At 73.2% G+C, this 57,671-nt stretch carries 44 protein-coding genes, 3 tRNA genes and 1 pseudogene (2 of these 48 only partly in view); 26 read left to right on the top strand and 22 right to left on the bottom strand.

Features of this window, described 5'->3' with window-relative positions; genetic code table 11:
* A protein-coding gene (locus ACP4J0_RS12910) for a substrate-binding domain-containing protein (protein WP_426598785.1) crosses the window boundary here: on the top strand, positions 1-1,046 show its 3' portion. It extends 520 nt beyond the left edge of the window; the window shows 1,046 of its 1,566 coding nt (coding positions 521-1,566); its start codon lies beyond the left edge, outside the window; the stop codon is at positions 1,044-1,046.
* A gap of 62 nt (positions 1,047-1,108) precedes the next feature.
* Here ACP4J0_RS12910 and ACP4J0_RS12905 read toward each other — a convergent pair whose 3' ends face one another.
* Positions 1,109-1,858: a hypothetical protein gene (locus tag ACP4J0_RS12905; protein ID WP_426598784.1), complete on the bottom strand. Its 750-nt coding sequence runs from the start codon at positions 1,856-1,858 to the stop codon at positions 1,109-1,111.
* Positions 1,859-2,076: 218 nt separating this feature from the next.
* On the opposite strand from ACP4J0_RS12905, the gene ACP4J0_RS12900 reads away from it, so the two are divergent.
* Entirely contained in the window at positions 2,077-2,385 is a 309-nt protein-coding gene (locus tag ACP4J0_RS12900) for a hypothetical protein (RefSeq protein ID WP_426598783.1), read from the top strand.
* A 120-nt stretch (positions 2,386-2,505) separates the two neighbouring features.
* Here ACP4J0_RS12900 and ACP4J0_RS12895 read toward each other — a convergent pair whose 3' ends face one another.
* Positions 2,506-3,159 carry a DUF4360 domain-containing protein gene (locus tag ACP4J0_RS12895; RefSeq protein ID WP_426598782.1) on the bottom strand — a complete coding sequence of 218 codons (654 nt, stop codon included), beginning with the start codon at positions 3,157-3,159 and terminating at the stop codon, positions 2,506-2,508.
* Positions 3,160-3,325: 166 nt separating this feature from the next.
* On the opposite strand from ACP4J0_RS12895, the gene ACP4J0_RS12890 reads away from it, so the two are divergent.
* On the top strand, positions 3,326-6,133 hold the full coding sequence (locus ACP4J0_RS12890; RefSeq protein ID WP_426598781.1) for a beta-galactosidase: 2,808 nt from the start codon (positions 3,326-3,328) through the stop codon (positions 6,131-6,133).
* A gap of 16 nt (positions 6,134-6,149) precedes the next feature.
* Here ACP4J0_RS12890 and ACP4J0_RS12885 read toward each other — a convergent pair whose 3' ends face one another.
* The 5 genes from ACP4J0_RS12885 to ACP4J0_RS12865 form a co-directional block, all read right to left on the bottom strand.
* A complete protein-coding gene (locus ACP4J0_RS12885; RefSeq protein ID WP_426598780.1) occupies positions 6,150-7,655 on the bottom strand; it encodes an alpha-N-arabinofuranosidase in 1,506 nt (501 codons plus the stop codon).
* Between the two features lie 87 nt (positions 7,656-7,742).
* The gene (locus ACP4J0_RS12880; protein ID WP_426598779.1) at positions 7,743-8,726 is read right to left on the bottom strand and encodes an arabinan endo-1,5-alpha-L-arabinosidase; all 984 of its coding nucleotides are present in this window, start codon (positions 8,724-8,726) and stop codon (positions 7,743-7,745) included.
* Positions 8,723-9,586, bottom strand: a complete 864-nt coding sequence (locus ACP4J0_RS12875) for a carbohydrate ABC transporter permease (protein WP_426598778.1) — start codon at positions 9,584-9,586, stop codon at positions 8,723-8,725. Before ACP4J0_RS12875 ends, ACP4J0_RS12880 begins: the two co-directional genes overlap by 4 nt.
* Positions 9,583-10,524 (bottom strand): carbohydrate ABC transporter permease, encoded by a 942-nt coding sequence (locus tag ACP4J0_RS12870; RefSeq protein ID WP_426598777.1) that lies wholly within the window; start codon positions 10,522-10,524, stop codon positions 9,583-9,585. Before ACP4J0_RS12870 ends, ACP4J0_RS12875 begins: the two co-directional genes overlap by 4 nt.
* Positions 10,521-11,879 (bottom strand): extracellular solute-binding protein, encoded by a 1,359-nt coding sequence (locus tag ACP4J0_RS12865; protein ID WP_426598776.1) that lies wholly within the window; start codon positions 11,877-11,879, stop codon positions 10,521-10,523. The genes ACP4J0_RS12870 and ACP4J0_RS12865 overlap by 4 nt, the downstream gene beginning before the upstream one ends.
* A 347-nt stretch (positions 11,880-12,226) precedes the next feature.
* Here ACP4J0_RS12865 and ACP4J0_RS12860 point away from each other — a divergent pair, with 347 nt between their 5' ends.
* The 5 genes from ACP4J0_RS12860 (at position 12,227) to ACP4J0_RS12840 (ending at position 17,901) form a co-directional block, all read left to right on the top strand.
* Positions 12,227-13,462: an MAB_1171c family putative transporter gene (locus ACP4J0_RS12860; RefSeq protein WP_426598775.1), complete on the top strand. Its 1,236-nt coding sequence runs from the start codon at positions 12,227-12,229 to the stop codon at positions 13,460-13,462.
* 91 nt (positions 13,463-13,553) lie between these two features.
* Entirely contained in the window at positions 13,554-14,084 is a 531-nt protein-coding gene (locus ACP4J0_RS12855; protein ID WP_426598774.1) for a toxin, read from the top strand.
* Positions 14,081-15,265: an MAB_1171c family putative transporter gene (locus ACP4J0_RS12850; RefSeq protein ID WP_426598773.1), complete on the top strand. Its 1,185-nt coding sequence runs from the start codon at positions 14,081-14,083 to the stop codon at positions 15,263-15,265. Before ACP4J0_RS12855 ends, ACP4J0_RS12850 begins: the two co-directional genes overlap by 4 nt.
* A 31-nt stretch (positions 15,266-15,296) precedes the next feature.
* On the top strand, positions 15,297-16,508 hold the full coding sequence (locus tag ACP4J0_RS12845) for an MAB_1171c family putative transporter (RefSeq protein ID WP_426598772.1): 1,212 nt from the start codon (positions 15,297-15,299) through the stop codon (positions 16,506-16,508).
* Entirely contained in the window at positions 16,498-17,901 is a 1,404-nt protein-coding gene (locus tag ACP4J0_RS12840; RefSeq protein ID WP_426598771.1) for an NAD(P)/FAD-dependent oxidoreductase, read from the top strand. The genes ACP4J0_RS12845 and ACP4J0_RS12840 overlap by 11 nt, the downstream gene beginning before the upstream one ends.
* A 131-nt stretch (positions 17,902-18,032) precedes the next feature.
* On the opposite strand, the gene ACP4J0_RS12835 is transcribed toward ACP4J0_RS12840, so the two are convergent.
* Both ACP4J0_RS12835 and ACP4J0_RS12830 read right to left on the bottom strand, forming a co-directional pair.
* The gene (locus ACP4J0_RS12835) at positions 18,033-18,920 is read right to left on the bottom strand and encodes an SMP-30/gluconolactonase/LRE family protein (protein ID WP_426598770.1); all 888 of its coding nucleotides are present in this window, start codon (positions 18,918-18,920) and stop codon (positions 18,033-18,035) included.
* 11 nt (positions 18,921-18,931) lie between these two features.
* Complete coding sequence (locus tag ACP4J0_RS12830) at positions 18,932-19,705, bottom strand: IclR family transcriptional regulator (RefSeq protein ID WP_426598769.1); 774 nt, start codon at positions 19,703-19,705, stop codon at positions 18,932-18,934.
* A gap of 179 nt (positions 19,706-19,884) precedes the next feature.
* Between ACP4J0_RS12830 and ACP4J0_RS12825 the strand changes: the two genes are divergently transcribed.
* On the top strand, positions 19,885-20,517 hold the full coding sequence (locus ACP4J0_RS12825) for a hypothetical protein (RefSeq protein ID WP_426598768.1): 633 nt from the start codon (positions 19,885-19,887) through the stop codon (positions 20,515-20,517).
* Here ACP4J0_RS12825 and ACP4J0_RS12820 read toward each other — a convergent pair.
* Entirely contained in the window at positions 20,498-21,370 is an 873-nt protein-coding gene (locus ACP4J0_RS12820; protein ID WP_426598767.1) for an ATP-grasp domain-containing protein, read from the bottom strand. The two genes, ACP4J0_RS12825 and ACP4J0_RS12820, sit on opposite strands and share 20 nt — an antisense overlap.
* 11 nt (positions 21,371-21,381) lie before the next feature.
* The gene (locus ACP4J0_RS12815) at positions 21,382-22,086 is read right to left on the bottom strand and encodes a FadR/GntR family transcriptional regulator (protein ID WP_426598766.1); all 705 of its coding nucleotides are present in this window, start codon (positions 22,084-22,086) and stop codon (positions 21,382-21,384) included.
* Between the two features lie 175 nt (positions 22,087-22,261).
* Here ACP4J0_RS12815 and ACP4J0_RS12810 point away from each other — a divergent pair, with 175 nt between their 5' ends.
* From ACP4J0_RS12810 to ACP4J0_RS12800, 3 genes are all read left to right on the top strand, one after another.
* A complete protein-coding gene (locus ACP4J0_RS12810) occupies positions 22,262-23,719 on the top strand; it encodes an SLC13 family permease (protein WP_426598765.1) in 1,458 nt (485 codons plus the stop codon).
* Positions 23,720-23,786: 67 nt separating this feature from the next.
* Positions 23,787-25,259: an acyl-CoA synthetase gene (locus ACP4J0_RS12805; RefSeq protein ID WP_426598764.1), complete on the top strand. Its 1,473-nt coding sequence runs from the start codon at positions 23,787-23,789 to the stop codon at positions 25,257-25,259.
* On the top strand, positions 25,252-26,625 hold the full coding sequence (locus ACP4J0_RS12800) for a carboxyl transferase domain-containing protein (RefSeq protein ID WP_426598763.1): 1,374 nt from the start codon (positions 25,252-25,254) through the stop codon (positions 26,623-26,625). The genes ACP4J0_RS12805 and ACP4J0_RS12800 overlap by 8 nt, the downstream gene beginning before the upstream one ends.
* Positions 26,626-26,861: 236 nt before the next feature.
* Here the strand turns inward: ACP4J0_RS12800 and ACP4J0_RS12795 are convergent, their stop codons facing one another.
* Positions 26,862-30,515, bottom strand: coding sequence for a S8 family serine peptidase (locus ACP4J0_RS12795; RefSeq protein ID WP_426598762.1), 3,654 nt, complete (start codon positions 30,513-30,515; stop codon positions 26,862-26,864).
* A gap of 226 nt (positions 30,516-30,741) precedes the next feature.
* Here ACP4J0_RS12795 and ACP4J0_RS12790 point away from each other — a divergent pair, with 226 nt between their 5' ends.
* The 8 genes from ACP4J0_RS12790 to ACP4J0_RS12755 all read left to right on the top strand — a co-directional run bounded on the left by ACP4J0_RS12790 (position 30,742) and on the right by ACP4J0_RS12755 (position 42,021).
* Positions 30,742-31,110, top strand: a complete 369-nt coding sequence (locus ACP4J0_RS12790; RefSeq protein ID WP_426598830.1) for a CU044_2847 family protein — start codon at positions 30,742-30,744, stop codon at positions 31,108-31,110.
* Positions 31,107-32,771 (top strand): trypsin-like peptidase domain-containing protein, encoded by a 1,665-nt coding sequence (locus tag ACP4J0_RS12785; RefSeq protein ID WP_426598761.1) that lies wholly within the window; start codon positions 31,107-31,109, stop codon positions 32,769-32,771. Before ACP4J0_RS12790 ends, ACP4J0_RS12785 begins: the two co-directional genes overlap by 4 nt.
* A 336-nt stretch (positions 32,772-33,107) precedes the next feature.
* Positions 33,108-34,133 carry an AAA family ATPase gene (locus ACP4J0_RS12780; protein ID WP_426598760.1) on the top strand — a complete coding sequence of 342 codons (1,026 nt, stop codon included), beginning with the start codon at positions 33,108-33,110 and terminating at the stop codon, positions 34,131-34,133.
* Positions 34,133-38,104 (top strand): SAV_2336 N-terminal domain-related protein, encoded by a 3,972-nt coding sequence (locus ACP4J0_RS12775; protein ID WP_426598759.1) that lies wholly within the window; start codon positions 34,133-34,135, stop codon positions 38,102-38,104. The genes ACP4J0_RS12780 and ACP4J0_RS12775 overlap by 1 nt, the downstream gene beginning before the upstream one ends.
* Before the next feature lie 305 nt (positions 38,105-38,409).
* A complete protein-coding gene (locus ACP4J0_RS12770) occupies positions 38,410-39,459 on the top strand; it encodes a rod shape-determining protein (protein WP_426598758.1) in 1,050 nt (349 codons plus the stop codon).
* A gap of 513 nt (positions 39,460-39,972) precedes the next feature.
* Entirely contained in the window at positions 39,973-40,686 is a 714-nt protein-coding gene (locus tag ACP4J0_RS12765; RefSeq protein WP_426598757.1) for an ANTAR domain-containing protein, read from the top strand.
* 111 nt (positions 40,687-40,797) lie between these two features.
* Entirely contained in the window at positions 40,798-40,953 is a 156-nt protein-coding gene (locus tag ACP4J0_RS12760) for a hypothetical protein (protein WP_426598756.1), read from the top strand.
* An 864-nt stretch (positions 40,954-41,817) separates the two neighbouring features.
* Positions 41,818-42,021 (top strand): hypothetical protein, encoded by a 204-nt coding sequence (locus ACP4J0_RS12755; protein WP_426598755.1) that lies wholly within the window; start codon positions 41,818-41,820, stop codon positions 42,019-42,021.
* Between the two features lie 71 nt (positions 42,022-42,092).
* Here ACP4J0_RS12755 and ACP4J0_RS12750 read toward each other — a convergent pair whose 3' ends face one another.
* The 3 genes from ACP4J0_RS12750 to ACP4J0_RS12740 all read right to left on the bottom strand — a co-directional run bounded on the left by ACP4J0_RS12750 (position 42,093) and on the right by ACP4J0_RS12740 (position 43,910).
* Positions 42,093-42,746, bottom strand: a complete 654-nt coding sequence (locus ACP4J0_RS12750) for a class I SAM-dependent methyltransferase (protein WP_426598754.1) — start codon at positions 42,744-42,746, stop codon at positions 42,093-42,095.
* Positions 42,747-42,819: 73 nt separating this feature from the next.
* Entirely contained in the window at positions 42,820-43,320 is a 501-nt protein-coding gene (locus tag ACP4J0_RS12745) for a hypothetical protein (protein ID WP_426598753.1), read from the bottom strand.
* A 251-nt stretch (positions 43,321-43,571) separates the two neighbouring features.
* Positions 43,572-43,910: a hypothetical protein gene (locus tag ACP4J0_RS12740; protein ID WP_426598752.1), complete on the bottom strand. Its 339-nt coding sequence runs from the start codon at positions 43,908-43,910 to the stop codon at positions 43,572-43,574.
* Between the two features lie 144 nt (positions 43,911-44,054).
* Here ACP4J0_RS12740 and ACP4J0_RS12735 point away from each other — a divergent pair, with 144 nt between their 5' ends.
* Positions 44,055-44,810 carry a GntR family transcriptional regulator gene (locus ACP4J0_RS12735; RefSeq protein WP_426598751.1) on the top strand — a complete coding sequence of 252 codons (756 nt, stop codon included), beginning with the start codon at positions 44,055-44,057 and terminating at the stop codon, positions 44,808-44,810.
* 523 nt (positions 44,811-45,333) lie between these two features.
* Here ACP4J0_RS12735 and ACP4J0_RS12730 read toward each other — a convergent pair.
* The 3 genes from ACP4J0_RS12730 to ACP4J0_RS12720 all read right to left on the bottom strand — a co-directional run bounded on the left by ACP4J0_RS12730 (position 45,334) and on the right by ACP4J0_RS12720 (position 45,778).
* Positions 45,334-45,407 (bottom strand) — tRNA-Ile (locus tag ACP4J0_RS12730).
* Between the two features lie 220 nt (positions 45,408-45,627).
* Positions 45,628-45,700, bottom strand: a tRNA-Asn gene (locus ACP4J0_RS12725).
* A gap of 5 nt (positions 45,701-45,705) precedes the next feature.
* Positions 45,706-45,778, bottom strand: a tRNA-Asn gene (locus ACP4J0_RS12720).
* A gap of 148 nt (positions 45,779-45,926) precedes the next feature.
* Here ACP4J0_RS12720 and ACP4J0_RS12715 point away from each other — a divergent pair.
* From ACP4J0_RS12715 to ACP4J0_RS12695, 5 genes are all read left to right on the top strand, one after another.
* On the top strand, positions 45,927-46,232 hold the full coding sequence (locus tag ACP4J0_RS12715; RefSeq protein WP_426598750.1) for a YtxH domain-containing protein: 306 nt from the start codon (positions 45,927-45,929) through the stop codon (positions 46,230-46,232).
* A 76-nt stretch (positions 46,233-46,308) separates the two neighbouring features.
* The gene (locus ACP4J0_RS12710) at positions 46,309-47,763 is read left to right on the top strand and encodes a xylulokinase (RefSeq protein ID WP_426598749.1); all 1,455 of its coding nucleotides are present in this window, start codon (positions 46,309-46,311) and stop codon (positions 47,761-47,763) included.
* A gap of 126 nt (positions 47,764-47,889) precedes the next feature.
* The gene (locus tag ACP4J0_RS12705) at positions 47,890-49,623 is read left to right on the top strand and encodes an ABC transporter ATP-binding protein (protein ID WP_426598748.1); all 1,734 of its coding nucleotides are present in this window, start codon (positions 47,890-47,892) and stop codon (positions 49,621-49,623) included.
* On the top strand, positions 49,623-51,551 hold the full coding sequence (locus ACP4J0_RS12700) for an ABC transporter ATP-binding protein (RefSeq protein ID WP_426598747.1): 1,929 nt from the start codon (positions 49,623-49,625) through the stop codon (positions 51,549-51,551). Before ACP4J0_RS12705 ends, ACP4J0_RS12700 begins: the two co-directional genes overlap by 1 nt.
* A gap of 36 nt (positions 51,552-51,587) precedes the next feature.
* Positions 51,588-51,851 carry a hypothetical protein gene (locus ACP4J0_RS12695; protein WP_426598746.1) on the top strand — a complete coding sequence of 88 codons (264 nt, stop codon included), beginning with the start codon at positions 51,588-51,590 and terminating at the stop codon, positions 51,849-51,851.
* Positions 51,852-51,861: 10 nt separating this feature from the next.
* Here the strand turns inward: ACP4J0_RS12695 and ACP4J0_RS12690 are convergent.
* The 4 genes and pseudogenes from ACP4J0_RS12690 to ACP4J0_RS12675 all read right to left on the bottom strand — a co-directional run.
* Positions 51,862-53,146 (bottom strand): annotated as a pseudogene (locus ACP4J0_RS12690) (RNA polymerase sigma factor); the annotation flags it as partial.
* 165 nt (positions 53,147-53,311) lie between these two features.
* The gene (gene dnaG / locus ACP4J0_RS12685) at positions 53,312-55,243 is read right to left on the bottom strand and encodes a DNA primase (protein WP_426598745.1); all 1,932 of its coding nucleotides are present in this window, start codon (positions 55,241-55,243) and stop codon (positions 53,312-53,314) included.
* A 29-nt stretch (positions 55,244-55,272) separates the two neighbouring features.
* Positions 55,273-56,538 carry an NAD(P)/FAD-dependent oxidoreductase gene (locus ACP4J0_RS12680; RefSeq protein WP_426598744.1) on the bottom strand — a complete coding sequence of 422 codons (1,266 nt, stop codon included), beginning with the start codon at positions 56,536-56,538 and terminating at the stop codon, positions 55,273-55,275.
* A gap of 146 nt (positions 56,539-56,684) precedes the next feature.
* A protein-coding gene (locus tag ACP4J0_RS12675) for a deoxyguanosinetriphosphate triphosphohydrolase (protein ID WP_426598743.1) crosses the window boundary here: on the bottom strand, positions 56,685-57,671 show its 3' portion. The gene runs 294 nt beyond the window's last position; the window shows 987 of its 1,281 coding nt (coding positions 295-1,281); the start codon falls outside the window, past its right edge; it ends in the stop codon at positions 56,685-56,687.

Here is a 57,671-nt window from a genome sequence, read left to right as displayed (position 1 = left end):
CGGAGGTCACCGCGGGCATCGTCGGCGGGGTGCGCGGCGGGACCATCAAGAGGACCGAGTACTACCCCTTCGCGTCCCGGCCGGTCCGCTGGCTGCTCGCCGTGCTCGTCCTGGTGAGCGTCGCCCAGTCCGTGTCCACGTTCGCCCGGGGCGAGGACGCCGTGGCCGCGCCGCTGGACTGCGCCGAGGGGACACTGCACCTGACGGGCTCCACGGCGTTCAAGCCGGTCCTGGAACAGGCCGCCGAGCAGTACGTGAAGACCTGCCCCGGCGCGCGCATACCCCTGTCCGACAGCCAGTTCGAGGGCAGTGTCCCGGGGCTGGACGCACTCGCCACGGCCGGGGACAAGGAGAGACCGAAGGGTGACGAAGGGCTCGGCAACCGGCTGACGTTCAGCGACGGCCCCAAGTCCCCCGGCCGCACCCGGCTCCTGCCCCGCCCCGTCGCCCTGTCCCTGTTCACCCTGGTCGTGAACAAGGACACCGGGGTCCAGGACCTGTCCCTGGACCAGGTCCGGGACATCTACGCCGGAAAGATCACCAACTGGAAGCAGGTGAACGGCGAGAACCGGCCCATCCAGCTCGTCGGCCGCCACCCGGGCTCGGGCACCCGCACCACCCTCCAGCGGCAGGTCCTGGACGACCGCCCCCTGCCGGCGGTCACGACGAGCGACTGCAAGAGCATGGACATGAGCAGGGCCAATCGCTGCGAGGTCGGCAAGACCGGGACCCTGCTGAACACCGTCGCCTCGATCTCCGGCGCCCTCGGCTACAGCGAGGTCGGCCTCGCCGACGCGCACGGGAGCGTGCGGCAGGTCCACATCGACGGCTACCCCGCGACACTGGAGGGCGTCGACCAGGGCGCGTACCCCTACTGGGAGACGGAGATCGCCTACACCTACGGCGAGCCCCCGGCCGGCTCGATCGCCGCGGGTTTCCTGCGCTACCTCGCCGACGAGGTCGGCAAGGACATCATCCGCTCCAAGGGCCACCGCCCCTGCTCCGAACTGGACAAGCCGCTGGTGTGCCGGCCGAGCGGGTCCTGACGGCCGTCGGCCCACGGGGAGCACCCGCACCGGCGGCCACGCCACGGAGTGACCGCCGGGGCCTACGGGGCCGGCGAAGGCGGGCGCATCAGGTCCAGGTCCTCGCCCCAGGCGTCCAGCACCGCCCCGTGCCCGGCCGCGCGGGCCACCGCCTCGACCCGCGCGAAGAGATGGCGCTGTGCGGACACGTCGCCCGTCGCCGAGATGGCGTCCACGGCGCCGAGCAGCGGGCCCGTGTCCCAGCCCGGCAGCGGGGAACGGGCGAGTTCCCATTCCAGGTACTTGTTGTAGGGGCGGGGGCGGCGGTCGAGGGCGAAGAGCAGCTCCAGCAGGAAGCGGACGCTGTCGGCGGCGTCGAGCCGGGCCGCGAGCGCGTGCCCGTCGCGGTCGTTCTTGACGGAGCGGTAGAGGGAGTTGGCGTAGGCGTCGAGCCACTCGCCCGCGTCCCGGAACGCCTCGCCGGCGTCGAGGCGCGCCTTGGCGGCCAGCATCCGGGCGATGCCGCCGTCCAGCCGGTCCAGCACGACGCGGGCGCGGGCGAGAGCGTACCGCTCGAAGCCGGGCAGGCCGGCGGCGCGGAACTCGTCGAGGGAGAGGACGACCAGGTCGAGTTCCGGGGTGCGGTGCCCCGCGAACCCGGTGAGGGCCGTCGGTACGCCGTCGGCGAGGACGACGTACAGGTCGTGGTCGGAGTACTCGGTGGTCATGCCCTCGTGGGCCCGGGAGCCCTTGAGGACGAGTCCGACGACGGCCGGGTCGGCGGAGGCGAGTGCGACGAAGGCGTCGTAGGTGAGGGGCTGCCGAGCGGTCATGTGGGTGATCTCCGGTGAGGGACGGGCGACGGGTATGCCGACCGGGCGGCCCCGTGCCGGCGGGGTCGCCCGTACCGTCTGCGGCGGCACTCGGCCACCGCCCGGGAGTTCAACGCACACGCGGACCCTACAACCCGCCGTGCCGCCGCCGTCACGGCTTTACGCTGGGCCGGTCCCGACGTCGGCGGCCGAACCGGCCCTTGCTGGAGGAGAGTTGCGTGAAGGTCCGACGGTGGATCGTCGTCGTGTGGGCGGGGCTGTGTCTGGCCGGTGCCGCCGCCACCGCCGCGCTCGGCACCGGGCCGGTCCCGGAGGAGCCGGGGTGGTTCCCCGCCGAGGAGCCGGCACCGGCGCAGACGTACGGCGTCGACTGCCGGGAGATCGCCGACGACGTCGAGCAGGCGCGGGCCGAGGCCGAACGGGAGCGGCGGGAGGTGCCCGCGTCGGGCAACCGGACCGCCACGTCGGTCCGGGTGCCCGACGCGTGTGTGGCCGAGCTCGAGGAGCGCGGGCTGACCGTGCGCTGACGTCGCGCACGACACCGGCGGGCACGGCCGCGTCGTGTGTGCTGACGTCGCACACGACAAGAGCGGGCACGGCCGCGTCGCCCGGCACCGGCGACCGCGGCCGCGCCCGCCCCCGGCCGGTCAGGTCTCGGGGCACTCCTTCCACGCCAGGTGGTACACCGTGCTGATGTCGCCGTCCGTCGAGTCCATCGTCATGAAGCTCACCTCGTCGGGGTGGGACGTCCCCGCGCTCACCCGCAGCTCCGTGTTGATGTTGAAGTTGCGCTGGACCCCGCAGGGTGCCCAGACCAGCTGGGCCCAGTCGGTGGTGTCGGTGGCCTGCCAGTTGTCGTTGAGCGGGCCGCTGAAGGGGTGGGTGCGGTACTGGGTGTCCGGGGAGCCCTGGAAGTAGTACGAGGCCCGCTGGGTGGCCGTGGCGCCGGGCTGGAGGGCGGCGAAGCCGCGGTAGTCCGCGCCGGCCACGGCGTAGGTGAAGCCCTGCGGGACGTGGACGAGCAGGTTGAGCTGGCAGTTCTTGCGGAAGTCGGTGGGCGCGGAGTCGCCGCCGGCCTGGGCGAGGTAGTCGCTGTAGGTGACGGTGAAGGCGGTGTTGTCCTCCGAGACGGCGACCGCGGTCGTGCCCTGCGGGCAGCCGGAGCCGTTCACCGTGGCGACCTTGATGACGATCCTGTCCGGCGGCGGGTCGTCGAACCCGTCGGAGGGCTGGTGCTGCGCGGGCAGCGCGGAGGTGAGGAGCGCGGCGATCGTGCCGCTCAGGAGCAGGCCGGTGGCCATGGGTCTCCCATCCCGGTCAGTGGGGGGGTGGATTCGTTGAATGCGTCTGACATGCATCTCTGTTGTGCTCATGTCATTCACGGTGCGGTCGCATCGTATGCACCCCGGCGGGACACGGACAGACGGCACTCCGGCCATTTAACGCATCACCGGCTCCTTGTGGAGAATGGCCCGGCAGCGCAGCACCAGAAGCACGGCAACAGGAGAGGCTCCCTTGGAGCTCAGCAGGCTCAGCAGACGAGCGTTCAGCGCCCTCGCGGGCACCACCGTCCTCGGTCTCGCGCTCGGCGGCAGCGTGAGCAGCCAGGCGCTGCCCGGCTCCGGCGCCCGCGGCCCCGTGCCCACCGGGCCGCCGCCCGGGCCGCCCGGCGCCGACGGCGTGCGCCACCGGGTCGCCCTGGACCGGTACTCGCTGCTCGTCGACGGCAGACGCCTCGCGCTGTGGTCCGGCGAGATGCACCCCTTCCGGCTGCCGAGCCCGTCCCTGTGGCGGGACGTCCTCCAGAAGATGCGGGCGTACGGCTACAACGCGGTCAGCGTCCGCCTCGCCTGGAACCAGCACTCCCCCGCCCCCGGCGCGTACGACTTCACCGGTGTCCGCGACCTGGACCTGTTCCTGCGCACGGCCGCCGAGACCCGGATGTACGTCGTCCTCCGGCCCGGCCCGTACATCGGCGCCGACGTGGACGCGGGCGGCCTGCCCGGCTGGCTGACGGCCGCCGAGGGCCGGGCCCGGACCCTCGACGCCGCCTATCTGCGCCACGCCGACGAGTGGCTGAGCCGCGTCAACGCCGTCGCCGCCCGGCACCAGTACACCCGGGGCGAGGGCACGGTCCTGCTCTACCGGGTCGACGCCCCGCGGCGCGCCCGCCTGACCCGCCTGCACGACAGGCTCCGCGCCGACGGCGTCGACGTACCCCTGCTGCACACCGACACGCCGGCCCCCTGGGGCGAGGTGGAGCGGACCCGGGACGCCGCCGAGGCGCGGCGCGTCCATCTCGACCACCTCGGGCGGGGGATCACGCTGCACAACGTCCACACGGCGTTCGGCGGCACCTCGTGGGGCTGGCTGCCCGCGCCGTCCGCGCCCACGCCCACGTACGACCCCACCGCGGCGATCGACGAGGGGCGCCGGCCGACGGACAAGCTCGCCCCGCTCCACCAGCTGGGCCAGCTGCTGCGCCACATCCCCGACTTCACCCGGCTGGAGGAGGCGTCCGACGTCAGGGCCGGGGACCCCCGGATCCAGGTGCGGCACCTGGCCAACCCGGACACGGGCACCCACGCGTACGTCCTGCGCAACGACTCCGCCACCGGCGTCACCTCGAAGGTGCCGATGGGCGGGACCGACGTGGAGGTCACCGTCCCCGCCCACGACGCCAAGCTGCTCGCCACCGGACTCCACCTGGGCGCGGGACGGAAACTGGCGTACGCCACCGTGCAGCCCATGCTGTCCTTCAGCGTCGGGCGGCTGGACATCGCCGCCTTCGTCGGCCGGGCCGGCGAGATGGCGCACCTGGTGCTGGACTGCCCGCACGAGCCGTGGCCGACCCGGCTGGACGAGGAGGCCGCCTGGGCGTACGACCACGGAAAACTGCACGTCACGGTACCTCTCGAGGAGAACCGGCTGACCCGGGTGCGGGTGCGCAGCGGCAAGTCCGACCGCACCCTGCTGCTCCTCTTCGCCGACGACGCCGCCTCCCTGCGGCTGTGGCCGTACGAGACCCCGTCGGGCCGGGTCCTCGTGCACGGCCCGGCGCTGCTGCGCGACGTCGCCCTGGACGGTGCCACGATCCGGCTGACCGGCGACACCGTCGAGGAGTGCCCTCTCGAGGTGTGGGCGCCGCGCGGCATCACGGACGTGACCTGGAACGGCGACGCGGTCAGTACGACGGCGAGCCGCGCCCACAGCCTGCTGGCCACCTGGCTGCTGCCCGGCGTGCCCGAACTGGTGCTGCCCGCGCTGGACGGCTGGCGGCGCCGCACCGAGAACCCCGAGTCCCGCCCCGGCTACGACGACTCGGGATGGACGGTCGCCGACCGGCGGACGTCGTACAGCACGACCCCCGTGCCCGACGGGCAGCCCGTGCTCTTCGCCGACGACTACGGCTTCCACTACGGCGACGTCTGGTACCGGGGCCGGCTCAGCGGCGCCACGGGCCTGGAGGAGTTGTCCCTCGCCTACAGCACGGGCGCGCGGGGGATGCTGATGGCCTGGCTGGACGGGGAGCCGCTGGGCACGCACCGCATGGACCGGGAGGCGGACGGGACGGGCACCTGGACCGCCACGGCCCGCTTCCGGCTGCCCGGGGGACTGCGGCGGGCGCTGCGGAGGGAACCGCGGGAGGGGCCCGGCACCGGTGACTCCCCCGTCCTGTCCGTCCTCGTCCGGCGCACGCAGCACGACCATGACGCGTACAAGGCGGCCCGCGGGCTGACGTCGGTCGCGTTCGAGGGGGCGTCACCGAAGGTGAGGTGGCGGATCCAGGGCGCCGCCGCGCCCGACCCCGTGCGCGGGCCGCTCAACCACGGCGGGCTGTTCGGGGAGCGGCACGGCTGGCACCTGCCCGGCTACGACGACGGCCGCTGGGAGTCCGTGTCCCTGCCCCGGGCGGACCGGCGCCAGGGCGTGACCTGGTACCGGACCGCCTTCCGGCTGGACGTCCCGCCGGACGTCGACGCCTCGGTCGGGCTCGTCCTCGGCGACGACCGGGACCGCGACTACCGCGCCCAGGTCTTCCTCAACGGCTGGAACATGGGCGAGTACGCGGTCGACCCGACGGGCGCGCCGCACACCTTCGTCCTGCCGAACGGCATCCTGCGCACCCGCGCCGCCGCCAACACCCTGGCCCTCGCCGTCCTGGCCGGCGGCGACACCGCGTCGGGGCCGGGGACGGTGCGGCTGAAGCTGCTGGGCGGCGCGGCCGGAGGGGTGCCGGTGACACCGGTGACCTCCCCCGGCCCGCGCCGCTGACCCCGGCGGGCCTGCCTCAGCGCAGCCGGATCACGTTCCAGGACAGCGGCTCCAGCACGGCGGCCAGCCCGCCGTCCCGCAGCCGGGTGCCCTCGACCTGGTGCGGGACGACCCGCTCGGGCTCGGCGAGCGTGTTGCGGGCGTCGGGGTCGGCGTCCGCGAGGGCGCTGTGCTCGACGACCTCGGTCAGGTCCAGGCCGCTCAGAGCGACGTCGAGCGGCAGCGACTCGGTGCGGGAGCGGTTGACGGCGAAGACGGTGACCGAGCCGTCCTCGGCGCGCACGGCGGTGGCGTGCAGCAGGTCGGCCTCGCCGTACTTCTTCGTCTCGTACGTCGGTGAGTCCACCCGGACGTCGAGGACCTCGCCGCGGCCGTACTTCGAGGCCTGCGCGAACGGGAAGAAGGTCGTCTGGCGCCAGGCCGGGCCGCCCGGCTCGGTCATGATCGGGGCGATGACGTTGACGAGCTGGGCGAGGCAGGCGACGGTGACGCGGTCGGCGTGCCGCAGCAGGGCGATGAGGAGCGAGCCGAAGACGACCGCGTCGGTGAGGCTGTAGTTGTCCTCCAGCAGGCGGGGCGCCTCGGGCCAGTCCAGGGCGCTGACCTCGGCCTCGGTCTTGGCCATGTACCAGACGTTCCACTCGTCGAAGGAGAGGTTGATCCTCTTCTTCGACTTGAGGCGGGCGCCGATGTGGTCGCAGGTGGCGACGACGTTCTCGATGAACGACTCCATGTCCACGGCCGAGGCGAGGAAGGAGTCGATGTCGCCGTCGTGCGGCTCGTAGTAGGCGTGCAGGGAGATGTGGTCCACCAGGTCGTACGTCTCCTTGAGGACCGTCGCCTCCCACTCGGCGAAGGTCTCCATGGACTGGCCGGAGGAGCCGCAGGCGACGAGTTCGAGGTCCGGGTCGATCTGGCGCATGGCGCGGGCGGTCTCGGCGGCGAGGCGGCCGTACTCCTCGGCGGTCTTGTGGCCGGTCTGCCAGGGGCCGTCCATCTCGTTGCCGAGGCACCACAGCCTGATGCCGAAGGGGTCCTTGTCGCCGTGCTCGGCGCGCAGGTCGGAGAGCGCGGTGCCGGAGGGGTGGTTGGCGTACTCCTGGAGTTCGAGGGCCTCGGCGACGCCGCGGGTGCCGAGGTTGACCGCCATCATCGGCTCGGCCTGGGGGCCGATCTTCTTGAGGAAGTCGATGTACTCGGAGAGGCCGAAGCGGTTGGTCTCCGTGGAGCGCCAGGCCAGGTCGAGGCGGCGGGGGCGGTCCTCCACCGGGCCGACCGAGTCCTCCCACTTGTAGCCGGAGACGAAGTTGCCGCCGGGGTAGCGGATGGCAGTGACGCCGAGCTCCCGGACCAGGTCCAGCACGTCCTGGCGCAGGCCGGCGTCGTCGGCGGTGGGGTGGCCGGGCTCGAAGATGCCGGTGTACACGCAGCGGCCGAGGTGTTCTACGAAGGAGCCGAAGAGGCGGGGGTTGACCTCACCGACGGTGAAGGCGGGGTCGAGGGTGAAGCGGGCGGTACGCAATGTAGTCCTTCCAGGGGGTGGGTTTCGGCTGCGGGTGATCTGGCTGCGGTTGGTCTGGCCGCGGGTGGTCCATGGGTGCTCGCGCGGTCACCCGCGCCCGGGACGGACGGCCGGCCATCCGTCCCTCGTCCAGTCCAGGGGGTTCAGGCCGAGCTTGGGCGTGCCCTCGTCCTGCGCGTCGTAGTAGTGGTACGCCAGCCAGTCCCGGCCGCGGTCGCGGAAGACGGACTGGCCGCCCGTGCCGATGTAGCGGCCGTGGCCCTCCAGGAGGAGGTCGCCGCCGCCTTCCAGCATCGGGGTGCCGTCGCTGTCGACGTAGGGGCCCGTGATGTCCGTGGCCCTGCCGACCTTGATCTTGTACGTGCTGTTCACACCGGAGCAGCACGCGTCGTACGACGCGAACAGGTAGTAGTAGCGGCCGTGCTTGACGATCTCCGGGCCCTCGACGGCGTACGGCTCGTCGGGACGGGTGGCGAGGTGGTGGACCTCCGCGCCCCGGACGGCCTTGCCGGTGCGCGGGTCCAGCTCGACCATGCGGATGCCGCTCCAGTACGAGCCGAAGGACATCCACAGGCGGCCGTCGGCCCGGACGACCGCCGGGTCGATGGCGTTCCAGGTGTCCGTCGTCTCGGAGGAGAAGACCTTGCCGTGGTCCGTCCAGCTGCCGGGCAGGCCGGTGCGGGAGGTGGCGACGCCGATCGCGGAGTGGTTGGTGCCCCAGGAGGAGACCGCGTAGTAGAGCCAGTAGCGGCCGTCGCGGTAGGAGAGGTCGGGGGCCCACGGGTCGCCGGTGTCGTTGTACTCGTACCACCAGGCCGGGGGCTCGGCGAAGGCGTTGCCCGCGTCGTCCCAGTGCCTGCCGTCCTCGGAGAGGCGGGCGCCGATGACGCCGCCGGTGGAGTAGGCGACGTAACCGCCGCCCTTCAGGCGCAGGACGGTGGGGTCGTGGATGATCTGCTGGCCGGTGATGGGACGCGGGTCGGGGTGACTCTGCGCCGCCTGCGCCGCGTTGGGCACCAGGGCCATCAGGGCGGCCGTCGCCACGGCGGCGAGTGTTCTGCGCACGGTCACTGTCCCGCCAATCCCGTGTGGGCGACGCCCGCCACGATCTGCCGCTGGAAGAAGACGAAGACGATGATCAGGGGCAGGCCGGCCATGAGGCCGCCGGCCATGAGCTGGGCCCACTGGATGCCGTAGGAGTTCATGACGGTCGCGATGCCGTTCGGCATGGTCATCAGGTCGGGGTTGTTGGTCACCATGTAGGGCCACAGGAAGTTGTTCCAGGAGCTGATGAAGGTGAAGATGCCGACCGCCGCGAGCGAGGGGCGGGAGAGCGGCACGATGATCGTGAAGAAGACGCGCCAGCGGCCGGCGCCGTCGATGAAGGCGGCCTCCTCCAGTTCGCGCGGGATGCCCTGGAAGAACTTGTAGAGGATGTAGACCATCGCGGCGGGCGCGCACTGCGGCAGGATCATGCCCCAGTAGGTGTCGACCATGCCCATCTGCTGGACGGTGGTGAACAGGGGGACGCCGAGCACGGCCGGGGAGACCATGAGGCCGGCCATGACGACGCCCATCAGGACGCCCTTGCCGCGGAACTCGGTGCGGGCGAAGCCGTACCCGGCGAGCGCGCTCACCAGCAGCACGATCGCCGTCACGCAGACCGACACGACCAGGGAGTTGACGAACCAGTTGGTGATGTTGCCGGTCTCGAACAGGGCCGTCCAGGCCTGGCCCGTCCAGTCCTCGGGCAGCCAGTGGGTCGGCACCTCGACAGCCTCGGTCTCCGACTTCAGGGAGGTGAACAGCGCCCAGGCGAGCGGGGCGAGGAACACCGCGGAGACGGCGGCGCCGAGGAGGGTGAGCACGATCTGGCTGGGCGACCAGGCCTTGCGGGGCTTGGTCCGCGTCGGCGCTGCGGCGGTGGTCATCGGCCGCCCTCCTCACGGTTGCGCAGCAGCCACATCCGGGCGAGGGCGACGGCCGCGATGATCACGAAGAAGATGATGGAGATCGCGGAGGCGTAGCCCACGCGGTAGCTGGTGAAGCCCTGTTCGAGGGTGTACTGCACGAAGGTGCGGGTCGATTCCTCCGGTCCCGGCCCGAAGTCCTGCATGACGACGGCCTGGTCGAAGACCTGGAGCGAGGCGAGGATTTGGAGGGCGACGACGAGGCCGGTGATGTTGCGCAGCATCGGCAGCGTGATGTGGACCGTCCGGTGCCAGGCGTTCGCGCCGTCCAGCTTGGCGGCCTCGTAGAGGTGCAGCGGGATGCCCTGGAGGGCGGCGAGGTAGAGCAGGAAGCTGAAGCCGACCGTCCACCACAGGGTGGTGATGACGACCGCGAGCAGCGCGTACGACTTGTCGGTCAGCCACGGCGTCTCGAGGCCGAAGACGTGGTTGATCATGCCGGTGCCGGGGTTGAACAGCCACTGCCACAGGTTGGCGGCGACGGTGGACGGCAGCAGGAACGGCATGAAGAAGCACAGCCGCCACAGCCACTTGCCGCGCTCGATGTGGTGGGCGAGCATCGCGAGGAGGAAGGCGAGGACCGTGATGCAGGGCACGACGAGCAGCGTGAAGTACGCGCTGTGGCCGAGCGCGTCCCACATCAGGGGGTCCTGGAGGGCCTCGCGGTAGTTGTCCAGGCCGATGAAGCTCGCGGCGTCGCCGGAGATGTTGGCGTCCGTGAAGCTGAGGTAGAGCCCGCGCAGCAGGGGCCAGACGACGAAGAGCGCGAACAGGGCGAGGAACGGGGCGACGAACCAGCCGCCGTGCTGAAAGCCCTGCCTGCGGCGGACGGTGGCGCCGGCCGCGGCGGTCTTCGCGCGCGCCGGGCGGATGATCGATTCAGCGCTGGTCGTCGTCATGCGGCCGCACCTCCCTGCGCGGCGGTCTTGCCGTCCATCGGGTTCTTCGTGCCGAGCAGATCGGTGAGCGCGCCCTTCATACGGCGGGCGGCGGCCTCGGGCTTCGACGAGCCCATCGTCGAGGAGACGACGATCGGGCCGACCCGCTGGGCGAGGATGCCGGTGGACCCGGCGAACCACACCTTGGGCTCGGTGGCCTGGTGGTCCATCGCGCCGGCGTACTCGCTCTGCGGGTTCAGCTCCTTGTACGCGGCCGTGGACAGGGTCGGCGTGTAGGCGGGGATGTGTCCGCCGGCCGCCCACTGCTGGGCGTGCTTGACGACGTAGGCGGCCAGCTGGTGCGCGGCCTCGTTGGTGGCGCCGCCGCGGCCGGCCTGGTGCGGGAGCACGAAGGAGTGCGACTCGGCGTGGGTGGCCTGCTTGCCGAAGACGGGCGGCAGCGGGGCGGCGCCGTAGTCCAGCTTCGCGCCGGAGAAGACCGGCACCGACCAGTTGCCCTCCCACGCGAACGGGGAACCGTTGACGAACTGTTCGGCGCCCGCGCCGCCCCCGAAGCTCGGGTCGGCGTACCCGTCGGCGACGTGCCGGCGCAGGAACTCCAGGACCTGGACGGCCTTGTCGGTGTCGAAGGTGACCTCGGCGTTGGCGTCGTCGAACCAGGTGCCGCCGAGCTGGGTGTAGAAGGCGACGAAGAACCACCACTGGAAGTTCTGGTCGTTGTGCCAGAAGCCCATGGTCTGCAGGCCCTTCTTGGTGGCCTTCCTGGCCTCCTTCAGCACGTCGAACCACTCGTCGGTCGACGTCACGGGCACCATCCGGCCGTCGGCGCCGAGCAGTCCCGCCTTCTTCAGCACGTCCTTGCGGTAGAAGCAGAGCTGGACGTGGATGTCGAGCGGGAGGGCGTAGAGCTTGCCGTCGATGACGGCGCGCTTCCACAGGTCGGGGTTGAAGTCCGCCTCCTTGACGCCGTACTTGGCGAGCAGGCCGACGTCCCAGGGGTCCAGGAGGCGGCCCGGTGAGAAGCCGGTGACGCGACCCAGGTGCATGACGCCGAGGTCCGGCGCGCGGTTGCCGGCGGCCGCCATGGCGAGCTTGGTGTAGAAGGGGCTGCCCCACTGGAGGGTGGAGTCCTTCACGTCGATGCCGGGATTGTCCTTACGGAAGGAGTCCAGCATCGCGATCATGTTGTAGCCGTCGCCGCCGCTGAAGAGGTTCCAGTAGCTGACGCGGGTGTCCGCTCCGGAGGCGAGCGCGTCGGCGCCCGTACCCAGGGCCGCGAAGCCGAAGCTGCCCGCGACCGTCAGGCCGCCCGCCGCGGCCAGAAAGTGCCTGCGATCCAGGCCAGGTCGTCCCATGCCCTGCCCCATCTGTCATGAACGAAAGGTGTACGTCCGACGTGTTCGGGATATCGAATAGCGCTCGTAACTTCGAACGGGACCGTAGGTGTGCGGCGCTTTCGCGTCAATGGTTCGGACAAGAAGTCGGGCCAGGACTTTCCGCGCGGCTCCATCGCATGACGCGGACACTTCCCTCCGCGTAGGCTCGTACGGCCTTGAACCCGGGCCTCGGGCACGGGCCTTGAACACGGACCTTGAACCCGGGCCTCGGGCACGGGCCTTGAACACGGCCCTTAAACCCGGGCCTCGGGCACGGGCCTCGAGGACGGCCAGGACACGGCGGTGAGGGAGAGCGGGGGGACGCGGTGGAGTCGGCGGACGCGGCCACGGGCCCGGCCTCGTTCCTCAGCGAGTTCTACACGTCCTTCTGGTGGATCCCGGCCTGCGTCCTGGCCGCCGCCCTGGCGATCAAACTGCCGACGATCATCCGGCTCTGGAAGGACCCGCTGCTGCGCGCGGTCGGCGGTCTGCTGCTGCTCGCCTGCGCGGTGTTCGTGTTCGTCGCGCCCTCGACCATCGTCTGGGTCAACCGCGTCACCGGCGTGCCCAACATCTCCGCGCCCTGGGTGTACTCGCTGCTCACCGCGTTCTGCGGCTCCTGCCTGGTGCTGATCATCGCCTGGCGCGACGGCCTGTCCGAGCGCTCCGCCTCGACGCGCCGGGCCACCCGCTGGGTCGTCACCGCCTACGGGAGCGTGATCGTCGCGCTCTGGGTGCTGTTCCTCCTCGCGGACGTGCCCGTGGAGCGCACCCGGGACCTGGACACGTACTACGCCAACACGCCGTTCATGCGCGAGGAGATCCTGCTGTACCTCGTCGCGCACACCACCGCCGTGCTCATCACCTCGAAGCTGATCTGGAACTGGATCCGCACCGGCGGATTCGACGCCTGGCTGCGCTGGGGGCTGAAGTTCCTGGGCGTCGGCTACGCGCTGAACCTGGCCTTCGACGCCGCCAAGCTCACCGCCGTCACGGCCCGCTGGACCGGCAACGACCTGGACTGGCTCAGCCTGGACGTGGCCCCGGCCCTGGCCTGTCTGTCCGCTGTGTCGATCGCGGTCGGTTTCATCCTGCCGCACGCCGGCCAGTACCTGCACGAACGCTGGCGGATCCGCCTGGCCCACCGCCAACTGCGGCCGCTGTACCGGCTGATGCGGACCGTGCACGGAGCCGGAGTGCCGTTCGTCCTGCGCGCCAGCCCCGAGCTGCGCCTGACCCGCCGCGAGACCTTCATCCGCGACGTCCTGCTGCCGCTGGCCCGGCGCACCGACGAACGGCAGCGCGAGCGGTCGTACGCCGCCGCCCTCGGCCTGGGGTTCCCCCCGGAGCGGGCGCGGGCGCTCGCCGCGGCGGTGGTGATCCTCGACGCGGTCGACGCCGGCCCCCGCGCGGACGACTGCGACGGTACCCACGACCCCGACACCACGGAGCTGCTCCGCGAGATCGGGGCCGTCTCGCGCGCCCTGCGCCACCCCGACGCGGTCCGGGAGGTCCGCGTCCGCGCCGCGGCACCGGAGGGCACCGTGACGGTCACCGAGTGACCGTGCCGCACGCGGAACTGGCCCGGACAGCACCCGTCTTGGCATATTGCACACATGACCGAGCAACACCGAGGGGAACAGGGAGACCGCGGTGCGTACCAGGAAGGAGATGCGTCGCCTCGCTGACGCCCTCATCGACCCCATCCGGGTACCGGTCCCGGCGGACCCCGAGGTCCTGTTCGACGCGCTCGTCGCCTCCGTCAGCGCATGGCGGGGACGTGAGGTGGTCGTCCACCGTGCGGCGTTCCCGCCGCACACCGCGAGCGGGCTGTGGCTGGAACGCGAGAGCCACGACGACGTGGTGGTGGACGAGCGTGCCGCCGTGTGGCACCAGATCGTGATCCTCTGCCACGAGGTCTGGCACATGAGCCGCCGGCAGGCGGACACCGACCCGGCCGCCGCCGGCGTACGGCCCGCGCCGGTCGCCGCGCGCACCGACTTCTCCCTGGCCGAGGAGCAGGAGGCGGACCGCTTCGGCATGCTGATGGGCCGTCGGCTGCGCACCTGGCTGGAGGCCTCCGCCGACTCGGTGTACGCCGCGGAGGGCGGCGATCCGAACGCCCCGCAGGACCTCGCCGGACGCATCGGGGCCGCCCTCAACCACCGCGGGACGACGAGATGAACGGCGTGATCAACTACGGCAGCTGCGGCGTGCTGTGGCTCGGCCTGGTGGTGAAGGCCCCCGACCTGCTGCGCCACCGCCGCGATCCGTACCTGCGCGCCATCTGCGCGGTGCTGGGCCTGGCCGGGCTCTGCTTCCTGCTCGGGGCACCGCCGACGGTCGGCGCCGTCAACCGGCTGAGCGGTGTGCCCAACCTCGCGGCTCCGCTCACCTACGCGGCGATCACCGGGTACTGCGCCGCCTCCCAGGTCCTCGTCGTCCACTGGCGCGGCGGGCCCCGGGTGCGGCGCACCGCCCGCCGGTGGACGCTCGCCTACACCGTCGTGCTCCTCGGCGTCGCGATGACGTTCGCCCTCGGTGACGCGCCGGTGGAGCGCCGCACCGACCTGGACACCTACTACGCGACGACTCCGTTCATCGCCCAGATGATCGTGCTGTACCTCGTCGCGCACCTCACCGCGGCGACCGTCACCACGGTGTCGGCGCTGCGCTGGGCGCGCCACGTACGGGGCGGGCTGCGGGCGGGCCTGACGCTGCTCGGCGCCGGTTCGCTGTGCGGCGCCGGTTACAGCCTGGCCAAGCTCGTCGCGGTGGGCGCGCGCTGGTCCGGGCGCGACTGGTCGGCGCTCGGCACCACCGTCTCCCCGGCGGCCGCCGGTCTGGGTGCCCTGCTGACGGTCGTCGGGGTGCTGGTCCCGCTGGCGGCGCCCCGGGTGACCGAGTGGCGGCGGGCCCGGCGGACGTACGTCCGGCTCGGGCCCCTGGAGCGGGCGCTGGACGATCTGCTCACCCGCCGGTCGCTGCGGCTGCGCCGGCCCCGGTTCGCGTCCCCCACCACCCGGCTGGTGTGGCGCCGGACCAGCATCCACAACGCGCTGAGCCACCTCGACGCGTACGTCGACCGGGACCTGTACGACCGTACCCGCGCCGGTGTGCTGGGGGCGACGGGCGACCCGGAACGGGCCGAGGCCGCCGCCTGGGCGGCGGTGATCACCGCCGCGGTACGGTGCGAGGCGGACCGGGCGGGCGGGTTCCCGCCGCAGGGCGGCACCGGCCGGTTCCCCGGCCGGGTGCCGGACCCGGCCGCCCTCGACCGGATCGCCGACGTGCTGGCCGGCACCGCACCGGTGCCGTCGGTCCCCGCCGTGCCGAGCGGCAGGACCACGGCGGGAGCCGTATGAGCCGGGGACCCGGCGAGAGGAGTCTGCCGGTATGAGTCTCGTCGTGTATCTCGCGGCCCTCGTGTTCGGGGTGACCTCCGTACTGCTGTTCCGCCGCCCGCGCACCGCCATGCGGAACCCGCTCACCCTGTCCACCTGCGCGGCGATCGTCCTCGGCGCCCTGGTCTTCGTCTGTGCCGCCCCGGCCACCCTCGCCACCGTCAACGAGCTCACCGGCGTACCCAACTTCGGGGCACCGCTGACCTACGGCATGCTCTCCGCGTACAGCTGCGCCGTGCTCGTGCTGCTGATCAACTGGCGGGGAGGGTCCCGCGAGCGGGTGCGGCGCATGGTGCTGCGCAGCATGGCCGCCTACGGTCTGCTGGTGGTCGCCATCGTCGTGCTGTTCGCCCTCGCCGACGCGGACACCGAGCGGCTGACCGACCTCGACACGTACTACGCCGGCACCCCGTTCATGCGGGAGATGATCCTGCTGTACCTGCTCGGGCACACCGCGGCGATGGTGGTGATGTGCGCCGTGTGCGTCAAGTGGGCCCGCGAGGTGGGCGGGCCGCTCCGGACCGGGCTGCGGCTGATCCTGCTGGGGGCGCTGCTGGACGTGGTGGGCTTCCAGCTGGCCAAGTACCTGGCGATCGTGGCCCGTTGGTCGGGCAACGACCTCGACTTCCTGTCCACGACGGTGGCTCCGCCGATGGCCTCGCTGGCCGCGCTGCTGTGTTCGGCCGGGTTCGTGCTGCCGAGGCTGCTGCCGCCCGTGGTCGCCCACTGGCGGGGGCTGGGCGACTACCGGCGGCTGGAACCGCTGTGGCACCTGGTGAAGTCGGTGTCCACCGCTCCCGAGCCTCCCACCGTCCGGTGGCAGCTCCCCCAGGCCCGGCTCCAGTGGCGTGAGGTGTCCATCCACGACGCCCTGCTCGCGCTGGCGCCGTACTTCGACCACCGGGTCCGTGAGCGGGTGCGGGACACCGCCCTGCACGCGGGCCGCTCCGCCCACGAGGCCCGGCTGGCGGCGGAGGCGGCCATGCTCGCCGACGCGGCGCGCCGGGCCGCCGCCCGCGAGGAACCACCCGATACGGGCGGTACGTACCGTCTGCACGCCACCGAGGTATCCGGTCCCAGCGGGCTGGTGGAACTGGCACAGGCGCTGGTCCGCCCGCCCACCACGACCGCCGCGCCGAACGGCGCGGTGACGCCTTCCACGACCGGACCCATGGCCGAACCCGAGGAGCCCCATGTCGCGTAGAGCTGTCGTCATAGGTGCCGGCCTGGCCGGGACGCTGGCCGCCGCCGTCCTGTCCACCGCGGGCGTGGACGAGGTGATCGTGCTGGACCGCGACGAACTGCCCGAGGGACCGGAGCACCGCCGGGGGCTGCCGCAGGGGCGGCACGCGCACCTGCTCATGGCAGGCGGGCTGGCCGCCATGGAGGAACTGGTGCCGGGCGTGAGCCTGCGCAAGCGGCTGCTCGCCGCCGGAGCCCACGAGATATCCCTCAGCTCCGGCATGCTGGCCCGCACACCCGAGGGCTGGCTGCGGCGGTGGCGGCGCGAGGGGCCCGTCATGCTCACGTGCAGCCGGGCGCTGCTGGACTGGACGGTACGGGCCGCGGTGCTCGAACAGCGCCCGGTCGAGGTGCGCAGGGCGGCGGTGGTGGGGCTGACGGGTTCCGCAGGCCGGGTGCGAGGGGTACGGGTCTCGGCCGCCGACGGGGACACGGACCTCGACGCGGACTTCGTCGTCGACGCGAGCGGACGCGGCACCCGGGTCGTCACCTGGCTCGACGGGCTCGGTCTCTCCGGTGTCCGGGAGCACACCGTGGACTCCGGTCTGGTCAACGCGACGCGAATCTACCGGGTTCCGGAGGGCGCGGAGCGGTTCCCGCTGACGATCGTGCAGGCCGACCCGTACGTGTCCCGGCCGGGGCGGAGCGCGATGGTCCTGCCGATCGAGGACGACCGGTGGATGGTGAGCTGCGGCGGCACGCGCGGCGGTGAACCGCCCGCGGATCCCGATGGTTTCCTGCGGTACACGCTCGAACTGCCGGACCCCGTCGTGGGGCGGCTGATCTCCGGTGCCGAACCGCTCACCGACGTGCATCTGAGCCGGTCCACCAGCAATGTGCGCCGGTACCTGGAGAAGTCCGCCCGGTGGCCCGACGGTTTCGTCGTCCTGGGGGACGCGTTGGGCACCTTCAACCCGGCGTACGGGCAGGGCATGTCGGTGGCCGCGTTCGGCGCGCAGGTCCTCGGCCGGGAACTGGACCGGGCCGGCGGTCTCGACGCGCCCGGAACGGCCCGGCGGGTGCTGCGGGGGGCGGCGCGCTCGGTGGACGCGGCGTGGTCCATGGCCGTCGGCCAGGACGTCCTCTACCCGGGGGTGCGCGGCGGGCGGCCGAACCTCGCCGACCGTGTCGTCTCCGCGTACACGCGGCGCATGACGAAGGCGGCCACGGGCTCGTACGCGGCGGCCTCGGCCATCTGGGACGTCACCAGCATGCGCACGCCCCCGACCCGCATGTTCCACCCCGGCGCGGTCCTGGCCGCGCTCGCGGGATCCCCGCTCCCCCCGCTGACGGAGCCGCCGCTGACGCCGAGTGAGCGGGCGGTGCTCCGCGGGCTGGACCGCACGGGGCTCTGAACGGCCGGCCGGCCGCGGGGCGGTCGGCCTCAGGGCTGCCGGCCGGGCGACCTGGGGGCGACCGGCCGGGCGACCTGGGTCGCAACCTGCGGGCGACCGGCCGGGCCCTCCCGCCGGGCCCGGCGCCGTCCTCAGCCCGCGAACGCCGGCTGGGCCACCCCCTGGCCCGCGCCCGGCACCACCAGGACCGAGCCCGCCAGCGGGTGCGGGGCCGTCAGCCCCACCCGGGCCGTGGTGATGTACAGGTCGGTCAGGCCCGGGCCGCCGAAGGCGCAGGCCGTGACCCGGGGGACCGGGAGCGGGATCACCCGGTCCAGGTCACCGGAGGGGGTGTAGCGGCGGACCGCCCCGCCGTCCCACAGGGCGACCCACACGCAGCCCTCGGCGTCGACACACAGGCCGTCGGGGAAACCGGCGCCGTCCTCGATGACGGCCAGGGTGCGGCGGCCCGTGATCCGGCCGTCCGCGCGGCCGTCGGCGGGTACGTCGAAGACGTCGATGCGGCGGGTCGGCGTGTCGGCGTAGTACATCAGCCGGCCGTCGGGGCTCCAGCCGGTGCCGTTGCTGACCGTCACGTCGTCCAGCACCGGTGTCACCGTGCCGTCCCCGGCGACCCGGGACAGCGTGCCGCCGCCGGGTGCCTCGTCGTAGCGCATGGTGCCGGCCCACAGCGTGCCGTCGGGGGCGACGGCGGCGTCGTTGCCGCGGCGGCCGGGGACGACCTCCCGGTGCAGCCAGCGGAAGGTGTCGTCGGGGTCGAGGAGGCCGATCCCGTCCCGCAGGTTGAGGACGAGGCCGCCGCCCGCGCGGGGCTTGACGGCGCCCACGTGCTGGTCGGTGCGGCGGACCGTGCGCCGGCCGGTCGCCGGGTCGTAGGTGTGGACGCGGGAGTTCAGGATGTCGATCCACAGGAGGCGGCCCGTCGCGGGGTCCCAGGTGGGCCCCTCGCCGAGGGACGCCTCCGCCCGGACGGCCACCTCGTACGCCGTGCCGGTCGTGGCGGTGCCGCGCTCCGTCATGCCGTGCTCCCTCATGCCGCGCTCCGGTGGCCGAGGCGCTCGGAGAGGTCGGCGGCGCCCTTGACGGCGAGCTGCTCCAGCTCGGCGAGGCGCTCCTCGCTCCAGCGGATCATGGGCACCGAGATCGACAGCGCGGCGACCACCCGGCCGGCGCGGTCGCGGACCGGGGTGGCCACGCAGGAGACGTCCGGGTTGGACTCGCGGTTCTCCACCGCGATGCCCCGCTCGCGGATCTCCGCCAGGGCCTCGCGCAGGGCGGCCGGATCGGTGATGCTGTTCGGGGTCATCGCGGTCAGTTCGGCGCCGTCGGGGAACCGGGCGGCGACCTCCGGCTCCGGGAGGGAGGCCAGCAGCATCTTGCCGACGGACGTGCAGTGGGCGGGCAGCCTGCGCCCGGCCGCCGACACCATGCGCACCGCGTGCGTGGAGTCGACCTTGGCGATGTAGATGACGTCGGTGTCCTCCAGGATCGCCACGTGCACGGTCTCGTCGCAGGTCTCGGCGACGGTCCGGGCGACCTGCTGTCCCTCGGCGGCGAGGTCGAGGTGCTCGGCGTAACGGGCGCCGAGCTGGTACGGGCGCACCCCGAGCCGGTACCGTCCGGGCTGCCCGGCCACGGGCACGATGTACTTTCGCGCGGCGAGCGTGGTGACCAGCTCGTGCACGGTGGTGCGCGGCAACTGGAGCCGGCGCACGATGTCGGGGGCGGAGAGCGTGCCGTCCCCGTCGAGGAAGAGCTCCAGTATGTCGAGAGCCCGGGTCACGGCTGGTACGAGACGTCCCATGTCCGGCCCCCTCCCTAGGTGTCTCAGGCGCCTGCGGCGACAACCTCGATGTTCGAGATTTCAACAGACGATCGGAATGGCGAACACAGGCTACTCATATCGCGTTTGCCGGGGCAATGGGCAGGGGCCCCGCGTGCGCCCCTCGCCCAGGGGGCGCGGCACTCCGTCCATGGGCCACGATGGTCTCCATGCCCACTGGAGGACAGCCCGCCGGCCCGTTCACCCCGCTCGACTTCCAACTGGTGCTGCTGCGCCGCATGGCCGATCACAACCCCGGCCCGGTGGAGGACGCCCGGCACGAACTGGGCGTCTCCCTCGCGGACATGCGCGAGGCCAACAAGCGCTGGCAGGCGATGGCCCGCTCGCCGCGCTCCCGCCCGGCCCTGTCGCGGTACCGCTGCGTGCTCGGCGAACCGGAGTCCCGGACCCCGCGCAGGGTCGGCGACCTGGACTGCGAGGCGTGGCGGTGGCCGGTCCCGCTCTGGCCCGACCTGCGCTTCGAGGTGCTGACGCCGGCGGCCGGCGGTGCGGTGTGGAACGAGTGGCTGGTCCGCGCGCCGGGCGCCCCGGCGCCCGGCCTCCGCACGGTGGAGGACCTCACGCCCTGGTCGTGCACGGTGGACGAGGCGGCGCGTGCCTTCGCCCCCGCCCGTCCCCTGGAGGGCACGGCCCCGACCCTCCTCCACTCCGTGGGGGGACCCCCGGGGCTCGCCTTCACGGCCCTGGACGCGTCCGGCGTACGGCGCGAGGTGGTCGCGGAGTTCACCTGGGGGCTGCTGCAGCGTACGGCGGTCAGCGGGCCGCGGCCTTGAGGATCTCCTCCACCACGCGCGGCTCCGACTCCGGGTGCAGCCACAGGAACAGGTTCGGTTCGACCAGCTCCAGCTCCATCACGCGGGGCTGGCCGTCCTCCCCGTCCACGATGTCGACCCGCGCGTACAGCAGCTCGGGCGCGCCCGGTACGGAGGCCAACGCCTTCCTGGCGAGGGCGGTGTCGACGAGGGTCGGGGTCCAGCCGGTCAGCCCGGGGTGGGCCACCTTGCGCTGGTCGTAGGGCGTGCCGGGCGCGAGGACGGGCCCCTTGCGGCTCACGTGCAGCAGGTTCCCCCCGAAGAACTGCAGCGCCCGCTCACCGGCGGTGTCGATGCCGCGCACGTACGGCTGCACCATCGCCGTGAGCCCCTCGGCGTGCATCCGCTCCACCTGCCGTAGGGCGGTGGCGTGCTCGTCGGGCGTGTAGCGGGCGGCGAAGCGGGCCCCGGCGCCCGTGGTGGGCTTGACGACGTACTCGTGGTCGTCGGGCAGGTCGGGCACCTCACCGGGCGCGGTGTATCGGGTGGGGACGGTGGGCACACCGGCCGCCGCCAGGTCGCCGAGGTAGCGCTTGTCGGTGTTCCAGCGCACGACCGCCGCCGGATTGGCCAGCCGCGTCAGCTTGCCGCACTCCTCGGCCCACGCCGTGAACTCGTCCGCCCGCCAGCTGTAGTCCCAGGTGGAGCGGATCAGGGCGAGGTCGAAGGAGCCCCAGTCGACGCCGTCGTCGTCCCACACCTCGGCGGACGCCCGCGCCCCCGCCTCCTCCAGCGCCCGCACGAGCACGGGCAGATCGCGGTCGACGCTGACCTGGGGGCCGGGACGGCAGGTGACGAGTGCTATTCGGGGCATGGGGACCATCTCTACCGTTCCTCCGGATCCCAGTCCAGCAGCCGGACCTTGGCGACCGTGCGGACATGGCGGCGCATCGCGGCGGCGGCCTGCCGGGGCCGGCGGTCGGCGACGGCGTCCAGGATGGCCCGGTGCTGGGCCAGGGATCGGCCGGGGCGGCCGGGCTGGCGCAGGGACTCGGTGCGGCTCTCGGCGATCTGGTGGGCGATGGAGCGCATGAACTCCGCGAGGAGGCTGCTGCGCGCCGCCGCCGTCACCGCCGCGTGGAACAGCCGGTCGCCCTCGACGCCGTGGCCGCCGCGCTCGATCTCCTCGGCCATCACGGTCAGCGCGGACCGCATCGCGGCCAGGTCGTCCTCCGTGCGGCGTTCGGCGGCCAGTTCGGCGAGCTTCGTCTCCAGTGCCTCGCGGGCCTCCAGGACGTCCGGGAGCCGCCGTCGGCGTTCGACCATCTCCTCGACGGGCTCGACGTCGAGGCTGTCCCGCACCAGGTACGTCCCGCCGCCGTGCCGCGCCTCCACCAGGCCCTGGACCTCCAGGACCACGATCGCCTGCTTCACCGAGGCCCGGCTGACGCCGAGGCGCTGGGCGAGGTCCCGTTCGGGCGGAAGCCGGTCGCCGGCCCGCAGGCCGCCGTCGGTGACGTACTGGCGCAGCCGCTCCAGCACCTGTTCGTACAGGCGCTGCCTGGTCATGGGGCGCAGGGCGTCGCTCAAGAGATCCCCCTCTCGCCCGGAGCGTAACACCGGGCGGCGCGTGGCCGAGTGGCTGAGCCAATTCCTGCGCGACCCCTTGACGCCGGACCGGGCCGGGCCCACGCTGACCGACCAACCGCACCGTCCAAGTGGCTCAGCCACTCAGCCAGTCAGGTCACCCGTCGGGAGCCCCCGCATGTCCCCCGAACTCGTCTCGATCCTCGTCCTCGTCGTGGTGTTCGTCATCGCCACCACCCGTTCCGTCAACATGGGCGCGCTCGCCTTCGCCGCCGCGTTCGGCGTGGGCACGCTCGTCGCGGACCTCGACGCGGACGGCATCTTCGCCGGCTTCCCCGGGGACCTGTTCGTCGTCCTCGTCGGCGTCACCTATCTGTTCGCGATCGCCCGGGCCAACGGCACCACCGACTGGCTGGTGCACGCGGCCGTCCGGCTGGTGCGGGGGCGGGTGGCGCTGATCCCGTGGGTGATGTTCGCGCTCACCGGCGCGCTCACGGCGATCGGCGCGGTCAGCCCGGCCGCCGTCGCGATCGTCGCGCCGATCGCGCTGAGCTTCGCCACCCGGTACGCGATCAGCCCGCTGCTGATGGGCACGATGGTGGTGCACGGCGCGCAGGCCGGCGGGTTCTCGCCGATCAGCATCTACGGCTCGATCGTCAACGGCATCGTCGAGCGCGAGGGGCTGCCGGGCAGCGAGGTCACCCTCTTCCTCGCCTCGCTGATCGCCAACCTCCTCATCGCGGGCGTGCTGTTCGTGCTGTTCGGCGGGCGGAAGCTGTGGGCGCGGGGGGCGGTGACGCCGGAGGACGGCGGCGCGGTGGGCAAAGAGGCGGAGCCCACCGGCACAGGCACCGGCACAGGCACCGAGGCCGGGACCGGGACCGGAGGCACTGCGGCCGGGACCGGAGGCACCGCGGCCGGGACCGGAGGCACCGCGGCCGGGACCGGAGGCACCGCGGCCGGGACCGGAGGCACCGCCCCCACCGCCGTGGCCGTCCGCCCCGGCCGGGACACGGACGTTACCGGCGGCGGCCCTCGCCTCACCCCCGCCCGGATCGCCACCCTCACCTCCCTGGTCGCCCTCGTCGTGGCCGTCCTCGGCTTCGACCTGGACGCGGGTCTGACCGCGGTCAGCCTGGCCGTCGTGCTGAGCACCGCCTGGCCGGACGACAGCCGCCGCGCGGTCGGCGAGATCGCCTGGTCCACGGTCCTGCTGATCTGCGGTGTCCTCACCTACGTCGGCGTACTGGAGGAGATCGGCACCATCACCTGGGCCGGCGAGGGCGTCGGCGGCATCGGCGTCCCGCTGCTGGCCGCGGTGCTGCTCTGCTACATCGGCGCGATCGTGTCGGCCTTCGCCTCCTCCGTCGGGATCATGGGCGCGCTGATCCCGCTGGCGGTGCCGTTCCTCGCGCAGGGCGAGATCGGGGCGGTCGGCATGGTGGCGGCGCTCGCGGTCTCGGCGACGGTCGTGGACGTCAGCCCGTTCTCGACGAACGGCGCGCTGGTGCTGGCCGCGGCACCGGACGTCGACCGCGAGCGGTTCTTCCGGCAGCTGATGGTGTACGGAGGGATCGTGGTGGCGGCCGTGCCCGCGCTGGCCTGGCTGGTACTGGTCGTACCCGGCTTCGGGTAGGCCCACGTCAGAATTTCCGGAGATCGGACGACCGGTGTTCGCGAGCAACGACCAAGGAGTACGAAGCGTGTCCTCTCTCTTCCCGGCCCTCCTCCCGGCCGAGACCGGCGCACCCGCCGCCGCTCCGGCCGACCGGCCCGCCCTGCGGTTCGGCGAGCGCTCCCTGACGTACGCCCGACTGGCCGCCGCGGCGGGCGGCACGGCCGGCCGGATCCGGGGGGCCGGACGCGTCGCCGTCTGGGCGACCCCGGAGATGGAGACCGCCGTCGCCGTGGTGGCGGCGCTGCTGGCCGGGGTGCCCGCCGTGCCGCTCAACCCGAAGTCCGGCGACAAGGAGCTCGCGCACATCCTCTCCGACAGCGAGCCGTCGCTCGTCCTGGCGCCCCCGGGGTGCGAACTCCCGCCGGCCCTGGGCGCCCTGGCGCGCGTCGACGTCGACGTGCACGCCACCGGGCCCGTCCCCGAGGACGGCCACGCCGACGACGGCGCCCCCGCCCTCGTCGTCTACACGTCCGGCACCACCGGCCCGCCCAAGGGCGCCGTCATCCCCCGGCGCGCGCTGGCGACGACGCTGGACGCGCTCGCCGACGCGTGGCAGTGGACCGCCGACGACGTGCTGGTGCAGGGGCTGCCGCTGTTCCACGTGCACGGACTGGTGCTCGGCGTCCTGGGACCGCTGCGGCGCGGCGGGTCCGTGCGGCACCTGGGCAGGTTCTCCACCGAGGGCGCGGCGCGGGAGCTGAACGACGGCGCGACGATGCTGTTCGGGGTGCCGACGATGTACCACCGGATCGCCGAGTCCCTGCCCGGCGACCCGGAGCTGGCGAAGGCGCTGGCCGGGGCCCGGCTGCTGGTCTCCGGGTCGGCCGCGCTGCCGGTGCACGACCACGAGCGGATCACCGCCGCGACCGGCCGGCGGGTGATCGAGCGGTACGGCATGACGGAGACCCTCATGAACACCAGCGTGCGGGCGGACGGCGAGCCGCGCGCCGGGACCGTGGGCGTGCCGCTGCCCGGGGTGGAGCTGCGGCTCGTGGAGGACGACGGCACACCGATCACGGCGTGGGACGGGGAGAGCGTCGGCGAGATCCAGGTGCGCGGCGCGAACCTGTTCACCGAGTACCTCAACCGCCCGGACGCCACCGCCGCCGCCTTCACCGAGGACGGTTTCTTCCGCACCGGCGACATGGCGGTGCGCGACCCCGACGGCTATGTCCGCATCGTCGGCCGCAAGGCCACCGACCTGATCAAGAGCGGCGGGTACAAGATCGGGGCCGGTGAGATCGAGAACGCGCTCCTCGAGCACCCGGGGGTGCGCGAGGCGGCCGTCACCGGGGAGCCCGACCCGGACCTGGGCGAGCGGATCGTGGCGTGGATCGTCCCGGCCGACCCCGCCGCGCCGCCCACGCTGGACGCGCTGGCCGACCACGTCGCGGGCCGGCTGGCCCCGCACAAGCGGCCCCGTGTCGTGCGGCACCGCGACTCGCTCCCCCGCAACGACATGGGGAAGATCATGAAGCGGGCGCTGGCTCATGACTGAACGGCTGTCCGCGCGGGAGTTCCTCGGCCTCCTCACCGACGACTTCGCCGAACTCCCCCACCCGGCAGGGGGGTCGCCGCGGCCCGACGGCCCCCTCGGCTGGCACGGCTACGACGCCGCCCGCGCCCGCGCCGCCGAGCGCACCGGCGAGGAGGAGTCCGTCGTCTGCGGGACCGGGCACGTCCAGGGCGTGCGGGCCGTGCTCCTCGCCTTCGAGTTCGGCTTCCTCGGCGGCTCGCTGGGCAGCGCCACCGGCGACCGGCTGGAGGCGGCGTACACGTACGCCCGTGAACACCGGCTGCCGGTGGTGCCGCTGGTCGCCACCGGCGGCAGCCGGATGCAGGAGGGGATGCTCGCGCTGACCCAGCTCCAGCGGGTGGCGCGGCAGTCGGCGCTCACCCGGGAGGCCGGGCTGCCGCAGATCGCCGTCCTGCGCGACCCGGCCACCGGCGGCGGCTGGGCGACCCTGGGCGCGGGCGCCGACGTGACCCTCGCGCTGCCCGGCGCCCAGGTCGGCTTCGCCGGGTCCCGGGTCCGGCCGCCGGACGCCGACCCCGCGGCGTACACGGCCGAGGCGCAGGTGGCGGCGGGCAGCGCGGACGCCGTCGTACCGCCCGGGGAGCTGCGCGCGACGCTGGGCCGGTGGCTGCGGCTGCTGACGGCGCCGTCCGGCGAACCGGCGCCGGTGCCCGAGCCGCTGGGCTCGCGGGAGCCGCCGGTCAGCGGGTGGGACGCGGTCCGGCGGGCCCGCGCTCCCGAACGGCCGCGCGCCCGGGCGTACCTGGACGCCTACTTCGCCCACCGTGTCGCCCTCTCGGGCGACCGCTGCGGCGGCACCGACCCGGACGGCATGCTCTGCGGCTTCGGCGAGCACGCGGGGCGGACGGTGGCGTACGCCGCCCAGACCGGGACGGCGACGCGTCCCGCCGGGTACCGCACCGCCGCCCGGCTGATCCGCCTCGCGGACCGGCTCGGCGTTCCGGTGCTGACCCTGGTGGACACGCCGGGTGCGGCGAACGACGCGGAGGCGGAGCGGCAGGGCGCGGGTGCGGCGATCGCCGACCTGTTCGCGGCGGTGGCGTCGGCGCGCACACCGGTCACCACGCTGGTGATCGGCGAGGGCGGTTCGGGCGGGGCGCTGGCGCTGGCAGCGCCGGGCAGCACCTGGGCCACCCCGGACAGCTACTTCTCGGTCATCGCGCCGGAGCTCGCGGCGGCGATCCTGAAGCGCCCGCCGGAGGAGGTGGAGGCGACGGCCGGTCACCTCCGGCTGCGCCCCCAGGACTTGGCGGAACTCGGCGTGATCCGAACAGGCGATCAGTTGTTCCCTGGAACAGGTGATCGTCGCTCTGACGAGCGTATGTGACTACCGGGACCAACGATACTTACGGTGCGCAGGCAACGGGCTGCAGACCGTGGTTGACGCACATGTCCCAAGCAGTAGTAGGTCCCACACAGCACAGCGCAAGGAGCTGCACGATCATGAACCTTCTCACCGACATCCTCGCCGGCCTCGTCCACTTCGTCGGCTGGCTGGTCTGACGGTCCGGGAAACCAGGCGGCGCCGCCTCCCCGTCCCAGGGAGGCGGCGCCGTCCGCGTGTCAGCGCACGGCCACGGCCCGCACGATCTCCTGCGTGACCGAGCCGCCCCGGTCGTCGCGCGCGGAGGCCCGCAGCGAGACGTGCCCGGCGTCGCGGGGCACGCTCAGCGTCCCGCGCCAGGACGCCTCCCCGCCACCGCCGCGCAGCCGGACGTCCTGCCAGGTCTTGCCGTCGTCGTACGACACCTCCAGCTTCCCGCCGCCGATCGTCCCGGTGTCCGGGGCGCCGGCCACGTGTTCCGCGCCGATCCCGACCCGCAGCTTCTTCCCGCCGCGCACCTCGCCCGCGAGGTCGGTGTCGACGTCGAAGGAGAGGTTGATCAGGGGGAGGTACGTCCAGCGGTCCTCGGATGTGGCGGCCGAGCGGAAGGTCCACTCGGCGTGCCCCTCGGTCCCGAGCTTCCAGCGTCCGGCGTCGAGCGCGGTATCGGTGACGAGCCTGTACGTGCGCTCGTCGGCCGGCGCGTCCGATACGTAGGCGACGGAACCCGCGTTCTGGTCGACCAGTTCGCCGTCCAGGTACACCGACGTCGTCTGCGACATGCCGCTGCCCTCGCTCCACACGTCACCGAAGCCGGTGTGGTCGGGGCCGGAGTCGCCCCAGCCGGGGGCGTTGAACTGGAGCCGGTTGCCCACGCGCTGCTGCCCCCAGCCCAGGCCGGTGCCGAGATACGGGTGCCACACGGGCTTGAACCAGTTCAGCTCCGTACGCGAGCCGCCCTCGTACCGGACCGTTCCGGCCCGCTGCTCCAGCGCGCCGTCGGCGGTCGTCACGGACTCGTGCCACAGCTGGCCGGGCCCGGTCGACACGTACTCGGTGCGCTCGGCCGGGAAGTCGATCCGCTCCCGGAAGCCGAGGCCGACCGGGAAGGCGTCGGTGATCGAGTACCGGAACTCGCCGCCGCTCGCCGCCTCGGCCGCGTGGTACTTCGTCCGCAGCACGGCGAGGTCGCGGCGCCCGGGCTCGTAGGTGAGGTCACGGTCGGGCACGGCGCCGCGGTGGCCTTCGGAGAGGTCGTACGTGTAGGGCGTGTTGCGCGTCCCGGTCATGTGGACCCGCCCCGCGTCCCGCAGCCGCTCCGCGTCCGCCGCGTCCACCGTGGCGATCTGCAGCGGCCGGTCGGCGTTGTCGGGCGTGCCCCACCACGACATCAGCCGTCCGGGGGCGTCGTCCGTCACGAACAGCGCCTTCACGCCCGCGTCCTGGGCGGCCTGGGCGAGGGCGGCCGGTTCGGTGCCCTCGGTGAGCCGGGCGAGGACCGCCTTGCCCCGGACGCCGTCCGGGAAGGGCCCGTCCCCGACGTCGACCAGCGGCAGCCGGCTGCGCCCCTCGATCAGGGTGCCGCCCGACTGGACGACGGCCTCACCGATCCCCTTGACCTCCAGCACCGGCTTGCCCAGCCGCCACACGGTCCGGTACTCGAAGTCGCCCTCGGTGACCTTCTCGCCGGTGGGCGCGGCGAAGACGCTGTCGTACGTCAGGGGAACCTGGACCGCGCCGAACATGTCGGAGCCGTTCGCGCCGCGGTCGTACTCCATGAGCAGTTGCCGGGTCTCGGTGCGCTGGTCGACGTCGGCGCTGATCTCGCGCAGCTCGCGTCCGTCGAGGGTGATCTCGCGGTCCCGGTCGACGACGACCTCGGGCGCCGCGAGGAAGCCCAGTCCGAGCGAGTCGGCGCCGTGGCTGCCGCGCACGTCGAGGAAGGAGGTCAGGCTGTACGTCCCGGGGGCGAGGCGCAGCTCCAGGGTGCCGGAGTCACCGACGTGCGCGGGGACGGAGTCGGCGCCCTCGGCGAGGCGCTGGACGACCAGGTCGGCCGGGGTGGCGGCACCCGCCCGGTCCTTGACGTGCACGGTGAGCGTGTACCGCTCCTCCTCCTTGACCAGCCCGAACGCGGTGTGCGCGAGCGGCGTGCCGTCCGCGCCGGCGGCCACGATCCGGCCGCTCGTCGTCCCGACCGGGGCCTTGGCGCCGTCCCCGGTGACGGTGGTGGAGGCGGTGCCGTGCGCGGGCACGGTGAGCGCGGTGTCGGCGAGGGTGGCGACGCCCTCGGGGGCGCCCCGCACGGACAGTTTCAACTCGACGTCGGTGTCGGAGGAGTTGGTGTAGGTGACGGTGCGGGTGACCGGCTCGTTGGCGTCGTACGGCCACGAGTGGAAGCCGAGGTCGGCGCTTCCCGTCGCGGTGACCTCGGCGCCGATCGCGTCCGGCACGCTGACCCGGCCCGCGCCCAGTCGGTAGGCGGAGGCGTCGAGCTGCTTCGAGGTGGACATCAGCGCGTCCTTGAGCTGCGCGCCGGTCCAGTCGGGGTGTTCCTCGGCGAGCAGGGCGGCCACGCCGGCGACGTGCGGCGTCGCCATCGACGTACCGTCCATGGAGGTGTAGTCGCCGCTGCCCTCGGCGAGCCGGGAGCGGGCGGCGAGGATGCCGACGCCCGGGGCGGACAGGTCGGGCTTGAGGGCGTTGTCCCCGTACCGGGGTCCGGCGCTGGTGAACCAGGCGGCCTGGTCGGCGGGGTCGACGGCGCCCACGGTCAGGGCGGAGCCGGCGGCGCCGGGCGAGCCGATGGAGGACGGGGAGCCGGTGTTGCCGGCGGCGATGACGAACAGGGCGCCGGTCTCGCGGGACAGGGTGTCGACGGCCTGTGCCATGGGGTCGGTGCCGTCGCTGGGCTCGGTGGAGCCGAGGCTCATGGAGACGATGTCCGCGTCCACGTCCCGGGCGGCCCACTCCATGCCGGCGATGATCTCGGACTCGCTGCCCGTGCCCTGGTCGGACAGGACCTTGCCGACCGCGAGGGTGGCGCCGGGTGCGACGCCCTTCTCCTTGCCGTCGGAGGCCGCGCCGCTGCCGCCGACGGTGGAGGCGACGTGCGTGCCGTGGCCGTTGCGGTCGGCGACCTCCTCGCCCGCGATGAAGCTGCGGCTCTCGGCGACCCGTCCGGCGAGGTCGGGGTGGCCGGCGTCCACGCCGCTGTCCAGCACGGCCACGGTGACGCCCTTGCCGGTCAGCCCGGCCTGCCAGGCCTCGGGCGTGCCGATCTGCGCGTTGGACTCGGCCATCGCGGCGGTGACCCGCCCGTCGAGCCACACGCCGTCGATGCCGGCGCCGCGACGGGTGAATTCCCGCCAGAAACCACGCCCCTTGTCGGCCTCGACGGCGGCGCCGCGCACGCTGGGCAGCGCACGGGTCCGCTCGGTGCCCCTCGGGGTGGCGGCCCGTACGCCCTTGTCGTAGGTCACGATCAGCGGCAGTTCGCCGGTCTCGGAGTCGGCGAGTCCCTGTTCCAGCAACTCGCCCACGTCGAAGAGCCGTTCGTCGAGGCTGCCGTCGCGCAGGTACGGCAGGGCCTCGTCCGGTACGACGGTGGTCCGGCCGCCGGACCGGCGGGTGTGCACGGCGCCGGTGGCGCCCTCGGGCCGCTCGACCGTCACGGTCTGCCGGCCGCCGCCGAGGTCGGCGACGGTCACCCGGTCGCCGGTGACGAGGGTGACGGTGCGGGCGGCGGCCGCGGCCGTTCGGGCCGTGGTGGCCGGGGTGCGCGCCGTGTCCGGGGGAGGCTCCTGCGCCGCCGCCGTCCCGGCCGGCAGCAGCGCGATCACGAGCCCCGCCGACAGGAGGGTCGCTCCGCGTCTGACTGGTCCTCTGTTCATCCACGCCTTCCTTCGTATCGTCGTACAGTTCCGCGACGAGTGCTGCGAGCAGTCTCAGGGGCCCTGTGGGGCAGGGGAGTTGACGAGAGGTGGCGGATTGACGCCCTGGCGGGTTTCCGCCAGAGGCGCGAGGGACCGGCGGTGGAACACGGGACACGGCCAAGTACCGTCCGTCACAATGGTGTTTCGCACAGGCACGTACGGCACACGGGGAGCGAGCGACGGCATGGACGGGTTGGTCGAGTTCAAGACCGAGGACGGCGTGCGCGTGGTCGTCGAGAGCGTCGAGGACGAGGACGGGGCGCGACTGGTCTCGCGCGGCGACGGGCCGGCCCGGGCGGCACGCACCTTCGAGAGCTCCCTGGACGGCGTCCGGGCGGCGGCCGAGTCCGCGCTGCGGGTCTTCCGGGACGGCTCGCTCAGGCCCGACTCGGTGGAGCTGGAGTTCGGGGTGAAGCTGAGCGCGGAGGCCGGCGCGGTCATCACCAAGGGGTCGGCGGAAGGCCACCTGGTCGTGAGACTGAACTGGTCCCCGGAGCCGGGGCCCGAACGCCCCGCGCACCCCCGGGGCCCGGAAGCCGCCGGCCGGTCATGAGCGGCGCCGCGTGGCATGCCCGCGTCGAGTGCGGCAAGGAGGTCGGCGCCGGATTCCTCGTCACCGCCCGCCGGCTGCTCACCTGCGCCCATGTCGTGCGGTGGAGCGAGAGCGCGCCGGTCACCGTGACCTTCCCCGGCCGCCGGGAACTGGGCGAGCTGTCCGCCACCGTCGCCGTGCACGGCGGCTGGCGGGGCGGCGCCGCCGACCCCGGCGACCTCGCCGTACTGGAACTGGAGCGCGAAGTCCCGCTCACCCCGGCCGCGTTCGCCCGGCCCGGCGCGGAACGGACCGGCCCCGCCCCCGAGCTGGTCGCCTACGGCTTCCCCAAGGGGTACGACGAGGGCATGCTCGCCTCCTACCGCGCCCTGCCCGGCCCGCTCATCTCGGACGAATGGGTCCAGCTGGAGGCCCTCACCGGGCACGGGCAGCCACTGGCGGGCGGGTTCAGCGGGGCGGCGGCGACACTCGCCGACGGCACGGTCGTCGGTATGGTCTCCGCGGTCGCGGGCGCCAAGGACGTGCGGGTCGGCCGGATGCTGCCGGTCGAGGTCATGGCGCGCTACTGGCCGGAGCTCGGCGAACTGGTGCCCACGCCCGGCCACCGGGCGGACGCGCGCAGACGGCTGTACGCGCTGGTGCGCCAGGCCGAGGACACCGGCCTGAGCTGCGATCCGAACCGGCTGTACGTCTCCGCGACGGACGCCTTCGACCCGCCGCCCCCGGACGGGGGTTTCGCCTCCCTGTGGGAAGCCGCCGCCTACGTGCAGTGGGAGGTGCCGGAACCGGGTGCCGTGGCCCGGTTCGCCGACCGGCTGGAGGAACGGCTGGCCCACCGGCCGCACACCCCTCCGCCGCGCCCCGCGACGTGGTCGCCCATCGTCGTGGAGATCGACCACAGCGGAGCCGGCCCCGGCCAGGTCACCGTCGAGGTGTCCGCGTACCGGGACGGACAGCGCCGCCCGGTGGGCACGCGCCGGCTGGCCCGGAGCGCGGTGCGGGCGTACGTGCAGGAGCGCATCGACGAGGCGTTCACCCAGCTCGATCCCGGCGCCGACGAGCTGCTCACGTTCGTACTGCCGCGCGAGTGGCTGAACGCGCCGGTGGCGCACTGGGCCTGCGGCGAGGACGACCCCACACCGCTCGGCTGCGCGTACCCGCTCGTGGTGACCGACCGCCACCGCCACCGCAGCGGACGGCTCCGCCACCAGCTGCGCAAGAAGTGGCGCAAGCTCGGGGCCGGCACGGGCGGCACCCTGCACCGCGTCGACTGCGGCACCCGGGAGCGGCCGGCCGGCCTGCGCAAGCGGCTGCGGGACGACGCGGAGCTGGCCGGTTTCGCCACCAGTCCTGAGACGGCACGGGAGTACTTCGAGGTCGGTGTCAACGTCCCCGTCCCCGTGCTGCTGTGGCCGCGCACGGGCTGCCCGCGCGACGGGCACGACGGCCCCTGCTCCGGCACGGCGTTCCTCGACGAACTCGCCGTGTCCGTGGCGGATGTGCCGCCGTCCGAGCTTCCCCGCCTGGTCATGGAGCTGCGCGAGACGGCGGAGGCGGCCGACGCCCCGGACGAGCACTGGGCGCGGGACGTCCAGCTGCTGTGGGACGACCCCCGCTGCTTCGCCGAACCCACCGCCCTGCTGCACTCACCCGTCGGCTGAACCACCCGCCGGCGGAACCACCCACCACACCGGACCGCCCGCACCACACCGAACCGCCCGCCACACCGAACCGCCCGCACCACACCGAACCGCACACCGCGGAACCGCCCGCCGCACCCCACACCGCCGCACCCCACACCGCCGACCCACCGCCGCCGGACACCACCGCGGAACCACCCGCCGCACCCAACCACCCGCCGTCGAACCACCCACCGCACCACCCGAGGCACCGCCCGCCGTTCCACCGACGCTCCACCCGCCGTTCCACCGACGCTCCACCCGCCGTTCCACCGACGCTCCACCCGCCGCCGAACAGATCGCTCGGAGAGAAGAACCATGCCCCTGTGGCCCGTCTACACCGGCGCGCCGGCCCCTCACGACGGCATCACCAAGCTGCCCCCTCCCCCGCCCTGGCGTGCCTTCGACGGCCGCCCCGTGCTCGACCCGCCGGACGAGGACGGCGACGCCGCCACCGCCTCGCCCGACCGCGCCCACCGTGCCGCGACCTACCAGGCCACCGAGCACACCGTGCAACTGGTCAACGCGGCCCTGTACCTGCGGCGCCCGCTGCTGGTCACCGGCCCGCCCGGCACCGGCAAGTCGTCCCTCGCCTACGCGGTCGCCCGCGAACTGCGGCTCGGCCCGGTCCTCAGGTGGAACATCACCAGCCGCAGCACCCTCCACGACGGCCTCTACACGTACGACCCGCTCTCCCGCCTGTACGCGGCCCGCCACACCGCGGACCGGCCCGGCGACCCGGCGGCCGGGGCGGGCATCGAGAACCACCTGCGCCTCGGCCCGCTCGGCACCGCCCTGCTCCCCTACGCCCGCCCGCGCGCGCTGCTCATCGACGAGATCGACAAGAGCGACCTCGACCTGCCGAACGACCTGCTGCACGTCCTGGAGGAGGGGCAGTACGAGATCCCCGAACTCGTGCGGGCCTCCCGGGACACCCCCGACGGGCGTGCCGAGGTCCTCATCGACGGCACCGACCAGCGGGTTCCGGTGGAGCGCGGCCGGGTCCGCTGCAAGGCCTTCCCCTTCATCGTCCTCACCAGCAACGGCGAACGCGAGTTCCCGCCCGCCTTCCTGCGCCGCTGCGTCTCGCTCCGCCTGCGGCAGCCGGACGACGACCAGCTCTCCGAGATCGTCCGCGCCCACCTGGGCGAGCCCGACGGGTACGCGCAGCGGCTGATCGACCGGTTCCTGTCCCGGGTGGGCAGCGGCGAACTGGCCACGGACCAGTTGCTCAACGCGATCTACCTGGCCCGTTCCTCCGGTCTGGGCACCGACTCGCTCGACGAGCTGGCCCAGCAGCTGATGCCGTACCTGGGCCGGTCCCCGCAACCCGACGCCTTCTGATGCCGTCCGACCGCTCCGGCTCGCCGGAACCCCTGCACCGCCTGGCCGACATCCTCGGCCGGGCGGCCTCGGGCGTCCGCCCGACCCCGCTGGAGCTGGCCGAACTCCTGTGGCTGGCCGGGCAGATGGACCCCCCGGCGCAGGACCCGCCGGACACGGTGGACCCGTCGGACCCGGCGGACCCGGCGGCCCCGACGACTGAGACGGACCCCCCGGAGCCGACACCGCCCGCGCCCGACCCGGCACCGGAGCGGGACCGGCAGCGGCGACCGGAGCACCGGCCCCCGCCCGGCCGGCCGATGGGACCGCCTCCCGTACCGCGGGCCCCCCGCACCCCCCTGCGCCTGCCGTCCCCGGCCCCCGCCCCGGGGACGTCGGCGGCCGAACCGCACAGCGCCCTGCTCGCGCCCGCCCCGCCGATGCTGCCCCACCCCCTGGCGCTGCAACGCTCCCTGCGCCCGCTGAAGCGCCGTACCGACGCCCCGGTGGGGCGCGAGGTGGACGAGCACGCGACCGTCGACCGCATCGCCCGGCTGGGCGCCGGACCCGAGTGGTGGCTGCCGGTACTGCGGCCCGTGCGGGAGCGCTGGCTGCGGCTGGACCTGGTGCACGACGCGGGCCCCACGATGCCCGTCTGGGACCCCCTGGTGCGCGAACTGCACACCGCCCTCGCCCAGTCGGGCGTCTTCCGCACCGTCACCCTGCACCGCGCGGAACCCGACGGCACCGTCCGCGGCGACGGCACCCACGCGCCCGCCGACGGCCGTACGGTCACGCTGCTGATCAGCGACTGCATGGGGCTGCAGTGGCGTGAGGGCCCGGCCGGCACCACGTGGTTCGGCACGCTGCGGCGCTGGGCGCACCGGACACCCCTGGCCGTCCTCCAGCCGCTCCCCGAACACCTGTGGCGGGACACCGCCCTGCCGCCGGTGCCGGGCCGGCTGTCGGCCCCGCACCGGGCCGCGCCCAGCGCGTCGCTCGCCTTCACGCCGTACGACAGCGCCGCGCCCCGCGCGCCCGAGGGCGCCGTACACCTGCCCGTACTGGAACCGGGACCCGAGTGGCTGGCGAACTGGGCCGCGCTGGTGGCGAGTCCGGGCGGCACCGAGTACCCGGGCGCGGCCGCCGCACTGCACCGTCCGCTGCCGGCCGACGCCGACGACCGCACCGACCTGACGCGGCTGTCCGCCGAGGAGCTGGTCCTGCGCTTTCGCGCGAGTGCGTCGCCGGAAGCCTTCCGGCTGGCCGGCCACCTCGCGCTCGGGCGCCCGGACCTGCCCGTGATGCGGCTGGTGCAGGCCGCCGTGGAGCCGCACCCGCTCCCCCGGCACCTGGCCGAGGTCATCCTCAGCGGCCTGCTCACCACGGTCCCCGGGCCGCCCGGCTCGTACGCGTTCCGCCCCGGTGTACGCGACCTCCTGCTGCGCGGTCTGCCCCGTACCGCCCGCGACCGCACCCACGAGCTGCTGCTGCGGACCGGGGGCCTGATCGACCAGCGGGCGGGGCGCTCGCCCGGCGAGTTCCGCGCGCTGATCCCCGCCCGGGACGGCACCGAGCGGGCCGACGGGAGCGAGCCGTTCGCGGCGATCAGCCAGGAGAGCGCGCGGCAGCTGGCGGCGCGGCCGCGCCCCCCGGCCGCGTCGCCCTTCCCGCCCGCGCTGGGCGCCCGCTACCGGCCGGTGCGACGGCTCTCGCCGACCGGGAGGATGTGGCTGGCCGAGGACACCGGGACGAACCGGACGGTGACGGTCCGGCTGCACGACGCGGACACCGGCCCCGCCTCGCGCCGGGCGTTCCTGCGGGACGCGGGCCGCCTCACGGAGATCGCCCACCCGAACCTGGTGACCGTCCTCGACCGCGGCATCGAGGACGACATCCCGTACGTCGTCATGGAGCACCTCGACGGCATCGCCCTGAACGCCCTCGTACGGTCGGGCGGCGGACGGCTGCCGGTGCCGCTGACGGTGTCGGTGGGGGCGCAGCTGGCGCGGGCGCTCACCGCCCTGCACCGGGCGGGCGTCACGCACGGCGGTCTGGAGGCGTCCCGGGTGGTCCTCCTGCCGGACGGCACGGTCCGGCTCAGCCTTTTCGAACCGGGGCTCACGTCCGGCCCGGCCGGCCGCTCCGAGGACCTGCGAGCCCTGTGCGACGTCCTGCTGCTGCTGACGTCGGGGACCTCGCGCCTGACCCTCCCGGTCGACTCCCACCGCCTCGACCGGCTCCCCGGCGCCCTGCGCATCCACTACGCGCACGCCTTCGACCAGCTGATGTCCGCCTCGGCCGCGTCGCAGGCCCAGGGCCTCGGGCTGCTCGCCGACCCGCAGCTGCCCGCCCGGGCGGCCGAGGCGTACGAGCGGCGCCGGTACCGCGTCCTGGGGCCCCTGCGGGTCGACCTCCCGGACGGCACCCCCGGCCTGCCGCCGGACGTCCGCGCGCTGCTCGCCATGCTGCTGCTCAAGCACGGCCGCACGGTGACCCACGAGGAGCTGCGGTGGGGGCTGTGGGACCCGGGCGACGAGCCGCGCGACCCGCGGGCCGAGGTGACCCGGCTGGCCACACGTCTGGCGGAGGTCCTGGGCCCCGGCGTGCTGGCGCGGCCCGCCCACGGCTACGCGCTGCACACCAGCGCCGACCAGGTGGACGTGGTGCACTGCGACGAGCTGGTGCGACGCGCCGACGCGGCGGGACAGGAGGGCGCGCACACCGATGCCCGCGTCCACGTCACCGAGGCGCTGGCGCTCTGGCACGGTGCCGAGCCGCTCGCGGACGTGCCCGGCCCCGCCGCCCGCACCGCCCGCACCCGCCTGACGCGGCTCCGCCTCGCCCTGCACACCAAGCGCGCCGAACTCGACCTGTCCCTCGGCGAGTACGACCGGGCCTCCGCCGACCTGGCCGGCCTGCTGGACGCCCACCCGCACCGGGAGGACTTCCGCCGCCTGTACCTGATCGCGCTGCGCCGCCAGGGCCGGGGCGAGGAGGCCCTGGCGGTGTACGAGGAGTACGAACTGTCCGGGGGGCGCAGCCCCGCTCTGCTGGCCCTGGGCCGGGAACTGCGCGAGGAGCACGACGAGCCGGCGGACGACGCTCCGTGGCAGGCGTACGAGGAACCGCCGCACGCGGACGGAACGCACGGCGCCGTGTCCGCGCCGGACGAGCTCGCGGAGGGCCCCTTCCCCACGGAGGACGGTCTGTGGACGCCACTGCTGGGCACGGAGGAGGGGCCGACCGAGGAGGAACTGGAGACGGCCGAAGTGATCGCCGCGAGCGCCCCGTGGGGGGACGGTCCCTTCTACGACCCGGACCTCGAGCCCGAAGTGGCCCGGGAGGAGGCCGAGATCCTGATGGAGGCCTACGCGGATGCCGAGGCGGAGTTCGAGACGTCCGAGAGGGAGTCCGAGAGGGAGTCCGAGAGGGACGACGCCGACTTCGACACCGACTTCCGCGACTGCGCCCGCTACTCGTTCGCCGACGCCCCCCGGGGCACCGGGGCCCGCACGGCGCTCCACCGGGTGGTCACGGACCTGCTGACGGACAGCGGACTCGCCGGCGACTCCTACGAACTCCTGGACGACCGGGAGGGCCTCCTCGTACTGCTGGCGCCACGGGTGGAGGCCTCCCGTCTCCTCCGGGCGACCGTGGAGGGCCTGCCCGGGCGGCTGGCGCACGTGGGCGGCCTGCGGCTGCGGGCGGAGTTCTGGCAGGTGGAGTTCCGGCCGGACGGCAGCGAGGAGCAGGCCTTCCGCGCGGACGTCGAGTCGGTCGGCACGGCACTGGACGCCTCCGGTGCCCAGGCGATCGTCGCCCTCGCGGACTCCCTGTACCACGACGTGTCGTTCGCGGAGGGACAGGACGGCCCCGCCTTCGCCCCGGGCCTGTTCCGGCCGCTGGCCGACGGCACGGGCTGGTACCGCCCGGTCGACGGTACCGGGCCCCGCAGCGACTCGGCGCCGCCCCCGGGGAGCGGGCGCTGATCGCTTCCCCCCGCCGCCGGGCGGTCCGCCGTCCATCGGCCACCGGGTCGCCGGGCAGTCCGCCGTCCATCGGCCACCAGGTCGCCGGGCAGTCCGCCGTCCATCGGCCGCTGGGGTGCCGAGCGGGACCGGCGGGACCCGCGACCGCCGCTCACCGCGGCCGGGAAACCGCCGGCCGCCCCCCATTCAGCGGCCCCCCGCCCGGCCCCCTCCGAGGGGCGGGCGGCCCGGCCCCCGCGCACGATGCCTGAGAGGCGGGGCCGCCGGGCGGCCCCGCACGGTCCGTGCTCTCGGGAGGCTCCGCCATGACCGCCAGTACCGCCAGTCTGGAGCAGCTGCGCCGCTGCCACTTCGCCGTCGACCTGGGCGCGGCGCGGACCCGCGTGTACGTCAAGGGCGTCGGGCTCGTCGTCGACCAGCCGTCCGCCGCCGCGGTCAACACCCGTACCGGCGCGCTCATCGCGGTCGGTGAGTTCGCCGAGAAGATGACCGGCCGCACCCCCGGCTACATCCGCGTCGTCCGGCCCATCTCCGGTGGCACGGTCGTCGACATCGAGATGGCCCAGCGCATGCTGCGGCATCTGCTGGGCGACAAGATCCGCCGCGCCCTGCGCCGCAAACCCCGGCTGCGGGCCGCCGTCTGCACCCCGCACGGCGCCGATCCGCTGGCCCAGCGGGCGTCGGTCGAGACGCTGGTCGGGCTCGGCGCGCGCCGCGTGGAACTCGTCGACACGCTGATCGCCGCGGCGGTGGGCTGCGGACTGCCCGTCGAACAGCCCGAAGCGACGATGGTCATGGTGTGCGGAGCGCACGCCACGCAGGTCGCGGTGCTCTCCCTGGGCTCGATCGTGGCGGCCGAGCGCATCCCGGTCGGCGGTGAGGCCGTCGACAACGCGATCGTGCAGCACCTGCGCCTCCAGCACGAACTGATGCTGCCCAGCCAGTCCGTGCGCCCGCTGCAGCTCACCCTGTCCGACAACGGGCTCACCCCGCAGGGTCCGTCCTCCACCGAGATCCACGGCCGGGACGTGGCGACCGGCCTGGCGCGCAGCGTGCGGGTCGACACCGCCGCCGTGCGCAACGCCATCCAGACGCCGCTGACGGCCGTGTTCGACGGCATCGGCAAGGTGCTGCGGGACTGCCCGCCGGACCTGGTGGCGGACCTCGCCGACCGCGGGATCATGATGGTCGGCGGGAGCGCGCTGCTGCCCGGCTTCGACCAGATGCTGCGCAAGGCCACGGGCATGCCGGTGCACATCGCGGAGCGGCCCGACGTGTGCGCGGTCCAGGGCCTCGGCACCATGCTGGAGGGCCGGGTCGAGCCGCTGGCCCTGCACACGACGTCGTCCGACTGATCCCCTGCGGGTAGCCGGCACAGACGGAGCGGACGAAGCGGACGGAGCTGACGAAACAGCCGGAGCAACCGGGATGACCGAGGAAGCCGGCCGGACGACCTCGCGGAAGGCGCCACCAGGCTGACCGCCGCCGCCTCGGCGGTCCCGACCGCCACCGTCCCCGGCCGGAACGGCATCACCCGCCATCCTCACCCGGGCCGGGCCGGCGTACCGACGCGACCGCCGCCTCGTCGGACGGCCGGCAGGCAGGGCGGGAGGGACAGGGAGGGACAGGGAGGGACAGGGAGGGAGAAAGGCCCGCCGGAGACGGCGGGCAGCGCCTTTACCCATCCCGGAGCCGGTCATTCCCCGGCCCCGGGTGTAGTCCGTCGTCCGGCGGGCAGGTGCACCCACAGCGCCGCAGGACCACCGAGGACCGGGACTCGGGCCCCGTTCGGCCCGGCGGCCGACGGGGGCTGTGTGACGTTGCGACGTCTGCAAGGACCGACCGACGAGGACGGACAAGGCGGTGACATGAGCCCAGCGGCACCACCACCTCTGGCGGGGAGGCCGGCCACCCTGGTCATCGACGGGCATGTGGAGGCGGGCCGGGCGCTGCTCGTTCCGCGGGGCGAGCTCGTCCACGGCTGCACGGTCGTCCTGGCCGAGACCCTGGCCGCGCTGCCGGCCGATGTCGAACGGGTCGACATGGACATGGGCGACGTGGTGTTCATGGACACGGCAGGCCTCCAGTTCCTGGACCTGCTGGGCGGCTACAGCCACCGGCAGTCGGTACCCGCGACGGCGACGAACTGGCGCGGCCAGCCGCTGCGGATCCTGGAACTGGCCGGCCTGGACACCACCGACCCGCTGCACGCCACGGCCCACCGGCCGGAGCCGCGGCCCGCGCCCCCCGCGGCCCCCGCCGCTCCCACCACCCCCTCCGCTGCCTCCGCTGCCTCCGCTCCCTCCGAGCGGCTGCACGTCCTGCAGGAGGAGGTGGACCAGCTGCGCCAGGCGATCGCCTCCCGCCCGGTCATCGACCAGGCGCGGGGCGTACTCATGGCGCTGCACGCGTGCACGTCGGAGGAGGCGTGGCACATCCTGCGGGAGGCCTCCCAGCTGTCCAACACCAAGCTGCGTACGGTCGCCGCGGCGGTCACCGCCGGCGCCGAGAGCAACGGCCCGCCCCCGCCGGCCGAGGTGCGCACGGCCCTGCGGACGGCCCTGGGCCGGCTCGGGCACTGAGAGCGGACGGCCGGGGGTCCAGCGGCGCCCCACCGGACCCGGCAGTGTGGTGCCACCGGCCCGGGCGGGGTACCCGGGCGGAAACCCCGTTCGACCGGAGGAGGCACCACGATGAGCGAGCAGACCCCGTCCCAGGCGGAGGGCGAACGCGACGAGCAGGACGTCCCGGACCGCCAGAGCCCGCCGCACACCACTCCCTCCCAGGCGGAGGGCGAGCGGGACGACGACGACACCACGGCCACCACCGATGACACGGGCAGCCGCTAGCCCGGCGCCCCGCAGACCCCGCAGCAGACCTCGCAGACCACACAGGGAACCCTGACCACAAGGATCAAGCCCTGCCGCACTCGGGCGTCGGCCTCGGACTCCGCGAGGCGGGGTTCCAGCCGGACGGACCTGGCCGACCTATCCGGACCTACAGGTGAAAACGTTCCTGCGCCGGAGGCTGTGGTGGGGCGGGTGTGACTCGAACCCACGGCAGACTGATTATGAGTCCACAGTTTTCACTCCGGGTTACTCCGGGAGACTCTGAGTACTCCGTAAATCCCTGGTCGCGGGAGCCGATTCCTCCGGCCCACTCCGGGGATTCCCGCCCTCTCGGGGACCTCCGCGCACGCAATACCTTGGGGCTATAGGCGAGCTGACCTGCGCTGATTCCATTGTCCCGCGCCCCCCGCTCACCACAACGGGCAGACGTGAAGCGGCCCCGGTCGACGACTTTCGTGCGACCCTCGCACCCGGGAGTGCGCCTCCTCTCCGCCTTCGTGCCAACCAGAGCCGCTCGGCACCCTGGAGGAGGCATCGACTGAACGGGAGTGATCTGCGCAGGTCGGCGAGGCCCACCACTTATTCATCTATTCGCAGGTAAGCCCATTTGCCAGACGCCGCACGAGTGACCGCCGAGGGGACGACTGGTACGGCACATCGCGCTGCACAAGGGAAAACGCGCGACACAAGGACGGAATGTGCGACACAACGTAGGGAGCGCGTCGCATCGCGTGGCCCGGAGGCACGCTCATGTGTCAATCCCCACAGGCGGCCAGGCACAGGTACCGTGCCGGTGGCCGCCGCGGGGCTTCTCAGGGCCTCCCGCGACGGCCTAACCACCGGCACGCCCGATCAGGAGAACCGATGACACTTCAGGATCCCACGCCTACCCCGACGGACGGCAACAGCGGCCTGCTCCCTGCCCTGCGAAGGATCACCCCGAACCACGCCATCGCCACGTCCGCTCTCACCGCGATCGGTACCGGCAACGTGCCGAACATCGGAAGCGTCTGGGCGCTCACAGCAATCGCAGTCACCGCGCTGCTGAGTAGCCGGCACGAACGATGACGGAGTAGGGCACTGCGAGCGACCCTGGTCGACGACGGGGAACGTCGATCCGGGGCCGCTTGGCGGCGCGGTCAGACCTGGGCTCGCACCACCATCGTGCCGATGTGCCCCGGCTCCGGGGCGTCAACGATCCACGACTCGGCCGTGTTGAACCCCGCCCGGATCAGGTACCGCTCCCATACCGCGGGCTTGTAGCTGTACCGGTAGGTGAACATCGCCTTCCCGGCGAAGCCGCCCTTGTACATGCCCTGCGGGCCGTAGGCGCCCGGGATGGCCGGCGGCTGGGAAAACACGAACACGCCGCTCGGGGCCAGGCGCTCGCGGACGAGGGGGAAGAGCCGGGACGGGTCGGTGAACCAGGCCGCGCCGAAGATGGAGTACACCGCGTCATACCGGGCGGTGTCGGTGGCGAGCCAGTCGAGGACCTCCGCCCGCTCGATCCTGACCCCGAGCGGCGCCCACCGCTCCCCGGCCAGCTGCACCATGCGCGGCGACAGGTCCACGCCGGTGGCCTTCACGCCTTGCTGCGCAAGGTGGGCCAGGGCGCGGCCGGTGCCGCAGCCGATCTCCAGCACGGACTCTGGAGCGTCAAGGAGCTCGGGGCCTGGCCCGTGGCCGGCGTACTGCGTCCAGCAGAATCTCGGCTCGGCCTCGGCGTCGAACGCGCTCTCGGCGAAGGCGTCCCAGAGTTCGGTCTCGGCGGGGATGTCGTGGGGTACAGGCACAGCGGTTCTCCTGGTCGTGGGGAGGCCCCTGCCCTCGGGTGTGCTGTGAGGGCAGGGGCCGACTGTAGCGATGTCAGTGGCTGTCGGGGACCTTGCTGTCACACGGCGAGCAGTCCGCGCCGTCGATCGCCCACAACTCATCGTCGATGGCCCAGCCCTGCGACTTCAGGAACTCGCTGGTGCGCAGGCACAGGCCGTCGGTGCGGCGCTTGATGAACGGGGCGTGGTGCTTGTACCGGCCGCCGTTGTACAGGCGGCAGATGCCCCACCAGACGGGCGTGTCGAGGATGAGCTGGTGGACGCCGATGTCGACGAGCTTGCCGACGCCGAGGTGGACGTCCGGGTTCTCGATCGACGCCATGACGTACATGACACCGTTGCCGAGGATCCGTTCGGCCATGTCGCGGACCATGGTGTGGTCGCGCAGGAGTAGAGCGACTTCGCGGTCCCACAGGCTCGTGCCGGAGTCGAAGATGTTGACGGTGAGTTCCGTGATGTGCGGGGCGACCGCGTTGAGGAGTTCCTGCGGGTCCCGGGTGCGGGTGGCTTCGGTGAGGTCTAGCGCGACGGTCACGATGTCCTCCTGGCGTGGATGGCGCCTCCGGTCGGAGGCGTCTGGCCCGCCCGCTGGTTGGGGGCGGGAGTCTGGGGGAGGCGCGCAGCCGGGCAGGGGCGGGCAGGCGTACACCTCGATGCTCAAGTCGTGGTTGCCGGATCGGCCTTGGGCACGGCCGACGGATACACCTCCGGTCACGGCGAGGGAGGCGCCGCACAGCGCGCAGGCCCACCCGGAGTACTGCGCCCAGGACAGTGCGGAGGCGGCGATCACGAGCGGCCTCCCAGTTGCCCCCACAGGCCGGTCTCGTCGGTGGTCAGTCCGGCCCTGTGGCAGAGGGAGGTGAGGATGGACCAGCCGGGGCCGTGGCTGTTGATGAGGGGCAGCGGGTCGGGGCCCTGTGCGGTGATGCGGATGCGGGCGCCGGCGGTGGAGAGGGTCATCTCGACGACGGGGGCGCCGGAGCCGAGGACGGCGGCGAACAGTTCGTCCGCGATGAGCGGGGCATCGGGGTGCTCGACGCGGCCACGGGTCCAGAGGCGGACGTGGGGCGCCTCAATGGGCTCGCCCTTGAACGCCTTCTGCCACGTGTGACCCGATTCGGGCATGACTGGACCCCGCAGACGGTGGTTATCTGTGTACGGATAGTGCTTATCTGTACTCAGATTGTCGCCGGAGTTGGCGCTGGTCAAGAGGGAGGGGAGAGTATGTGTACTCAGATTGACGCGATCACACGGAACGGTGGTACGGCAGTGGCACAGCCCGAGTACCTGCGCATCGCCGCTGAGCTGCGGCAGCGCATCGCCTCCGGCCAGCTCGCACCCGGCGATCAACTGCCGACCCTGCCCGCCCTCTGTGCTTCATATGGCGTATCCGAGACCACCATCCGCAACGCGCTCCGGCTCCTCGCCACCGAGGGCCTCATCGAGACGAGGGCCCGCGCCGGCACCCGCGTGCGGCCACGCCCGCCGATCCACCGCATGGCCGCCGACCGCTACCGGACCACGCCCGGCGCGAAGTCCACCCCGTACACCCGCGACCAGGGCATCGGCTGGTCCGAGTACCGGCTCGACAAGCGGTTCGAGCGGGTGAAGGCCGGCGCCGAGCTGGCGGCGCTGTTCGAGTGCGAGGCAGGCGAGCGGCTCCTCGCCCGGCACTTCGTGTTCCACGACAATGACCAGGCCACCCAGATGAGCACGAGCTATGTCCGCTGGTCCGACGTCGCCGGGACCCCGGTCGCCGACCCGATCAACGAGCCGTGGCCCGGCGGCACCCGTGCGCAGCTCGGCAGCCTCGGCATCCGGGTCACCGCGATCACGGAGTCGTTCACGGTGGGCATGCCGACCGAGCTGGAGTCGACCACGCTCCGAATCGGCGGCGGCGTGCCGGTCCTGCGGTACACGCGCCGGCATATTTCCGACACCGGGCGGATCGTCGAGGTTGCCCACCCGATCGTTCGCCGCGGCGACACCACCATCGTCGACTTCCGTATCGACCTCGAAGACTGAGGGGTACGCACTGCGCGCACCCCTGGCGGTGACCAGGCTTTTTGCCGCTACCGGCAAGAAGGGTCCTCAGTACTGAGAACCCCTGGACGCACGAAAACGGCCCCGCCCTCCCGAAGGAGAGCGGGGCCGCGGTCATCGGTTCCTCGACGAGGCCAAGGACATCCGCTCGGACTTGCCGGGAGGCCAAGTTGCCGCCCATCAATCTTCGTGATCTACGCCACGTCGCGGCGACGCTGATCCATGCGGGTGGAGGTGATCTCCACGCAATCAAGGAGACGCTGCGGCACGGGACGATTCAGCTAGCGTCCGACACGTACACGAGTCTCCTCCCCCAGGTCGCCCAGGAGGTGGCGAGGAACGCCGAGTCGATCGTGCCGCGCGCCCGGCGTCCGCTGCCGTCGGACACAGCCGCTCACGCATGGCTCACGCAGGACGCCGGAAACGACTGAGCGCCCCTACCGGTCTAAACCAGTCGGGGCGCCCGGACTGCTGGTAGCAACGGTTCTTCAAACGCGCGTCCAGGTGGGGCGGGTGGGACTCGAACCCACGGCCGACGGATTATGAGTCCGCTGCTCTAACCGGCTGAGCTACCGCCCCATAGCGGCGTGTCGCGTACACGTGTGCGCGCCGTCTGCCGCAGCATAGCCGCTCATACGATCTGCTGCCTCGGATGGTCGGCTACCGCGATGCCTTCATGACCTTGAGGACTCCGCAGCGTGCCGCGTGGTTCCCGTGAGGTGCCGGGAGCCTGCCGGGAGTCCCGTGGGGCATGAATCCGGACATGAAAAAGGACCCCGTGGGGTCCTCGTTCACGATGCTCCCCCGACTGGACTCGAACCAGTAACCTGCCGGTTAACAGCCGGCTGCTCTGCCAATTGAGCTACAGGGGACCGAGCTCCTCGGACTGGACTCGAACCAGTAACCTGCCGGTTAACAGCCGGCTGCTCTGCCAATTGAGCTACCGAGGATTGTCTCGTTGCATCGAACGCATCCACCTGGGTATCCGCCAGGGGGCGCGCGCTCGCTGCGACACATACATTAGCGCAAGCAGGGGGGTGCTCCGCCAATCGGTACTCCCCGGCACCACAGAGCCAGAGCAAGGGAAGGGTGGCCGCCATGCGTTACCGGCTCACGTTCGTCGTCGGACTCGCGGTGGGATACGTGCTGGGCACGAAGGCCGGACGGGAGCGTTACGAGCAGTTGCGGAAGTCCGCCCGCCAGGTCGCGCAGAACCCCGCGGTGCGCAACACCGCCGAGTCGGCGGCCCAGCAGGGCAGGCACTTCGCCGACAAGGCGTACACCGCGGTGAGCGGCAAGGTCGGGGACCGGATGCCCGACTCGGTGGCCCAGCGGGTCCATTCCCTGCGTGAACGCGGGACGAACGGCAGTGGTGCGGACGACTGGGGCACCAGCAACACCTGACGACATCCGGCGGCGGCCGGGGCTCGTGGCCCCCGCCGGGTAAGGACACCTCTCGCGGTGCGGCAGAATTTTGGGCATGGGGATAGTCGCCGGGTTGGACAGTTCGCCCGATTTCACTCGTATCGTCGTCTGCGACTCGGACACCGGCGCCGTGCTGCGCCAGGGTTACGCGCCGCATCCGCTGGAGAGCCCCGAGGGCGGGGGCCGGCCCTCAGACGTCGATCCGCAGGCCTGGCTGCTGTCCCTCGGGGAGGCCGCCGGCGGCGGACTGCTGGAGGGCGTGCAGGCCATCGGCGTGTCGGCGCAGGCGAACTCCGTCGTGCCGCTGGACGCGCAGGGCACCACCGTGCGCCCGGCCATGGTGGGCGGCGACAAGCGCTCCCAGGTGGCGGCGGCCGACCTGATCGACGCGCTCGGCGGGCGCGAGGCGTGGGCGCAGGCCGTGGGCTGCGTCCCGCAGGCCGCGCAGGCGGTGACCAAGCTGCGCTGGCTGGCGCGGAACGAGCCGGAGGCCGCCGCGCGGACCGCCGTACTGCTCCAGGCCCACGACTGGCTGGTGTGGCAGCTGCTCGGGCGGCCGGTCCGGCGGACCACCGACCGGGGCGGGGCGTCCGGGACCGGCTACTGGTCGGCGGCGAGCGGCGGTTACCGGCCCGATCTGGTCGAGCTGGCGCTCGGGCACCAGGTGATGCTGCCGGAGGTGATCGGTCCGGCCGAGGCGGCCGGTACGACGCCGGAGGGGCTGCTGATCTCCGCCGGGACCGGCGAGACGATGGCCGCCGCCTTCGGGCTGGGGATCGGACTGGGCGACGCGGTGGTGTCGCTGGGCGCGTCCGGGTCGGTGATGGCCGTGCACACCGAGGCGCTCGTCGACCAGTCCGGCATGATCACCTCGCTGGCGGACGCCACCGGCATGCACCTGCCGGTCGTCACCACCCTGAACGCCGTACGGACCCTGCGCGGCGCCGCCGAGCTGCTCGGCGTGCCGGACCTGGAGAGCCTGTCCGAGCTGGCGATGAAGTCGACGCCGGGCGCGCACGGGCTGGTGCTGCTCCCCTACCTGGAGGGCGAGCGCACACCGAACCTGCCGCACACCGCCGGCACGCTGGCCGGCCTGCGGCGCGAGTCGATGAGGCCGGAGCATCTGGCGCGGGCCGCGTTCGAGGGCATGCTGTGCGGTCTTGCCGACGCCCTCGACGTGCTGCGCGCCCGGGGCGTCGACGTACGGCGGGTGTTCCTGCTGGGCGCGGCGGCCGAGCTGCCGGCCGTGCAGGCGGCGGCGCCCGCGCTGTTCGGGACGCGGGTCGTCGTGCCGCAGCCGGCGGACTACGCGGCGATCGGCGCGGCCCGGCAGGCGGCCTGGGCGCTGGGCGTGTCCCAGGGCACGCTGGATCCGCGCACTCCCCCCGTCTGGCAGGGCGCGGTCGCGCAGGTGCTGGATCCGGGCGAGGAACTGGCGGTGGGACAGGCCGTGCGCCAGCAGTTCGTGTCGGTGCGGGAGCAGACGCATCCGGGCGCGCTGCACGCGTGAGGCCGCCCATAAGGCCGGAAGTAGCGCGCTGTTGGGTTAATCGGTTGGGGTAACGCGGGGGGAGTGTCCGACGATGGGGGCCACGGGCAACCAACTGCCCCTGTCGTCGACCCCGAGAGATCCAGCGTGCTCATACGACTCCTGCGGACCTACCTCAAGCCCTACAGAAAACCCATCGCCCTGCTGGTGGCCCTGCAGTTCCTGCAGACCTGCGCCTCCCTCTACCTGCCGACCCTGAACGCGGACATCATCGACAACGGTGTCGTGCGGGGCGACTCCGGTTACATCCTGAGCTTCGGCGCCCTGATGATCGGCATCTCGCTGGCCCAGGTGGTGTGCAACGTCGGCGCCGTCTACTACGGTGCGCGGACCGCGGCGGCGCTCGGCCGGGACCTGCGCGGTGCCGTCTTCGACCGGGTGCAGTCCTTCTCGGCCCGCGAGGTCGGCGGCTTCGGCGCGCCCTCGCTGATCACCCGGACGACCAACGACGTGCAGCAGGTCCAGATGCTGGCCCTGATGACGTTCACGCTGATGGTGTCGGCGCCCATCATGTGCGTCGGCGGCGTCGTGATGGCGCTCGGCCTGGACGTGCCGCTGTCCGGGGTTCTGGTCGCGGTCGTGCCGGTGCTGGCGATCTGCGTGACGCTGATCGTGCGGCGGCTGCGGCCGCTGTTCCGGGCCATGCAGGAGCGGCTGGACACGGTGAACCGGGTGCTGCGCGAGCAGATCACCGGCAACCGCGTCATCCGGGCCTTCGTGCGGGACGAGTACGAGCAGCAGCGCTTCCGGAAGGCCAACGCCGACCTCACCGACGTGGCGCTGGGCACCGGCAACCTGCTCGCGCTGATGTTCCCCGTGGTCATGACGGTGGTGAACGTGTCGTCGGTCGCGGTGGTGTGGTTCGGGGCCCACCGGATCGAGAGCGGCGGGATGCAGATCGGTGATCTGACCGCGTTCCTCGCCTACCTGATGCAGATCGTCATGGCCGTGATGATGGCCACGTTCATGTTCATGATGGTGCCGCGCGCGGAGGTGTGCGCCGAGCGCATCCAGGAGGTCCTGGAGACCGAGAGCAGTGTGGTGCCGCCGGTGGCGCCGGTCACCGAGCTGCGCCGGCACGGGCATCTGGAGGTCCGCGGGGCCGGTTTCCGCTACCCCGGTGCCGAGGAGCCGGTGCTCCGGAACATCGGCCTGACGGCCCGGCCGGGTGAGACGACCGCCGTCATCGGCTCGACCGGCAGCGGCAAGTCCACCCTGCTCGGGCTGGTCCCCCGGCTTTTCGACGCCACGGAGGGCGAGGTACTGGTCGACGGGGTGGACGTACGGACCCTCGACCCGAAGGTGCTGGCCCGGACCGTGGGGCTGGTGCCGCAGAAGCCGTACCTCTTCGCGGGCACGGTCGCGACCAACCTGCGCTACGGCAATCCGGACGCCACGGACGAGGAACTGTGGCACGCGCTGGAGGTGGCGCAGGCCAGGGAGTTCGTCTCCGGGCTGGAGGGCGGGCTGGACGCGCCGGTCTCGCAGGGCGGCACCAACGTGTCCGGCGGCCAGCGGCAGCGGCTCGCCATCGCCCGGACCCTCGTGCAGCGCCCGGAGATCTACCTCTTCGACGACTCCTTCTCCGCCCTCGACTACGCCACCGACGCCGCGCTCCGCGCCGCGCTGGGCCGGGAGACGGCCGAGGCGACCGTGGTGATCGTGGCGCAGCGGGTGGCGACCATCCGGGACGCGGACCGGATCACCGTGCTGGACGAGGGGCGGGTGGTCGGCGTGGGCCGGCACCACGAGCTGATGGCGGACAACGAGACCTACCGGGAGATCGTGCTCTCCCAGCTGACGGAAGCGGAGGCTGCCTGATGGCCGGGCCTGCGGGTCGCATGATGGCCGGGGGCGGCCCCGACCAGCGTTCGATGGACTTCAAGGGGTCGGGCAAGCGGCTCCTCGCCCGGTTCCGGCCGGAGCGGGTGATCCTGTACACGCTGCTGGCGTGTGTGGTCGTCAGCGTCGGCCTCAGTGTGGTCGGGCCGAAGATCCTCGGCGCGGCCACCGACCTGGTCTTCGCGGGGATCGTCGGGCGGGACATGCCGTCCGGGGCCACGAAGGAGCAGGTGCTGGAGTCCATGCGGGAGCGCGGTGACGGCAAGGTCGCCGACATGCTCCGCAGTACGGACTTCACGCCGGGGCAGGGCATCGACTTCGGTGCGGTGGGCGAGGTGCTGCTGCTGGCGCTGGCGGTGTTCGGCGCCGCCGGGCTGCTGATGGCGGTGGCCACCCGGCTGGTGAACCGCGCGGTCAACCGGACCATGTTCCGGATGCGGGAGGACGTGCAGACGAAGCTGTCCCGGCTGCCGCTGTCGTACTTCGACACGCGGCAGCGCGGCGAGGTGCTGAGCCGGGCGACGAACGACATCGACAACATCGGGCAGACGCTCCAGCAGTCGATGGGCCAGCTGATCAACTCGCTGCTGACCATCATCGGCGTGCTGGCGATGATGTTCTGGGTCTCCTGGATCCTGGCGCTGGTGGCGCTGGTGACCGTGCCGCTGTCGTTCGTGGTGGCCACGCGGGTGGGCAAGCGGTCGCAGCCGCAGTTCGTGCAGCAGTGGCGCTCGACGGGCGCGCTGAACGCGCACATCGAGGAGATGTACACCGGGCACGCCCTGGTGAAGGTGTTCGGGCGGCAGGAGGAGTCGGCGCGGCAGTTCGCCGAGCAGAACGACGCGCTGTACGAGGCCGGGTTCAAGGCGCAGTTCAACAGCGGGATCATGCAGCCGCTGATGATGTTCGTGTCCAACCTGAACTACGTGCTCGTCGCGGTGGTCGGCGGTCTGCGGGTCGCCTCGGGTTCCCTGTCCATCGGTGACGTGCAGGCCTTCATCCAGTACTCCCGGCAGTTCTCGATGCCGCTGACGCAGGTCGCGTCGATGGCGAACCTGGTGCAGTCGGGCGTGGCGTCGGCGGAGCGGGTCTTCGAGCTGCTGGACGCCGAAGAGCAGTCCGCGGACCCGATCCCGGGCGCCCGGCCGGAGGACCTGCGCGGGCGGGTGGAGCTGGAGCACGTCTCGTTCCGCTACGACCCGCTCAAGCCGCTGATCGAGGACCTGTCGCTGAAGGTGGAGCCGGGCCACACCGTCGCCATCGTCGGCCCCACGGGTGCCGGCAAGACCACCCTCGTCAACCTGCTGATGCGGTTCTACGAGGTCTCCGGCGGCCGGATCACCCTGGACGGCGTGGACATCGCCACGATGTCCCGGGACGAGCTGCGCTCCGGCATCGGCATGGTCCTCCAGGACACCTGGCTGTTCGGCGGCACCATCGCGGAGAACATCGCGTACGGGGCGTCGCGGGAGGTCACGCGCGGGGAGATCGAGGAGGCGGCGCGGGCCGCGCACGCCGACCGGTTCGTGCGGACGCTGCCCGACGGCTACGACACGGTGATCGACGACGAGGGCACGGGGGTGAGCGCGGGAGAGAAGCAGCTGATCACGATCGCGCGGGCGTTCCTGTCCGACCCGGTGATCCTGGTCCTGGACGAGGCGACATCGTCCGTGGACACCCGTACCGAGGTGCTGATCCAGAAGGCGATGGCCAAGCTGGCGCACGGGCGGACGTCCTTCGTCATCGCGCACCGGCTGTCGACGATCCGCGACGCCGACGTGATCTTGGTGATGGAGAATGGGTCCATCATCGAGCAGGGCACGCACAGCGAACTGCTGGCGGCCGAGGGCGGGTACGCCCGCCTGTACGCGGCTCAGTTCGCGCAGGCGGTCGCCGAGGTCGACTGACCGCGCGGCCACGGACACGAGGGGGAACGGGACACGATGGCGCACGAGGACGGGAACCCGGGACAGGGCCCCGGGCAGCCGGAGGCGGACGCGGCACCGGCCGGAGCCGGCGCCGGCGCCGGACGCCGGTCGGACACGGCGCTGGGGCTGTGGCTGCCGATCGGGGTCGCCCTGGGCGTCAGCCTCGGGCAGCTCAGCGGCAACCTGGGCGCGGGCGTCGCACTCGGGATCGGGTGCGGCGTGGCGATCGGCGCCGGCATCGACGCCAGGAAGCGGCGGGAGGCGGGCCCGGAAGCCTGACCGTCCCGCCTCAGTCGAGGTAGCCGCGCAGCTGGTCCGCGTAGGCGTGGTCCCGGAGCTTGTTGAGGGTCTTGGACTCGATCTGGCGGATCCGCTCGCGGGTGACGCCGAAGATGCGGCCTATCTCCTCCAGCGTGCGGGGGCGGCCGTCGGCCAGGCCGTAGCGGAGCTGGACGACCTTGCGCTCGCGTTCGCCGAGGGTGGAGAGCACCGCCTCCAGGTGCTGGCGCAGCAGCAGGAACGCGGCCGACTCGACGGGGCTGGCGGCGTCGCCGTCCTCGATCAGGTCGCCGAGGGCGACGTCGTCCTCCTCGCCGACGGGGGCGTGCAGGGAGACCGGCTCCTGGGCGAGGCGCAGTACCTCGCCGACCCGCTCGGGGGCCAGCTCCAGGTGGGCGGCGACCTCCTGCGGGGTCGGCTCGTAGCCGCGTTCCTGGAGCATGCGGCGCTGGACCCGGATCACCCGGTTGATCAGCTCGACGACGTGGACGGGGACGCGGATGGTGCGTGCCTGGTCGGCGAGGGCGCGGGACATGGCCTGGCGGATCCACCAGGTGGCGTAGGTGGAGAACTTGTAGCCGCGGGCGTAGTCGAACTTCTCCACGGCCCGGATCAGGCCCAGGTTCCCCTCCTGGACCAGGTCGAGCATGGTCAGTCCCCGCCCGACGTACCGCTTGGCCACCGACACGACGAGCCGCAGGTTCGCCTCGATCAGGCGCCGCTTGGCCAGGCGGCCCATGACGACGAGCCGGTCGAGGTCGAGGGCGAGCCGGCTGTCCAGGTCGGTGGCGAGCCGCAGCTTCTCCTCGGCGAACAGCCCGGCCTCCACGCGCCGGGCGAGGTCCACCTCCTCGGCCGCGGTGAGCAGCGGGATCCGGCCGATCTCCCGCAGGTACTGGCGGAACAGGTCGGAGGAGGGCCCACCGGTCTCCGTGCGGGTGGGCGGCGGCGGTTCGGGGGCGTCGGCCTCGGGGTCGGGGTCGGGCGCGTCGGCCTCGGGGGCGTCGGCCTCGGGGGCGTCGGCCGGGTCGCCGGGGTGGCCGGCCGCGTCGGGGGCGTCCGCCGCGGGCGGCTCGTCCGGCCGGTTCCCGGGGTGGTGCACGGCACGGTGCTGCGCGGGCATCGCGACGAGGACGCCGCTCTCCGCGTCCGGCTCCGCGCCGTCGGTACCGGTGTCGGTCTGGGTGAGGGTCTGGGTCTGCACGGGGGCGGCCTCCAGGGTGGACGCGGCCGGCGGGGGCCGGCGGCGGTACGTGGGGGCGGAGCCGGCTCGCTCGCCGCTGTCCGCCCCGTACGTGGAACGCGGCCGCGGGGGGTCGATGACGCGCCGGGACGGAACGGCCGCGCTCCGAGGACTCAGGCACCGCCCCCAGTGTGGGGTACGACACATCGCCGCCACGAGGGGCGTGCGGTGACTTTTTGCGTCCGGCCCGTGACCGCGCGGTCACCCGGGGTCGGTTCTAGAGGGCGGCGGCGCCCTGTGCGCCCAGGGCCCGGTCGTACTGCTGGAGGACCCACAGCTCGTTCTGGACGGCGGCCAGTTCGGCGGGGTCGCCGTGGCCGGCCAGGCGGGTGAGGCGGCCCGTGATGTCGCGGATGCGGCGCTCGACGGCGCGGCGCCGGACGGTGACCAGCTGGGCTCCCGCGTAGACCTCGTCGACGCCCTTCACGCCCCGGTGCAGCATGATCGCCTCGACCGCGAGCTCGGTGACCATGGCGCGGACGGCGTCGTCCGGGGCGGCCTCGCGGACCCGGACCAGATAGCCCTGCGGGTCCTCGACGCCGGACTCGGCGCCGCCCGCCTCCATGATGGCCTCGCGTACGGCGGCGTAGGGCGGGGCGGTGAACTCGTCGACGCCGTACGCGTCGAAGGCCGGGGAGACCAGTTCGGGGCGCTGGAGGGCGAGCTTGAGCAGTTCGCGTTCGGTGGCGAAGACGGGGTTGCGCAGGTTCAGCGCCGGGCCGCGGGGGCCCGGCCGGCCGGGGGTGGCGTACTGCTGCGGGGCGCCGGGGCCGCCGCGCTGCTGCCGGTCCGGGGCGGGGCCCTTGCCGCCGCGGTCACGGGCCCAGCGGGCCAGCTGGGCGATCCGCTTGACCACGAACTGCGTGTCGAGGATGCCGAGCATGCCGGCGAGCTGCACGGCGACCTCGTGCTGGGCGCCGCTGTTCTTGATGCGGGCGACGACCGGGGCGGCCTCGTCCAGCGCGGAGGCGCGGCCGGCCGGGGTGTCCAGGTCGTAGCGGCCCACGATCTGGCGGAGCGCGAACTCGAAGAGCGGCGTGCGCGGCTCGACCAGGTCGGCGACCGCGTCGTCGCCCTTGGCCAGGCGCAGGTCGCAGGGGTCCATGCCGTCGGGGGCGATGGCGATGTAGGTCTCGGCGGCGAACTTCTGGTCGTCCTCGAAGGCGCGCAGGGCCGCCTTCTGGCCGGCCGCGTCGCCGTCGAAGGTGAAGATGACCCGGGCCGAGCCGTTGTCCATCAGCAGCCGGCGCAGGATCTTGATGTGGTCGCCGCCGAAGGCGGTGCCGCAGGTCGCGATGGCGGTGGTGACGCCGGCGAGGTGGCAGGCCATGACGTCCGTGTAGCCCTCGACGACCACGGCCCGGGAGGCCTTCGCGATGTCCTTCTTGGCGAGGTCGATGCCGTACAGGACCTGGGACTTCTTGTAGATCGCGGTGTCGGGGGTGTTCAGGTACTTCGGGCCGTTGTCCGCCTCGTAGAGCTTGCGGGCGCCGAAGCCGACGACGTCGCCGCCGATGTCGCGGATGGGCCACATCAGCCGGCCGCGGAAGCGGTCGATGGGGCCGCGGCGGCCCTCCTGGGCGAGGCCGGACAGGAGCAGCTCCTTGTCACTGAAGCCCTTGCCGCGCAGGAAGCGGGTGAGGTGGTCCCAGCCCTGGGGGCTGTAGCCGACGGAGAAGTGCTGGGCGGCGGCCTGGTCGAAGCCGCGGTCGGCGAGGAAGGCGCGGCCGGTGTCGGCCTCGGGGCTGGTCGCCAGCTGCTCCGCGTACCACTGGGCGGCGATCTTGTGGGCCTCGACCAGGCGGATGCGTTCGCCGCGCTGGTGGGCGGGGTTGTAGCCGCCCTCCTCGTAGCGCAGGGTGATGCCGGCCTGGCCGGCCAGGCGCTCGACCGCCTCGGAGAAGGTGAGGTGGTCGATCTTCATCACGAACGTGATGGTGTCACCGCCCTCCTGGCAGCCGAAGCAGTGGAAGAACCCCTTGCTCGGGCTGACCTGGAAGGACGGGGACTTCTCGTCGTGGAAGGGGCAGAGTCCCTTCAGGTTGCCGCCGCCGGCGTTGCGCAGTTGGAGGTACTCCGAGACGACGGCGTCGATCGGGACCGCGTCCCGTACCGCCTTCACGTCCTCGTCGTTGATCCGTCCAGCCACGTGTGAAGTCTACGGCGGCCGGCCGGAAGCTAGACGACGAGGCTTTCGAGGGACACGTGCGGGTCGGCCAGCGCCTCCGTGTCCACCCGCGTCTTCGCGCGGATCAGCTGCTGGATCGGTTCCGTGACGTCCCACACGTTCACGTTCATCCCGGCCAGCACCCGGCCGTCCTTCACCCAGAAGGCGATGAACTCGCGCTTCGCCGCGTCGCCGCGGATCACCACCTGGTCGTACGACCCCGCGGGCGCCCAGCCGGAGTACTCCATGCCCAGGTCGTACTGGTCGGTGAAGAAGTAGGGCACGCGGTCGTGGGCGAGGTCCTCGCCGAGCATCGCGCGGGCCGCGGCGGGACCGCCGTTCAGGGCGTTGGCCCAGTGCTCCACGCGCAGCCGGGTGTCGAAGAGGGCGTGGTGGAAGGAGGCCACGTCGCCGGCGGCGTGGATGTCGGGGTCGGAGGTGCGCAGGTTCGCGTCGACGACGATGCCGCCGCCGTGCGCGCGGTCGGCGATCTCCAGGCCCGCGGCCTGGGCCAGCGACGTGCGCGGGGCGGCGCCGATCGCGGCGAGCACGTCGTGGGCGGGGTGTTCCTCGCCGTCGTCGGTGCGGGCGGCCAGCACCATGCCGTCCTGGCCGATGATCTCGGTCAGCTTCACGCCGAACCGGAAGCGGACGCCGTGCGCCTCGTGCAGCTCGGCGAAGACGGCGCCCAGCTCGGGGCCGAGGACGCCGTGCAGCGGGGTCGGTCCGGGCTCGACGACGGTGACCTCCGCCCCGTACTCGCGGGCAGCGGCCGCGACCTCCAGGCCGATCCAGCCGGCGCCGGCGATCACGAGGTGGCCGTTGTCCCGGCCGAGGGAGGCCAGGACGTTCCTGAGGCGCTCGGCGTGGGCGAGGCGGCGCAGGTGGTGGACGCCCGCGAGGCCGGTGCCGGGGACGTCGAGGCGGCGGGGCTCGGCGCCGGTCGCGATGAGCAGCTTGTCGTACCGGGCGCGGGTGCCGTCGTCGCCGTAGTGGACGGTCTTGGCGGCGCGGTCGATCGCGACGACGGTCTGGCCGAGGTGCAGCTCGATGTCGTGCTGGGCGTACCAGGCGGGTTCGTGCACGAAGACGCTGTCGCGTTCCTCCTTGCCGAGGAGGTAGCCCTTGGACAGCGGCGGGCGCTCGTAGGGGTGGTCGCGCTCGTCGCAGATGAGGATCACCCGGCCGGTGAAGCCCTCCGCGCGGAGTGTCTCGGCCGCCTTCGCGCCGGCCAGGCCGCCTCCGACGATGACGAATGTCTGATCCGCGTCGACCACTTGTTGCCTCCTCGTCCGGGTGCCGCCACATGCGAGCGTCCCGCACGTGGCGTGGTGCGGGAAGAGGGAGTGGCCCGATCAGGCCACGGAGGGCCGTGTTTCGGGGGGGCCGCCGTACCTGCCGGGTCACGCCCGTCCCGCCAGTCTCATGGATGCCCCGTCAGCCGGGCGTGAAGCGAGCGGGCCGAGGTGTCGGTGAGGGAGGCGATCTGGTCGACGATCACCCGTTTGCGGGCGCGGTCGTCGGCCGCCTGGTCGAACAGGGTGCGGAACTGGGGGTCGAGGCCGTCCGGGGCGCGGGTGGTGAGCGCCTCGGCCAGTTCGGCGACGACGACGCGCTGGTCGGCGCGGAGCCGTTCCTGCTCGGTGCGCTGCATGACGTAGCGGACGGCGACCGCCTTGAGGACGGCGCACTCCATGCGGGTCTCGCGGGGGACGACCAGTTCCGCCGTGTACCGGGTGAGCCGGCCGCCGCCGTACGCGGCCCGGGTGGCGGTCTCCGCGGCGAGGCAGAAGCGGCCGATGAGCTGGCTGGTGGCGTCCTTGAGGCGGGCCTGGGCGGTCGCCGAGCCGTCGTAGCCGTGCGGCCACCAGTCCTGGGCGAGGAGGCGGTCGAGGGCGGCGGCGAGTTCGGCGTGGTCGGTGCCGGCGGGGACGTAGCGGCCGACGGCGGCCTCGAAGACGGCCTCGCGCTCGGGGTCGGCGAGCAGGCAGTTCGGGTCGATGTGGCCGGCGTGCAGACCGTCCTCGACGTCGTGCACGGAGTACGCCACGTCGTCCGCCCAGTCCATGACCTGGGCCTCGAAGCAGGTGCGGGCGCCGGGGGCGTCCTCGCGGAGCCAGGCGAAGACGGGCCGGTCGTCGTCGTAGACCCCGAACTTGGGCGAGGCCGGGTCGGTGGGGTGGCCGCCGCGGGGCCACGGGTACTTGGTGGCGGCGTCGAGGGTGGCACGGGTGAGGTTGAGGCCGACCGAGCCCTGTTCGGTGAACCGTTTGGGCTCGATGCGGCTGAGGAGCCGCAGTGACTGGGCGTTGCCCTCGAAGCCGCCGCAGTCCTCGGCGAAGTCGTTCAGCGCCTGTTCGCCGTTGTGGCCGAAGGGCGGGTGGCCCAGGTCGTGGGCGAGACAGGCGGC

Origin of the sequence: Streptomyces sp. WG7 (assembly GCF_049975785.1) — a bacterium.
In the GTDB taxonomy this organism is placed as follows: Bacteria; Actinomycetota; Actinomycetes; order Streptomycetales; family Streptomycetaceae; genus Streptomyces.
The sequence above is the reverse complement of the archived record's forward strand: the minus strand, read 5'-3'. Positions and strand labels throughout refer to the sequence as shown.

Bases quoted from the DNA above. Each gene is read 5' to 3' on its own strand.
- ACP4J0_RS12700 (WP_426598747.1), top strand. From the start codon at position 49,623: ATGGCCGGGCCTGCGGGTCGCATGATGGCCGGGGGCGGCCCCGACCAG.
- ACP4J0_RS12800 (WP_426598763.1), top strand. From the start codon at position 25,252: ATGACTGAACGGCTGTCCGCGCGGGAGTTCCTCGGCCTCCTCACCGAC.
- ACP4J0_RS12715 (WP_426598750.1), top strand. From the start codon at position 45,927: ATGCGTTACCGGCTCACGTTCGTCGTCGGACTCGCGGTGGGATACGTG.
- ACP4J0_RS12760 (WP_426598756.1), top strand. From the start codon at position 40,798: ATGAGCGAGCAGACCCCGTCCCAGGCGGAGGGCGAACGCGACGAGCAG.
- ACP4J0_RS12865 (WP_426598776.1), bottom strand. From the start codon at position 11,879: ATGGGACGACCTGGCCTGGATCGCAGGCACTTTCTGGCCGCGGCGGGC.
- ACP4J0_RS12785 (WP_426598761.1), top strand. From the start codon at position 31,107: ATGAGCGGCGCCGCGTGGCATGCCCGCGTCGAGTGCGGCAAGGAGGTC.
- ACP4J0_RS12835 (WP_426598770.1), bottom strand. From the start codon at position 18,920: ATGACGGAGCGCGGCACCGCCACGACCGGCACGGCGTACGAGGTGGCC.
- ACP4J0_RS12695 (WP_426598746.1), top strand. From the start codon at position 51,588: ATGGCGCACGAGGACGGGAACCCGGGACAGGGCCCCGGGCAGCCGGAG.
- ACP4J0_RS12840 (WP_426598771.1), top strand. From the start codon at position 16,498: ATGTCGCGTAGAGCTGTCGTCATAGGTGCCGGCCTGGCCGGGACGCTG.
- ACP4J0_RS12790 (WP_426598830.1), top strand. From the start codon at position 30,742: ATGGACGGGTTGGTCGAGTTCAAGACCGAGGACGGCGTGCGCGTGGTC.
- ACP4J0_RS12870 (WP_426598777.1), bottom strand. From the start codon at position 10,524: ATGACGACGACCAGCGCTGAATCGATCATCCGCCCGGCGCGCGCGAAG.
- ACP4J0_RS12770 (WP_426598758.1), top strand. From the start codon at position 38,410: ATGACCGCCAGTACCGCCAGTCTGGAGCAGCTGCGCCGCTGCCACTTC.
- ACP4J0_RS12810 (WP_426598765.1), top strand. From the start codon at position 22,262: ATGTCCCCCGAACTCGTCTCGATCCTCGTCCTCGTCGTGGTGTTCGTC.
- ACP4J0_RS12795 (WP_426598762.1), bottom strand. From the start codon at position 30,515: ATGAACAGAGGACCAGTCAGACGCGGAGCGACCCTCCTGTCGGCGGGG.
- ACP4J0_RS12710 (WP_426598749.1), top strand. From the start codon at position 46,309: ATGGGGATAGTCGCCGGGTTGGACAGTTCGCCCGATTTCACTCGTATC.
- ACP4J0_RS12890 (WP_426598781.1), top strand. From the start codon at position 3,326: ATGGCCCGGCAGCGCAGCACCAGAAGCACGGCAACAGGAGAGGCTCCC.
- ACP4J0_RS12780 (WP_426598760.1), top strand. From the start codon at position 33,108: ATGCCCCTGTGGCCCGTCTACACCGGCGCGCCGGCCCCTCACGACGGC.
- ACP4J0_RS12895 (WP_426598782.1), bottom strand. From the start codon at position 3,159: ATGGCCACCGGCCTGCTCCTGAGCGGCACGATCGCCGCGCTCCTCACC.
- ACP4J0_RS12765 (WP_426598757.1), top strand. From the start codon at position 39,973: ATGAGCCCAGCGGCACCACCACCTCTGGCGGGGAGGCCGGCCACCCTG.
- ACP4J0_RS12755 (WP_426598755.1), top strand. From the start codon at position 41,818: ATGACACTTCAGGATCCCACGCCTACCCCGACGGACGGCAACAGCGGC.
- ACP4J0_RS12740 (WP_426598752.1), bottom strand. From the start codon at position 43,910: ATGCCCGAATCGGGTCACACGTGGCAGAAGGCGTTCAAGGGCGAGCCC.
- ACP4J0_RS12905 (WP_426598784.1), bottom strand. From the start codon at position 1,858: ATGACCGCTCGGCAGCCCCTCACCTACGACGCCTTCGTCGCACTCGCC.
- ACP4J0_RS12875 (WP_426598778.1), bottom strand. From the start codon at position 9,586: ATGACCACCGCCGCAGCGCCGACGCGGACCAAGCCCCGCAAGGCCTGG.
- ACP4J0_RS12850 (WP_426598773.1), top strand. From the start codon at position 14,081: ATGAACGGCGTGATCAACTACGGCAGCTGCGGCGTGCTGTGGCTCGGC.
- ACP4J0_RS12775 (WP_426598759.1), top strand. From the start codon at position 34,133: ATGCCGTCCGACCGCTCCGGCTCGCCGGAACCCCTGCACCGCCTGGCC.
- ACP4J0_RS12845 (WP_426598772.1), top strand. From the start codon at position 15,297: ATGAGTCTCGTCGTGTATCTCGCGGCCCTCGTGTTCGGGGTGACCTCC.
- ACP4J0_RS12825 (WP_426598768.1), top strand. From the start codon at position 19,885: ATGGTCTCCATGCCCACTGGAGGACAGCCCGCCGGCCCGTTCACCCCG.
- ACP4J0_RS12830 (WP_426598769.1), bottom strand. From the start codon at position 19,705: ATGGGACGTCTCGTACCAGCCGTGACCCGGGCTCTCGACATACTGGAG.
- ACP4J0_RS12820 (WP_426598767.1), bottom strand. From the start codon at position 21,370: ATGCCCCGAATAGCACTCGTCACCTGCCGTCCCGGCCCCCAGGTCAGC.